At 59.9% G+C, this 48,848-nt stretch carries 45 protein-coding genes and 1 riboswitch; of the genes, 10 read left to right on the forward strand and 35 right to left on the reverse strand.

What is annotated here, in order from left to right; translation table 11 throughout:
- Positions 1 to 300 precede the first annotated feature (300 nt).
- Positions 301 to 1,467, reverse strand: coding sequence for a 30S ribosomal protein S1 (gene rpsA, locus DWV20_RS07935; RefSeq protein WP_022095232.1), 1,167 nt, complete (start codon positions 1,465 to 1,467; stop codon positions 301 to 303).
- 315 nt (positions 1,468 to 1,782) lie between these two features.
- Between rpsA and DWV20_RS07940 the strand changes: the two genes are divergently transcribed.
- Positions 1,783 to 2,541, forward strand: a complete 759-nt coding sequence (locus tag DWV20_RS07940; protein ID WP_117806436.1) for an HAD family hydrolase — start codon at positions 1,783 to 1,785, stop codon at positions 2,539 to 2,541.
- Here the strand turns inward: DWV20_RS07940 and DWV20_RS07945 are convergent.
- Positions 2,538 to 3,857 carry a serine dehydratase subunit alpha family protein gene (locus tag DWV20_RS07945; RefSeq protein ID WP_118256746.1) on the reverse strand — a complete coding sequence of 440 codons (1,320 nt, stop codon included), beginning with the start codon at positions 3,855 to 3,857 and terminating at the stop codon, positions 2,538 to 2,540. The two genes, DWV20_RS07940 and DWV20_RS07945, sit on opposite strands and share 4 nt — an antisense overlap.
- Before the next feature lie 270 nt (positions 3,858 to 4,127).
- Here DWV20_RS07945 and rpiB point away from each other — a divergent pair, with 270 nt between their 5' ends.
- A complete protein-coding gene (gene rpiB / locus DWV20_RS07950) occupies positions 4,128 to 4,595 on the forward strand; it encodes a ribose 5-phosphate isomerase B (RefSeq protein WP_055251633.1) in 468 nt (155 codons plus the stop codon).
- Between the two features lie 183 nt (positions 4,596 to 4,778).
- On the opposite strand, the gene ndk is transcribed toward rpiB, so the two are convergent.
- The 4 genes from ndk to DWV20_RS07965 all read right to left on the reverse strand — a co-directional run bounded on the left by ndk (position 4,779) and on the right by DWV20_RS07965 (position 8,747).
- Positions 4,779 to 5,183, reverse strand: a complete 405-nt coding sequence (ndk, locus tag DWV20_RS07955; protein WP_118256747.1) for a nucleoside-diphosphate kinase — start codon at positions 5,181 to 5,183, stop codon at positions 4,779 to 4,781.
- A 384-nt stretch (positions 5,184 to 5,567) separates the two neighbouring features.
- Positions 5,568 to 6,998: an argininosuccinate lyase gene (argH, locus tag DWV20_RS07960; RefSeq protein ID WP_118256748.1), complete on the reverse strand. Its 1,431-nt coding sequence runs from the start codon at positions 6,996 to 6,998 to the stop codon at positions 5,568 to 5,570.
- 118 nt (positions 6,999 to 7,116) lie between these two features.
- A complete protein-coding gene (locus DWV20_RS09910) occupies positions 7,117 to 7,287 on the reverse strand; it encodes a hypothetical protein (protein WP_158548956.1) in 171 nt (56 codons plus the stop codon).
- Between the two features lie 233 nt (positions 7,288 to 7,520).
- Positions 7,521 to 8,747 (reverse strand): argininosuccinate synthase, encoded by a 1,227-nt coding sequence (locus tag DWV20_RS07965; RefSeq protein WP_055251721.1) that lies wholly within the window; start codon positions 8,745 to 8,747, stop codon positions 7,521 to 7,523.
- A gap of 553 nt (positions 8,748 to 9,300) precedes the next feature.
- Between DWV20_RS07965 and DWV20_RS07970 the strand changes: the two genes are divergently transcribed.
- The gene (locus DWV20_RS07970; protein ID WP_118256749.1) at positions 9,301 to 10,128 is read left to right on the forward strand and encodes a Cof-type HAD-IIB family hydrolase; all 828 of its coding nucleotides are present in this window, start codon (positions 9,301 to 9,303) and stop codon (positions 10,126 to 10,128) included.
- Positions 10,129 to 10,473: 345 nt separating this feature from the next.
- Here the strand turns inward: DWV20_RS07970 and polA are convergent, their stop codons facing one another.
- Positions 10,474 to 13,218 carry a DNA polymerase I gene (polA, locus tag DWV20_RS07975; RefSeq protein WP_118256750.1) on the reverse strand — a complete coding sequence of 915 codons (2,745 nt, stop codon included), beginning with the start codon at positions 13,216 to 13,218 and terminating at the stop codon, positions 10,474 to 10,476.
- Between the two features lie 166 nt (positions 13,219 to 13,384).
- Here polA and DWV20_RS07980 point away from each other — a divergent pair, with 166 nt between their 5' ends.
- Complete coding sequence (locus DWV20_RS07980) at positions 13,385 to 14,782, forward strand: aminopeptidase (RefSeq protein WP_117637537.1); 1,398 nt, start codon at positions 13,385 to 13,387, stop codon at positions 14,780 to 14,782.
- A 103-nt stretch (positions 14,783 to 14,885) separates the two neighbouring features.
- A complete protein-coding gene (locus DWV20_RS07985) occupies positions 14,886 to 15,695 on the forward strand; it encodes a YaaA family protein (RefSeq protein WP_118256751.1) in 810 nt (269 codons plus the stop codon).
- Positions 15,696 to 15,718: 23 nt separating this feature from the next.
- Here the strand turns inward: DWV20_RS07985 and DWV20_RS07990 are convergent, their stop codons facing one another.
- The gene (locus DWV20_RS07990; RefSeq protein ID WP_118256752.1) at positions 15,719 to 16,240 is read right to left on the reverse strand and encodes a hypothetical protein; all 522 of its coding nucleotides are present in this window, start codon (positions 16,238 to 16,240) and stop codon (positions 15,719 to 15,721) included.
- 63 nt (positions 16,241 to 16,303) lie between these two features.
- Positions 16,304 to 16,419: riboswitch (TPP riboswitch) on the forward strand.
- On the opposite strand from DWV20_RS07990, the gene thiC reads away from it, so the two are divergent.
- Positions 16,412 to 17,746, forward strand: a complete 1,335-nt coding sequence (gene thiC / locus DWV20_RS07995; protein WP_118256753.1) for a phosphomethylpyrimidine synthase ThiC — start codon at positions 16,412 to 16,414, stop codon at positions 17,744 to 17,746. It overlaps the preceding riboswitch by 8 nt.
- 178 nt (positions 17,747 to 17,924) lie before the next feature.
- Positions 17,925 to 18,755, forward strand: a complete 831-nt coding sequence (gene thiD, locus DWV20_RS08000; RefSeq protein WP_118256754.1) for a bifunctional hydroxymethylpyrimidine kinase/phosphomethylpyrimidine kinase — start codon at positions 17,925 to 17,927, stop codon at positions 18,753 to 18,755.
- A 243-nt stretch (positions 18,756 to 18,998) separates the two neighbouring features.
- On the opposite strand, the gene DWV20_RS08005 is transcribed toward thiD, so the two are convergent.
- The 4 genes from DWV20_RS08005 to DWV20_RS08020 all read right to left on the reverse strand — a co-directional run bounded on the left by DWV20_RS08005 (position 18,999) and on the right by DWV20_RS08020 (position 22,121).
- Complete coding sequence (locus DWV20_RS08005; protein ID WP_158548957.1) at positions 18,999 to 19,658, reverse strand: SGNH/GDSL hydrolase family protein; 660 nt, start codon at positions 19,656 to 19,658, stop codon at positions 18,999 to 19,001.
- A gap of 75 nt (positions 19,659 to 19,733) precedes the next feature.
- Positions 19,734 to 20,867 carry a TIGR02452 family protein gene (locus tag DWV20_RS08010; protein ID WP_118256756.1) on the reverse strand — a complete coding sequence of 378 codons (1,134 nt, stop codon included), beginning with the start codon at positions 20,865 to 20,867 and terminating at the stop codon, positions 19,734 to 19,736.
- Between the two features lie 140 nt (positions 20,868 to 21,007).
- The gene (locus DWV20_RS08015; RefSeq protein WP_158548958.1) at positions 21,008 to 21,703 is read right to left on the reverse strand and encodes a Bax inhibitor-1 family protein; all 696 of its coding nucleotides are present in this window, start codon (positions 21,701 to 21,703) and stop codon (positions 21,008 to 21,010) included.
- Between the two features lie 79 nt (positions 21,704 to 21,782).
- Positions 21,783 to 22,121, reverse strand: a complete 339-nt coding sequence (locus DWV20_RS08020; RefSeq protein ID WP_118256758.1) for a hypothetical protein — start codon at positions 22,119 to 22,121, stop codon at positions 21,783 to 21,785.
- Positions 22,122 to 22,371: 250 nt separating this feature from the next.
- Here DWV20_RS08020 and DWV20_RS08025 point away from each other — a divergent pair, with 250 nt between their 5' ends.
- The 3 genes from DWV20_RS08025 (at position 22,372) to DWV20_RS08035 (ending at position 24,929) form a co-directional block, all read left to right on the forward strand.
- Entirely contained in the window at positions 22,372 to 23,421 is a 1,050-nt protein-coding gene (locus DWV20_RS08025) for an inorganic phosphate transporter (protein WP_055251696.1), read from the forward strand.
- Positions 23,422 to 23,488: 67 nt separating this feature from the next.
- Complete coding sequence (locus tag DWV20_RS08030) at positions 23,489 to 24,112, forward strand: DUF47 domain-containing protein (protein ID WP_055251695.1); 624 nt, start codon at positions 23,489 to 23,491, stop codon at positions 24,110 to 24,112.
- A 286-nt stretch (positions 24,113 to 24,398) separates the two neighbouring features.
- Entirely contained in the window at positions 24,399 to 24,929 is a 531-nt protein-coding gene (locus DWV20_RS08035; protein ID WP_118256759.1) for a nitroreductase family protein, read from the forward strand.
- 165 nt (positions 24,930 to 25,094) lie between these two features.
- Here the strand turns inward: DWV20_RS08035 and DWV20_RS08040 are convergent, their stop codons facing one another.
- The 23 genes from DWV20_RS08040 to DWV20_RS08150 form a co-directional block, all read right to left on the reverse strand.
- Positions 25,095 to 25,772 carry a DivIVA domain-containing protein gene (locus DWV20_RS08040; RefSeq protein ID WP_118256760.1) on the reverse strand — a complete coding sequence of 226 codons (678 nt, stop codon included), beginning with the start codon at positions 25,770 to 25,772 and terminating at the stop codon, positions 25,095 to 25,097.
- A gap of 61 nt (positions 25,773 to 25,833) precedes the next feature.
- The gene (locus tag DWV20_RS08045) at positions 25,834 to 26,121 is read right to left on the reverse strand and encodes a YggT family protein (protein ID WP_035137972.1); all 288 of its coding nucleotides are present in this window, start codon (positions 26,119 to 26,121) and stop codon (positions 25,834 to 25,836) included.
- A 15-nt stretch (positions 26,122 to 26,136) separates the two neighbouring features.
- On the reverse strand, positions 26,137 to 26,859 hold the full coding sequence (locus DWV20_RS08050) for a cell division protein SepF (RefSeq protein WP_118256761.1): 723 nt from the start codon (positions 26,857 to 26,859) through the stop codon (positions 26,137 to 26,139).
- 60 nt (positions 26,860 to 26,919) lie between these two features.
- Positions 26,920 to 27,657 (reverse strand): YggS family pyridoxal phosphate-dependent enzyme, encoded by a 738-nt coding sequence (locus DWV20_RS08055; RefSeq protein WP_089571590.1) that lies wholly within the window; start codon positions 27,655 to 27,657, stop codon positions 26,920 to 26,922.
- 119 nt (positions 27,658 to 27,776) lie between these two features.
- Positions 27,777 to 28,634, reverse strand: coding sequence for a PhoU domain-containing protein (locus DWV20_RS08060; protein ID WP_118256762.1), 858 nt, complete (start codon positions 28,632 to 28,634; stop codon positions 27,777 to 27,779).
- A gap of 92 nt (positions 28,635 to 28,726) precedes the next feature.
- Positions 28,727 to 29,530 (reverse strand): phosphate ABC transporter ATP-binding protein PstB, encoded by an 804-nt coding sequence (pstB, locus tag DWV20_RS08065; protein WP_117786670.1) that lies wholly within the window; start codon positions 29,528 to 29,530, stop codon positions 28,727 to 28,729.
- Positions 29,531 to 29,542: 12 nt separating this feature from the next.
- Positions 29,543 to 30,448 carry a phosphate ABC transporter permease PstA gene (gene pstA, locus DWV20_RS08070; RefSeq protein ID WP_118256763.1) on the reverse strand — a complete coding sequence of 302 codons (906 nt, stop codon included), beginning with the start codon at positions 30,446 to 30,448 and terminating at the stop codon, positions 29,543 to 29,545.
- Positions 30,449 to 30,451: 3 nt separating this feature from the next.
- A complete protein-coding gene (pstC, locus tag DWV20_RS08075) occupies positions 30,452 to 31,378 on the reverse strand; it encodes a phosphate ABC transporter permease subunit PstC (RefSeq protein WP_118256764.1) in 927 nt (308 codons plus the stop codon).
- A 1-nt stretch (position 31,379) separates the two neighbouring features.
- Positions 31,380 to 32,216 (reverse strand): phosphate ABC transporter substrate-binding protein, encoded by an 837-nt coding sequence (locus tag DWV20_RS08080; RefSeq protein ID WP_118238452.1) that lies wholly within the window; start codon positions 32,214 to 32,216, stop codon positions 31,380 to 31,382.
- The gene (locus DWV20_RS08085; protein ID WP_118256765.1) at positions 32,213 to 33,013 is read right to left on the reverse strand and encodes a polyphenol oxidase family protein; all 801 of its coding nucleotides are present in this window, start codon (positions 33,011 to 33,013) and stop codon (positions 32,213 to 32,215) included. The genes DWV20_RS08080 and DWV20_RS08085 overlap by 4 nt, the downstream gene beginning before the upstream one ends.
- 215 nt (positions 33,014 to 33,228) lie before the next feature.
- Positions 33,229 to 34,383: a cell division protein FtsZ gene (ftsZ, locus tag DWV20_RS08090; RefSeq protein ID WP_117647221.1), complete on the reverse strand. Its 1,155-nt coding sequence runs from the start codon at positions 34,381 to 34,383 to the stop codon at positions 33,229 to 33,231.
- 199 nt (positions 34,384 to 34,582) lie between these two features.
- Complete coding sequence (locus DWV20_RS08095) at positions 34,583 to 35,731, reverse strand: cell division protein FtsQ/DivIB (protein WP_233539802.1); 1,149 nt, start codon at positions 35,729 to 35,731, stop codon at positions 34,583 to 34,585.
- A gap of 73 nt (positions 35,732 to 35,804) precedes the next feature.
- Positions 35,805 to 36,716 (reverse strand): UDP-N-acetylmuramate dehydrogenase, encoded by a 912-nt coding sequence (gene murB, locus DWV20_RS08100; protein WP_118256767.1) that lies wholly within the window; start codon positions 36,714 to 36,716, stop codon positions 35,805 to 35,807.
- A 5-nt stretch (positions 36,717 to 36,721) separates the two neighbouring features.
- Entirely contained in the window at positions 36,722 to 38,140 is a 1,419-nt protein-coding gene (gene murC, locus DWV20_RS08105; RefSeq protein WP_118256768.1) for a UDP-N-acetylmuramate--L-alanine ligase, read from the reverse strand.
- A 97-nt stretch (positions 38,141 to 38,237) separates the two neighbouring features.
- A complete protein-coding gene (murG, locus tag DWV20_RS08110; RefSeq protein ID WP_118256769.1) occupies positions 38,238 to 39,353 on the reverse strand; it encodes an undecaprenyldiphospho-muramoylpentapeptide beta-N-acetylglucosaminyltransferase in 1,116 nt (371 codons plus the stop codon).
- A complete protein-coding gene (gene ftsW / locus DWV20_RS08115; RefSeq protein WP_147327502.1) occupies positions 39,343 to 40,863 on the reverse strand; it encodes a putative lipid II flippase FtsW in 1,521 nt (506 codons plus the stop codon). The genes murG and ftsW overlap by 11 nt, the downstream gene beginning before the upstream one ends.
- Positions 40,864 to 40,872: 9 nt before the next feature.
- On the reverse strand, positions 40,873 to 42,279 hold the full coding sequence (gene murD, locus DWV20_RS08120) for a UDP-N-acetylmuramoyl-L-alanine--D-glutamate ligase (protein WP_118256770.1): 1,407 nt from the start codon (positions 42,277 to 42,279) through the stop codon (positions 40,873 to 40,875).
- A gap of 9 nt (positions 42,280 to 42,288) precedes the next feature.
- On the reverse strand, positions 42,289 to 43,308 hold the full coding sequence (mraY, locus tag DWV20_RS08125) for a phospho-N-acetylmuramoyl-pentapeptide-transferase (RefSeq protein WP_117637516.1): 1,020 nt from the start codon (positions 43,306 to 43,308) through the stop codon (positions 42,289 to 42,291).
- 3 nt (positions 43,309 to 43,311) lie between these two features.
- Entirely contained in the window at positions 43,312 to 44,736 is a 1,425-nt protein-coding gene (gene murF / locus DWV20_RS08130; protein WP_117637515.1) for a UDP-N-acetylmuramoyl-tripeptide--D-alanyl-D-alanine ligase, read from the reverse strand.
- Positions 44,737 to 44,863: 127 nt separating this feature from the next.
- Entirely contained in the window at positions 44,864 to 46,564 is a 1,701-nt protein-coding gene (locus DWV20_RS08135) for a peptidoglycan D,D-transpeptidase FtsI family protein (RefSeq protein WP_369831529.1), read from the reverse strand.
- Between the two features lie 182 nt (positions 46,565 to 46,746).
- Positions 46,747 to 47,217, reverse strand: coding sequence for a hypothetical protein (locus tag DWV20_RS08140; RefSeq protein WP_118256771.1), 471 nt, complete (start codon positions 47,215 to 47,217; stop codon positions 46,747 to 46,749).
- Positions 47,218 to 47,307: 90 nt separating this feature from the next.
- The gene (rsmH, locus tag DWV20_RS08145; protein ID WP_006234266.1) at positions 47,308 to 48,273 is read right to left on the reverse strand and encodes a 16S rRNA (cytosine(1402)-N(4))-methyltransferase RsmH; all 966 of its coding nucleotides are present in this window, start codon (positions 48,271 to 48,273) and stop codon (positions 47,308 to 47,310) included.
- A gap of 20 nt (positions 48,274 to 48,293) precedes the next feature.
- The gene (locus DWV20_RS08150; RefSeq protein ID WP_035137949.1) at positions 48,294 to 48,728 is read right to left on the reverse strand and encodes a division/cell wall cluster transcriptional repressor MraZ; all 435 of its coding nucleotides are present in this window, start codon (positions 48,726 to 48,728) and stop codon (positions 48,294 to 48,296) included.
- Positions 48,729 to 48,848: the final 120 nt, after the last annotated feature.

Raw genomic sequence — 48,848 nt, forward strand, 5'->3', positions numbered from 1 at the left:
TATTTGCTCAATGTGTTCGGCTGAGATCGGAAATCAACCATAAACCAAGAACCGCCATGCGCTACAATGGTCCTGTCGATGGGCAACGTCGTCAGTCGAGACGCGACCGCGCTCCGCACCCCTCCGTCTACTCGGTGTGTTCCCGCCTCCTCCCCGAGGCGGGATGTCGGCTTTTTTCATGCACCGACAATCCAATAGCCTGTGGACAGCCCGGCAGCATTGCGCATCTCGGTGCCAAATGCAAAAAGGGACCCGTCCATTACGGACGGATCCCTTAAAACAAGTGATCGTCAAACCGATTTACTCGGCGTCGGTCTCCTCGTCCTTCTTCTCGGAAGGCAGCGGGGTAACCTCGATCTCGACGCCCAGAGTCTCAGCAGCAGACTTCATGGACAGGGAGATACGACGACGGTCGAGGTCGATCTCCATGACCTTGACCTGAACCTTGTCGCCCACGTGGGTGACCTGAGAAGGCTGATCGACGTGCTTGTTGGCCATCTCGGAGATGTGCACCAGACCCTCGATGCCCTCGCCCAGGTCGACGAAAGCGCCGAACGGGACAAGCTTGGTCACCGTGCCCTCGACGATAGCGCCGACGGGGTACTTCTTGACCAGTGCGCGCCACGGATCCTCGGTGGTCTGCTTGAGACCCAGGGAGATACGCTCGCGGTTGAGATCGACGTCGAGAACCTCGACCTCGACCTCCTGGCCGACCTTGACAACCTCGGAAGGATGGTTGACGTGGTTCCAGGAGAGCTCGGAGATGTGGATGAGGCCGTCGATGCCGCCGAGGTCGACGAAGGCGCCGAAGTCGACGATGGAGGAAACGGTGCCCTGGAGACGCATGCCAGACTTGAGCTTGGACAGGATCTCGGAGCGCTCGGCCTTACGGGACTCCTCGAGCACGACGCGACGGGAGAGGACAACGTTGTTGCGGTTGCGGTCCATCTCGATGACGCGGGCCTCGATGCGGGTGCCCATGTAGGAGGTGAGGTCCTTGACGCGACGGAGGTCGACGAGGGAAGCGGGCAGGAAGCCACGCAGGCCGATGTCGAGGATCAGGCCGCCCTTGACAACCTCGATAACCTCGCCCTCGACGTTCTCGCCGGAGTTGAACTTCTCCTCGATGCGGTTCCAAGCACGCTCGTACTCGGCACGCTTCTTGGACAGGACCAGACGACCGTCCTTGTCCTCCTTCTGGAGAACCAGAGCCTCGATGGGATCACCGAGTGCAACGATGTCTGCAGGGTTAGCGTCCTTGCGGATGGACAGCTCGCGGACCGGGATAACGCCCTCGGACTTGAATCCGATGTCAACGAGCACCTCGTCATGCTCGATCTTAACGACAGTGCCGTTAACGAGATCGCCCTCATCAAAGTCGGTAATCGTACCGTCGATGAGGTTGTTCATCTCCTCCTCGTTGACATCGTCAAGAGAGAAAATGGACGAGTTCTGAATCTCACTCAAAGGTGGACCCCTTTCGAACTACGGGGCCCCGATTGCTAGGACCTACAGAAGGGTGCGACAAGCACACAACGTTTAGGAACACTCGGGAGCCGACAGATACTAATGTGACGCTTATGCAATCACGTTCGTATAGGTTACGGGGAAATGAGTTCGATTTCAAGCGTGAACTGCGATTTTTTACTCGTGTGGAGACTTTTTCGTAATCTTATGAACACACGTCTCCGCAACTTGACGATAACCAGCCAGGCATTCGGCTTTGGGGTAAAGTATCCGGAGCCAACGATTCTAGATCGATTTTTCGAGAAAGGTGCCCGCGTGCTCAAAGCAGTCGTTTTCGATATGGACGAAACGCTTCTTAGCATCAACCTCAACGCGTTCATCCTTCGCTATTTTAAGGATGTCTCTTCGATGCTCGCGGATATCGGGCGCCGCAGCCGCGGTGGCACGATGGCACGTCTCGGCACCATCCTGGTCGACCTCAACGCCAATCGCCGCAGCGGCACGGACAACCGCACCAATCTTGAGTTTTACCAAGAAGAGGTCGAGCGCCGATGCGGGATTTGCCTCTCGGACCCACTTATCTACGAGGCGTTTACCTACTACGACCGCGAAGTTCTTCCGTACAAGAATGACGAACTCATCAACGCCCATGCCATGCCGGGCGCACACGCCGCGCTCCAGGCCGTACAGGACGCAGGGCTGCGCTGCGCGCTCTTTACCAACCCCAGCTTTCCGCAGGGGGCCATCGAGTGCCGCATGGGTTGGGGCGACCTGGCCGACGCCCCCTTTGAGCTCGTCACGCACATGGGAAACGCCACCCGCTGCAAGCCTGATGCCACCTACTATCTAGAGCAGCTTCAGGTGATGGGGCTCGAACCGCACGAGGTCCTTATGGTGGGCAACGATCCCAAACGCGACTTCCCTAGCCCCGCCTGCGGCATTCAGACTGCCTATGTAGGCCAGGGCAAGCCCAACCGAGTCACCTGGCGCGGAACCATGGAAGGCTTCGCCCGCGACTTTAACGCCGTAGTAGAAGCCTTCTACGAACACCAAGTAGCGGAAGAATTGTCCTAACAGACTCGAGTCTTGCCGATCATGATGTTGAGGATCTCGACGTCGGTGTCCTTCATGCCCACGCGGCCTACGTAGCCCATACTGGCGATTGTCTGCTCAACGGTATCTTGGATCAGGCCCTCGCCGGCGCGGAAGCCGCGACCCTGCATGGCCATATCATGGCCCAGGATCGCCGCATCGACGGCAGCCGAAATCTTGGCGGCACAGCTCGCCTTGGCGCCATCGCACACGATGCCGCCAACGTTACCGAGCGTGTTCGAAACCGTCGCGCCAATCTGCTCGCGCGTGCCACCGCACAGCCAGGTAATCGCAGCACCGGCACCGCACGCAGCGCAAATAGCACCGCAAAACGCCGAGAGCGCACCAATATAGCTCTTGATATGCACGGCGATAAGATCGGACAGCATCACGGCGCGCACCAGGCGCTCGTGGTCGCAGCGCAGGTACTCGGCATACTCCATGACGGGCAGTGCGCAGGTAATGCCCTGATTGCCCGAGCCGCACACAATGGCGACCGGCAGCGCGCAGCCGTTCATGCGGGCGTCGGACCCGGCGGCCGCACGGGCACGGGCACGGCAGGCGACGTCATCGGCACGAGCACCCAGCAGCGTACGACCCACCTCGGCGCCCCAAGCGTGCGCAAGGCCCTCGGCACTGATTGCGCCATTCAGCTCAATCTGACGCTCAACGGCAGCGCGGGCGCCCTCAATGTCACCGTCCTCGATAAAGTCGATGATGGAATCAATGGACATGGGCGTATCGGCGTTATCTGCTGCCCGCTCGGCCACCACGCGCTCGGCGCAGGCGGCACACTCCCCCGCCGACTTGCCGCACACCGGAATACCGTCGAGCGTATGGCACGTGACATTGGTGTGGTGGTCGGTAATCTCGACGACCGCGGTATGGCCCCCGGCCGTGGCAGTCACCTTGATGTAGAGGTTGGGCACACCCTCGACAAGCGATACACCGCAGTAACCGGCATCGGCGAGGAGCTCGGCCACGCGAGCACGATCTTCGTCGTTAACGCTCTCGAGCACCTCGAGCGCGCTCTTGGCGTCACCGCCCACGGCACCCAGCACGGCTGCCGCTTCAATACCGTGCATACCGCCCGAGTTGGGCACGGTCACGCTCTTAACGTTCTTGATGATGTTGCCCGAGCAGGCAACGTCCATATGATCGGGTTCGCAACCGAGCGTCTGGCTCGCCAGCGCCGCTGCATAGGCAACGGCAATGGGCTCGGTGCAGCCGAGTGCACAGACAAGCTCGCGGTTCAAAACATCGCAAAACGCGGCATCACGGATGGAATCGGTAGGCATAGGTATCTCCTGCTTGCATAACGGGCTGGACTCTCAAAAAAGTTGGCTCCTTTATTTGATAACAATGCATCAAAAACCGCAACCACGGTTCCGGCGGACGGCGCTCAAGCACAAATTGGCGGCATTATTCATGAGAGGCCGGTCTTGTTGCCTGCTAAAGCGTTTGACCAAAAAACGCCCGAGCGTTTACGCAAAAGTCGCGCTATCATGCAGTCGAACGCGGTAAACACCTTTAGCATTTGCGCCGCACAGACCAGAGAGGAACCATCCATGAAGATCGGTATCGGTAACGACCACGCCGCCGTCGAGCTCAAGAACATCATTTCCGAGCACCTGAAGGAACGCGGCTGCGAGGTCGTGAACTTTGGCACCGACACCTCCGAGAGCTTCGACTACCCCATCGCCGGTTACAAAGTGGGCAAGGCCGTTGCCAACGGCGACGTTGACCTGGGTATCCTGATCTGCGGCACCGGCGTCGGGATCAGCCTGGCTGCCAACAAGGTCGAGGGCGTACGCGCCGTCGTGTGCTCCGAGCCCTTCAGCGCCAAGCTCTCGCGCATGCACAACAACACCAACGTGCTCGCCTTTGGCGCCCGCGTCGTTGGCTCCGAGCTCGCCAAGATGATCGTCGACGAGTGGCTCGACGCCGAGTTTGAGGGCGGCCGTCACGAGCGTCGCGTTAACCTCCTCAACGAGATCGACCAGACCCGCGGTCTCAAGGTCGTCGACGAGGCCTAAAGACTTACAACGCCATACGCTAGCGACAGCCCCCGCCTGGAATGCACGCACATTCCAGGCGGGGGCTCTTTAGTGGATTTCTAGGCATGTCCCAAAAATCTACTGGAATATAAAAGGGCGCCGCGGATGGAGTTCCGCGGCGCCCAAGCCACACGCTAACAGCTTTAAGGAGTCAAAGCTGGTTTAGCCAAAGAAGCGCTTGATCTCGATCTCGGCGTTCTCCAGGCAGTCGGAGCCGTGAATCACGTTGGCGTTGACATCGACGGCGAAGTCGCCGCGGATGGTGCCAGGAGCAGCATCAAGCGGGTTGGTAGTGCCCATAAGGGTGCGCATCTTGGAGACAGCGGAGAGACCGGAAACGACCATCTTGACGACCGGACCGCTCGTCATAAAGTCGCAGAGACCGCCAAAGAAGGGCTTGTCGGCCAGATGGGCGTAGTGCTCCTCGACGGTAGCGCGCTCGAGCGTGGTCATCTCCATGCGCTCGATGACAAGGCCGCTACGCTCAATACGAGCAACGATCTCGCCGATCTTGCGATCGCGCACGGCGTCGGGCTTAATCATGATGAAGGTCTTCTCGATAGCCATAAGGTAGCCTTTCAAGTAGGTTCGCGCGTGCCCAAGTCCCATTCCGGCACCCGCCTGGACTGCATCGTAACAGAGTTTTAGCTGCAGTTAAACAAAAAGCTGTTTATTGAAACGCTGCAATTTATTAAAGCGCTCCATATGTGTCACTTCTGTTTCGAAGCCCGATTAGAGTACCATCCGACCGCTCATCAACCACATGGAACAGAGCGGGCGGTCGGTTGCCACCCGCGAACGTACCCCCTTCACAACCTGCCCAAAGGTCCTACAGAAGTTCTCGACAAGCCCCTCCCCCATAGCAGCAAAATAGGGGCGCCCGCATCAGCAGACGCCCGTAAAGCTAAAACGATTTATCAATAAATGGACAATACGTCTTCAGCCAAACCTTTACTTTGCCCCGTGACCCATCTCGACAACCTTGGTTAGCGATCCAAACACGCCTTCGTCGGCCACGAGCTGCGCCTCGGCACGCTGCAGCTGCACGGCAACGGCGGCAGGGGCGGTACCGCCCTCGGTCGTGCGTGCGGCGACAATCGACGGGATGTCGAGCGCCTCGGTAATGTCGCGCTCAAAGAGCGGGCTTGCCTCCTGGAACACCTCAAACGGCAGGTCCTCAAGATTGCAGCCGTGCTTCTCACACATCAGGACCAGATGGCCCACCACGGCATGTGCCTCACGGAACGGCAGACCACGCTTAGCCAGGTAATCGGCAACATCGGTGGCGGCAAGATGCCCCACGCCGCACTCGCGCGCCATGGCATCCTCGTTGACGGTCCAGGTCGAAATCATTCCGGCCATAACGGACAGGCACTGCATGAGCGTGTGAGCGGTATCGAGCGCGCCCTCCTTGTCCTCCTGCAAGTCCTTGTTATAAGCGAGCGGCAGGCCCTTCATGGTTACCAGCAGCTGCACCAGGTTGCCGTACACGCGACCGCTCTTACCGCGGATAAGCTCGGCAAAGTCGGGATTCTTCTTCTGCGGCATGATAGACGAGCCGGTGGAGTAGGAGTCTGAAAGCGTGATAAAGCCAAATTCGGAGCTCGACCACAGCACGATCTCCTCGGAAAGACGCGACAGGTGCATCGCCATGACGGATCCGGCGTAATGCAGATCGAGCAGGAAATCACGGTCGGAAACCGCATCGAGCGAGTTGGGAATCACGCCCGCAAAGCCAAGTTCGGCAGCCGTCATCTGGCGATCGAGCGGATAGCTCGTACCGGCAAGCGCGGCAGCACCCAGCGGGCAGTTGTCGGCGGCATCAAAGGCGGCCTTCAGACGTGTAAAGTCGCGCGCGAACATCCAGGAATACGCCAGCAGATGATGTGACAGCAGCACGGGCTGAGCATGCTGCATGTGCGTGTAACCCGGCAGAATCACCTTGTCGTACTTCTTGGCCGCATCCACCAGCACGTGGCGCAACTGCAGGTTGGCCTCCATGAGCTCCTTGGCCAACGCCTTGACGCCCAGGCGCGAATCGGTCGCCACCTGGTCGTTGCGCGAACGTCCGGTATGCAAGCGCTTGCCGGCCTCGCCGATGCGACGCGTCAGCTCGCTCTCGATGGACATATGGATGTCCTCGTCGTTGATATCGAAGGTGAAGTTGCCGGCATCGATATCCTGTTCGATTCCGGTCAGGCCCTCGGCAATCGCCTGCTCATCCTCGGCACTGATGATGCCCTGGGCCGCCAGCATCTTGGCATGCGCCTTAGAACCGGCGATATCCTGCTTATAGAGATGTTTGTCGACCGGCAGCGACGCGCCAAACTCCTGCGTGACCTCGGCCACTCCCGCCTCAAAACGACCGCCCCAAAGAGCCATGGAACCGTCCCCTTTCTCCAAATACCAAAACAAGCGCCCAAAGCAATGCGCCATGTCGCTAAAGCGATTTTTCAACCGCTAGTTTTACACAATCCCCACCGTGCGCGGGACCATGTTGCTAATTTGCAAAGAAGTGACGCACCAGGCACTTGGCGCCCAACGTCTCCCTCCGGATGTTGCCTTGCGAACCATCGATCCAGGCCTTCAGGCTCACAGGAACGTCCTCGACCTTTGCAGCATCGAACTCGGGCGCGAGGGCAAGTAAGGCATGCGCGATAGCGTTGAACATAATGGATACTCCTCATATATATAGGCACAGAGCCGCCAAATTGATAGAAGGAGCCCCGCCGGACAACCCCGGCGGGGCTCGGACTCAGCCGCAGGCGCGGCGTCATATATGCGGGCGGAACGTAGGGGCCACCGATGTTAAGAAGTGTCAGCAAGCATAACGAAAGGTAGAGATCCCGTGCGCCCGTTTTGTATCACGCGGATGGGCCGCGCGGATACCAAGGAAAGGAGGCGTTAGGCCTGGGCGGCAGCGGAGCTGGGACCCTGGACCTTTGCCCACGTCTTGAGCGACAGCGTATCGATCTCGATAAAGCCGGCGCTGGCCTTCTCGTCAAACGTAGTGTCGCGGTCGTAGGTAGCCAGACCGTAGTCATACAGGCTAAACGGGCTCTTGCGACCGACGACATGGCAGTTGCCCTTAAAGAACTTCAGACGGACGGTACCGGTCACGAACTTCTGGGTATCGGCCATAAAGGCATCGAGCGCGTTCTTGAGCGGGCTGTACCACTGGCCGTTGTACACGGCGGTGGCCCAATCCTGCTCGAGCTTGATCTTGGTCTTGAGCAGGTCGCCCTCGACGCAAATGTCCTCAAGTGCCTTGTGGGCGGTGATGAGCGTCAGGGCGCCGGGAACCTCATAGCACTCACGGCTCTTGAGGCCCACCAGACGATCCTCGACCAGGTCGAGACGGCCAAAGCCGTTGTCACCAGAGATCTTGTTGAGGGCGATGACGATCTCGGAGAGCTTCATCTTCTTGCCGTCGACGGCGACGGGCTTGCCGGCCTCAAACTCAATCTCGGTATACGTCGGGGTGTCGGGCGCGTCCTCGGGGTTCTTGGTCATAACCCAGGCGTCATCGAGCGGCTCGTTCCAGGGATCCTCCAGGTGACCGCACTCAATGGCGCGACCCCACAGGTTGTCGTCGATGGAGTAGGGGTTGTCGTTGGCACCCTCGGGAACCGGCACGTTGTGGGCATGTGCGTAGGCGACCTCGTCGGGACGGCACTTCAGGTCCCACTCGCGAACCGGGGCGATAACCTTGAGCTCGGGGTCGAGGGCCTTGACGGCAGCCTCAAAACGAACCTGGTCGTTACCCTTGCCGGTGCAGCCGTGAGCGACGTAGGTCGCGCCAAACTCGTGAGCGACCTCGACAAGCTTCTTGGCGAGCAACGGGCGGGACAGGGCGGAGAGCAGCGGATACTTGTTCTCGTACATAGAGTTTGCGGCGATAGCCTTAGTCAGGAACTCATCGGAGAACTCGTCGCGCAGATCGAGCACCTGGCAATCCAGAACGCCCAGGTCGAGGGCCTTCTGCTTCTTGGCGTCCAGACCGGTCTCCTCCTGGCCCACGTTGCCGCAGACACAAACAACATCGAGATTCTTCTCGTCCTGGAGCCACTTGACACATACGGATGTATCAAGACCACCGGAATATGCGAGAACGACTTTTTCCTTGCTCATGGCTGTTTCCTTTCGCCCTTGGTAGCTAGTTAGAACATCGGTCAGTTGCAAGTCATTTCGAGGTCAAAAACCGTGCAATATCAGGTTAAATAGCAAAAAGCAGCACAACATGCCCTAGAAACATGCAGCAATGTCGTGCTAAAACCCAACGACCTCAAAATGACTCTGTTGAGGCAATTCGCCCCATACGGACAGAGACGATTGTTATCGTCGTCGGGAAATTGCGCGCTGGCGTCGGATGGCATTGTCTGCAGTAGTGATGATCTTTACGAACTGCATCTGCCTCTCCTTTCACCTATCGCCGGGCGCAATTCTAATATCGCAAACGGTACCTTTTCCTCGGTAAGCGGTGCTTTTGCCGTCTCCGTTTTCGATGGTCGCTATATTACGCTAAAGTGCCTGCTGTACAAGCGACAAATTCAAATTTCTGAAAAGTTTTTTCATTAGTTTGTGAATTGCAGTGCAAGTACGCACCATTCCTGCGAAAATACGCTCGATTACATAGCAGAGGGTCATTACGCCCGAAACAATCTGGAAACGGAAAGGCGCATTTATGCAGACTTATGAATCAGACGCCAACATCGGCAACATTAAACTCATCGCCGTCGACATGGACAAGACGCTGCTCACCGACGAGCGCGTGTTGCCGCAGGGTCTTGATGAGCGTCTGGACAAGCTCGCCGACGCCGGCATCGTATTCTGCCCCGCCAGCGGACGTCCCGCTCCCAAGCTCGAGGAGATGTTCGAGGGCATCAAGAACCGCCTTGCTTTTTGTCCCGACAACGGAGCCTGCGTCATCTATCGCGGCAGCTATATCTATAAGAGCAACATCGATGTGGCGCTGTATCAGCAGGTGCTCGCTCGTGCCTCGGAGGACCCGCGCGCCGTTCCCGTCCTGTGCTGCTACGACGAGTTCTATGTGCTCGCCCGCGACCATCAATACCACGACGAGATCAGCGTCTACTACAACACGATCAACTACGTCGACACCTTTGAGGGCATTGATATCGAGTCCAATAAGATCTCGATCTTTTTCCCTGCCTACGATGCCGAGCCCGCGTTCCGCGCGACCTATAACCCCGCGTTCTCGGATCAGCTCTATGTCACCAATGCCGGCCGCGAGTGGATCGACTTTATGAACCTGGGTGTCGACAAGGGCGCCGGCGTCGCGCATCTGTGCGAGCAGTTGGGCATTGATATCGCCGATGCCGCCGCCGTGGGCGATACGTACAACGACATCCCCATGCTGGAGCGCGTCGGACACAGCTTTATCGTGGACAATGCCGAGGAGCACATGAACGCGCATGCCAAGTGGCGTATTCCGAGCAACAACGACGGGGGCGTACTGACGCTCATCGACGCTATCTTGGCGGCTCGGTAACGTGGCACGTCGGACCTGGCCGGGCGGCGCGGATTAGTTTTTCGTTCGGTCAGGTCCTGGGCTCGCTCGGAAAGCACATTAAGTGCTTTCCGGCTCGTGCGGAATCTACGAAAAACTAATCCGCGCCGCCCGGCCAGGTCCTAGGTTTACTTTCCTGCCGCCAAGATGGCGTCTTGAGTGTCTAGATACTTAGCTGAAATGATTTGAGCAGAGGGGAGCCCCTTGTTGGAAGGGGCTCCCCTCTGTTTTGGTTACTGTGGGACAAATTAATCAGTAGTGTTTGTCCCAAATCTTAAGTATGTGGGGGCTTGCGTCTTGGGCGAGCTTGCCTTACGGAGTGCTTCCCTATTTCGCGTCGGCCCAGGTTATGCCGGTGCTGGCTTCGGCGATCAACGGTACGCGGAGGTCTACTACGTGTTCCATGACGTCGCGGACCATGGTGGTTAGGCGCTCGACTTCGTTGACGGGGCACTCAAAATCCAGTTCGTCGTGTACCTGCAAGATCATGTGGGCGGCAAAACCCTCTTCTTCCAGGCGGCGGCTTACGCGGGCCATGGCGATCTTGATGATGTCGGCGGCGGTGCCCTGCATGGGGTGGTTCATGGCCGTGCGCTCACCAAAGCCGCGGAGCTGTGGGTTTTTGGCCTTGAGCTCGGGAATATGGCGTCTGCGGCCATACATGGTCTCGGCATAGCCCGTCTGCTTGGCTCGCGCCACCACATTGTCGAGGAACGTGCGCACGCCCGGGTAGGCCTCGTAGTAGCGATCAATCATGTCGCGCGCCTCGGCCATCGAGATGTGCAGCGACTGCGACAGTCCATAGGCCTGCTGGCCGTACACGATGCCAAAGTTCACGGCCTTGGCGCGGCTACGCAGGTCGGGTGTCACCTCGGACACCGGCACGCCAAATACGCGCGCGGCCGTCTCGGCATGGAAGTCCTCGCCCTCGTTGAAGGCGCGCACCAGGTGCTCGTCACCCGAAAGATGCGCGAGCAGGCGCAGCTCGATCTGCGAGTAGTCCACCGCCAAAAAGACGCTGCCCTCGCCCGCCGAGAACGCCGTCTTGACGGTACGCCCCAGCTCCGAGCGCGTCGGAATGTTTTGCAGATTGGGGTCGCTCGAAGACAAACGCCCCGTCGCGGTGATGGTCTGGTTGTACGTGGTGTGCACACGCCCGTCACCACGGCGCAGCGGGCCCAGCGTGTCCAGATAGGTCGACTTAATCTTGGACTTCTCACGCCAGTCCAAAATCAGGCGCACGATCTCGTGGTCGCGGGCAAGGTCGCTCAGCACCTTGGCGTTGGTCGAATAGTAGCCGCGCTTGGTCTTTTTGAGGCCCTTGGTCGGAAGTCCCATAACATCAAACAGCACGTGCGAGAGTTGCATGGGGCTGCCGATGTTAAAGGTCTCGTCGCCGGCCAGGTCGCGAATGCTGCGCTCGACCTCGGCAATCTGGGTCGCCAGGCCCTCGGACAGACTGTGCAGGCGGTCGGGGTCCACGAGCATGCCCGCGCGCTCCATCTTGGCAAGCACCGGCACGAGCGGCATCTCGATCCCATCGAACACGTTGGCGGCGTTCTCGCGGGCCATGCGGTCACGCAGCGGTGCAACCAGCGCCAGCGTCAAGGCCGCCGTGCGAGCGGCGGGCGCAGGAGCGTCCTCGCCAGCACCCTCTGCGCCGCGCGCCGCAGGCAGCGCCATCTGCAGATACGTATCGGCCAGATACACCTCGTCAAACTCGGAGCGGTCGGAATCCAACAGGTAGGCGGCAACAACGGTATCGAAGATGCGCGTGGAATCGACTGCCAGCGGATCCATGAGCTCGAGCTCAGAAGAATCGATGGGCGAAAGCTCATGCAGAAGCGCCTTCATATCCGGGCTCGCCGCACGGCCTTCCATAAACAGACGCGCGAGCACGCCGGCAATCACGCCGTGGGCGAAGTTGAAGCCCTCAACCTCAGCCGCCGCACCGCTGTCGCCCTCCTCGAGCGCAAACAGGCCCTTGGACGTCGCCAACCACAACGTGCGCGTCAGCCCAAAGAGCGCGCCCTCTTCCTTGTCATCGTCCACCACGGCGGCGACCCACTCGCCGGCATCAATCACGCGGGAGACCTCAGCCGCAACGGCACCAAGCGCGCCAGCATCGCCGGCGGCTGCGCGCAAAACGGCGGGAATCTCAAACGTGCTGGCAGCTGCCCCGCCCTCGCCGCCGATCAGCGCCAAGAAACGGTTCTGCATGGCGGTGATACCAAGCGTGCCCAGCGCCGCGGAAACCTCATCGGCGGAAAACGCCGGGAAGGACGTCGCCTCAAAATCGAGCTCAACGGGTGCATCGGTGCGGATGGTCGCCACCTTACGGCTCAGCAGCGCGTCGTCGATGTGTGCGCGCAGGTTTTCTCCCATCTTGCCCTTGACCTCGTCGGCGTGTGCGATGACCTCATCCAGGCTACCGTACTGCGCAATGAGCGCGCTCGCCTTTTTGGGGCCGATGCCCGGCACGCCGGGGATGTTGTCGGACGTGTCGCCCTTCAGACCATAAAAGTCGGGCACGAGCGCCGGCGTGATGCCGTGATACAGATCGTCCACGCTCTCGGGCGTCATGATCGCCACGTCGGACAGGCCCTTGCGGGTCGAGACCACGTTAACGTGCTCGGTCACGAGCTGATACATATCGCGATCACCGGTCACCAGCAGCATGTCGCAGCCGGCCTCCTCACCCAAGCGCGCCATGGTTCCCAGGATATCGTCGCCTTCCCAGCCCTCGGACTGCAGAATCGGCACGTTGAGCGCGGCGAGCAGCTCCTTGATCATGGGGAACTGCGCGTGCAGGTCGGGATCCATGGGCGGGCGCTGCGCCTTGTACTGCGGCAGCATCTCCATACGCACGCGCGGCTTGCCCTTGTCAAACGCCACGACAACGCCGTCGGGATTAAAGGCATCGATCATCTTGAGGAACATGTTCAGAAAACCAAAGATCGCGTTGGTGGGGCGACCGTCCGGCGCGTTCATGGTCGGCGGCACGGCGTGGAAGGCGCGATGCATGAGCGAGTTGCCGTCGATGACGGCAAAGGTACGGCGCTTTTCAGACATATTGAATACCTCGCTTTGGGCTGGGCACGGTTTGCTCACACCAGTTTACACGCTCCCCGCCCCGCGGCCACCGCACATCAGGCTTCCCTGCCGCCGCGGGCCCGCGCGTGATACGATGGCTCACGGTACATCAACCAGCACGATCGATCCGAAAGGAGCCTGCGTCATGGAGCGTCCCAGCGCATGGAAAAAGTACACGCCACAGCAGATCGAGGAGCTCGAGGAGCTTTGCCGCGGCTATAAGCAGTTTTTGAGTGAGAACAAGACCGAGCGCCTGTGCGTCAAGGCCGGTATCAAGATGGCCGAGGAGGCGGGCTACGTCAATCTGGAGACCGTGATCGCCGAGGGCCGCGCGCTCAAGGCCGGCGACAAGGTGTACGCCGCCAACCACGGCAAGGACCTCATGCTCGTCAACCTGGGCACCGCCCCGCTCGAGCAGGGCTTTAACATCCTGGGCGCCCACGTGGACTCGCCGCGCCTGGACCTCAAGCAGAACCCCGCCTTCGAGGCCGGCGACATGGCTTATCTCGACACGCACTACTATGGCGGCGTCAAGAGCTACCACTGGGTCGCTTCCCCGCTCGCACTCGTGGGCGTCATCTGCAAAAAGGACGGCACCACCGTCGACATCAACATCGGCGACAAGGCCGACGACCCGGTCTTTACCATCTCCGACCTGCTGATCCACCTCTCGAGTGAGCAGATGGCCAAGCCCGCCAAGGACGCCGTCGACGCCGAGATCCTCGACGTGATCGTGGGCGGCCGCCCCGTCAAGTTTGACGAGGACGACAAGGACGCTCCCAAGGAGCCCGTCAAGCAGATGTTCCTGGATATCCTCAAGGAGCAGTACGACGTCGAGGAGGAGGACTTCCTCTCCGCCGAGATCGAGGTCGTGCCCTCCGGCCCCGCCCGTGACATGGGCCTCGACCGCTCCATGATTCTGGGCTATGGCCACGACGACCGTGTCTGCGCCTATCCGTCCATGCTCGCCCAGATCAACGTCGCCAACGTGGAGCGCACGAGCATCACACTCATCGTCGACAAGGAGGAGATCGGTTCCGTGGGTGCCACCGGCATGACGAGCCGCTTCTTCGAGAACACCGTCGCCGAGATCATGACGCTCGCCGGCGAGGATAGCCCGCTGGCCCTGCGCCGCGCGCTCGCCCGCAGCCGCATGCTCTCCTCCGACGTGTCCGCCGGCTTCGACCCGGGCTACGCCGGCAAGTTCGAAACCAAGAACGCAGCCTTTATGGGTCGCGGCCTGTGCTTTAACAAGTACACGGGCAGCCGCGGCAAGGGCGGCTCTAACGACGCCGACGCCGAGTATGTGGCCCTCATCCGCGACATCATGGACGAGGCCGGCGTGGACTTCCAGACCTGCGAGCTCGGTCGCGTCAACGCGGGCGGCGGCGGCACCATCGCATACATCATGGCTAAGTACGGCATGAACGTCATCGACTCTGGCGTTGCCGTCCTGTCCATGCACGCCCTGTGGGAGGTCGCCAACAAGGCCGATATCTACGAGGCCTATCGCGGCTACAAGGCCTTCATCGAGCGCGCGTAACCAACCCTTCATCAGTTGCGGTGAAATACAGACTAACCTGGCCCATAAACGGCCAAAACGGGCCGTATTTCACCGCAACTTTCTTTTTTGCAAAGGAGAGTCCATGCCGCAGGTCATCATTTCGCCCGCCAAGCAGATGCGCGCGGCCCAAGATGCTTTTGAAGTCCTGGGCATTCCACCTTTTGCGCACGAGACGGCTCGCCTCCACCGCGCACTGCTAGATATCGAACGAAATGAAGGCAGCGGCGGCCTGCAGGCGCTATGGAACGTGAGCGACAAACTGCTGGGGCCTTGCCTCAACACCCTGCATGAGTTTGGGCCCATCCTGAAAAACGGCGATCTCGGCAATCCCGCACTCGCCCGTCACCTCTCCCCTGCCGTCATGTCCTACCACGGCATTCAATACCAGAGCATGGCGCCCGAGGTGATGGATTCCGCGCAGCTCGCATGGCTGCAAGACCATCTGTGGATCCTCTCGGGCCTTTACGGATGCGTACGCCCCTTTCATGCCGTTGAACCATATCGGCTGGAGATGGGCGCGAAGCTTGCCGTCGACGATGCCCGAGACCTCTATGCGTTTTGGGGCGACAAGCTCGCACGGGCCATCGCTCCGGCGGGCTCCAACGCTACGATCGTCAACCTTGCCAGCGTGGAATACGCCAAAGCCGTCCTGCCCCATGCTGCACAGGATACAACGGTTATCACCTGCCTTTTTGGCGAAGACGTCCGCAACGATAAGCCCGTTCAGCGATCGACCGCCAGCAAAAAGGCGCGCGGCTCCATGGTGCGCTGGATGGCAGAAAACAAGCTCGAGGATGTAAGCGGGCTCACCGCATTCAACATCGGCTATCGTCACATCCCCGAGCTTTCAGACAAAAACACCCTGGTTTTCATGAACGCGCAGGCACAATAGGCCCGCCGTTTCCAAACACTCCGTTACTCCGCCAAGCCATCGGCCTTTGCAATCCCGTTTGTCGAACCGTCCTGATAGACAATCTTGACGTGCTCAACCTCGGACACCGCAACACCCGTCGGAGGCTCCAGACGCCATTCCGTCAGGGCGATATCCATAGTCGTGGGCACATCTCCTTGATCTTTGAGCTTCACCGTGAGCGTTTTGAGCGCCGCGTCAAACGTCACGCGTTCGATTTCTTCACCTGGAATAGACCCACCACTCAGCTGCAACTGCACAAACTCATCGCGCGGGTACCAATAATCGCCCGGAACGGCGAGCGTATTGGCATTACCGCCAGTACTCCTCACCGTCATAATCGGTAGGCTATCATCAGCCTCGAACTCCCATGCAGCGCCGCCGCGACCGCCGAACGTCCAAATACAAAAGGCAATCACCAACACGGCAAGCACCGCAAAACCAATCGCGACAAGGCCATGGTGCGCACGGCTTTCCTCGGCCGATACATCCCATTGTGTCTCTCGATATAGATGCTTGTCTTCCATGTACGCCTCCCCACAGGCACGCTCGTTAGGCCAATCGTACCCATTCGAGCTATACTTGAGCCCATTACATAAACGGGGAGCTTGCAGGACAAGACGGCAGGCTGAGACTGGGCGCGCCCGCCCTGACCCGCAAACCTGATATGGGTAATGCCAACGAAGGGAGCCGTGCCAATGAGCACACAGACCGAGCCCAAGCTCGTCACGCAAATCGACTTCGCCCGCGCCGGGCAGATCACACCGCAGATGAAGGAGGTCGCCGAGCGCGAGCATCGCGACCCCGAGTACATCCGCAAGCGCGTGGCCGACGGCCGCATCGCCATTCCCGCCAACATCGTGCACATCAAAAAGGGCATGCGCGCCTTTGGTGTCGGCGAGGGCCTGTCCACTAAGGTCAACGTCAACCTGGGTATCTCGGGCGACAAGGCCGATGCCGCCGAGGAGTGGAAGAAGGTCAAGATCGCCGAGGACTTTGGCGCCGACGCCATCATGGACCTCTCCAACTCGGGCAAGACGCGCCAGTTCCGCCAGCAGCTCATCGACGAAACGCCGCTCATGGTGGGCACCGTCCCCATGTACGACGCCATCGGCTACATGGAAAAGCCGCTGGTCAAGCTGACCAAGGACGACCTGTTCGAGGTCGTGCGCGCGCATGCCGAGGACGGCGTGGACTTTATGACCATCCACTGCGGCATCAACAAGTCGGTCACCAAGACCTTTAAGGAGACCGGCCGCCTGATGAACATCGTCAGCCGCGGCGGTTCGCTGCTGTTTGGCTGGATGGAGGTCACCGGCAACGAAAACCCCTTCTACGAGTACTTTGACGAGCTGCTCGAGATTTGCCACGAGTACGACGTGACGATTTCGCTCGGCGACTCCTGCCGCCCGGGCTGCCTCTACGACTCCAACGATGCCACCGAGACCGCCGAGATGATCGAGCTGGGCAAGCTGTGCAAGCGCGCATGGGCCGCCGGCGTCCAGGTCATGGTCGAGGGTCCGGGCCACATGGCGCTCGACGAAATCGCCGCCAATATGAAACTGCAGAAGCGCCTGTGCCACAACGCCCCGTTCTATGTGCTCGGGCCGCTGGTGACCGATATCGGTGTGGGATACGACCACATCACCGCCGCCATCGGCGGCGCCATCTCCGCCAGCTCCGGCGCCGACTTCCTGTGCTACGTGACGCCGGCCGAGCACTTGTGTCTGCCCAACGCCCAGGACGTGCTCGATGGCCTCATGGCTACCAAGATCGCCGCACACGCCGCCGATATCGCCAAGAAGGTGCCGCACGCCCGCGACATGGACGACAAGATGGGCCAGGCACGCCGCAAGCTCGACTGGGACGCCATGTGGAAGTGCGCGCTCGACCCAGTTACGGGCAAGAAGCGCTACGAGGAGTCTCCCGCCGCCACCGAGGGCACTTGCACCATGTGTGGCAAGATGTGCGCCGTCCGTACCGTTAACAAGGTGTTCGAGGGTACGACGATCGATCTCGGCATGGAGGACTAACTCGTCACCGGAGCCACAATCGCTAACATGGTGTTCGTCAATTGTTGACGTGTGAACATTTGCTTACATTTGCGTAAAGATTGCATCGCCCGCCCGGGTTCGACATAGAGTCGGCCCGGGCATCTTTATAATGCTGGCTTAAAGACCCATTTGATTCCGACCGAACAAGGGAGCAAACATGGATCGCAGTAAGGTACCTGCCGTTCTATCCATCGCAGGATCCGATTCCAGCGGTGGCGCCGGCATTCAGGCCGACATCAAGACCATCACGGCGCACCGCCTGTATGCCGAGACGGCCATCACCGCCATCACCGCACAAAACACGCTCGGTGTCACCGCCGTGCAGAATATCTCCCCTGATATCGTCGCTGCGCAGATCGACGCCGTATTTGACGATATCCGCCCCAGCGCCGTCAAGATCGGCATGGTTTCCTCTGCCGAGATTATCGAGGTTATCGCCGACCGCCTGAGCGCCTGGAACGCGACAAACGTGGTCGTCGACCCCGTCATGGTAGCCACCTCGGGCGCACGGCTGATTGCCGAAGATGCCGCCGAGGCGCTCACCCGCCGCCTGTTCCCGCTGGCGACCGTTATCACGCCCAACATTCCCGAGGTCATGGCCCTGCTTGACTACGAGGTCGACTCCGAGCGCACACAGCAAAATGCTGCCATGCTCCTCACCCGCCGCTTTGGTTGCGCATCCCTCGTTAAGGGTGGGCATCTTGTCAACGAGGCCAACGATGTATTGGCCGAACCCGCGCCACTCGATGACGAGGGCAACCATCTGGGCGATCCGCTCACCACGTGGTTCCGCCACAAGCGCATCGAGACCGACAACACACACGGCACCGGCTGCACGCTTTCGTCCGCCATCGCCTGCGCGCTGGCCCAGGGCATGGATCTTGCCGATGCCGTCAATGCCGGCAAGGCATACCTGACAGGCGCTCTGGCCGCCGGCCTGGACATGGGCAAAGGCTCCGGCCCCGTCAACCACATGTGGCAGTACTAGCCCTGCAGCAAAACCACCACAAAGGACACCTTTGCGGTGGCTCCCACAAACATCTCGATCTGTAACAGTAACTCGGCAAAATCGACCCTAGATGTTACAGATCAAGACAAACAATCGATATCGACCTAAATAATCTTAATCTGTAACATCTAGCCCGTTTTCGGCCTTGGAACTGTTACAGATCAAGACAAACAAACGAAACAAGCCCCCGCAAGGGGAACTCTGTGGTGGTTTGGGGCCGTGCTACTCACCGAGCATCTCTTTGAGCTTGGCTGCCACGGCGTGACCCAGGCTCTCGTGGCTTTCGGGCATCATATGCAGATAGTCGATATCGCCCGGCTCGGCAAACTCGGCGGCATTCAAAAAGTCGCAGCCAAACTGCTCGGCCACGTGCGCATAGTACTCGCCAAAATGCTCAGATGCCTCAACGGAATGCTCGTCAAAGTCGGTCATATACACATCGGCGATCTGCGGCTTGATCTTGATAGGAGCCATCAGCAGGATGCGCGGGCAAGGCGCAGCGTCGGTCCACGGAAACGCGCGGACGGCGCGAATCAGCGCCATGGCGCCACGGGCGATATCGGAAGCTGTCACGTTAAAGACCGTCTTACAGTCGTTGGTGCCCAGCATGATCACAATGGCGTCCAGCGGCTTATGGGCCTCGAGCAGCATCGGAAGCGCGCGAATACCGTTGAGGTTAGTGTCCAGATGGCACATGTCGTCGCGTACCGTCGTGCGGCCGTTGAGGCCTTCTTCAATTACATGCCAGCCCTCGCCTAAGTCACGTTGGACCACGCCACACCAGCGCACATCCTGCGCATAGCGCACCGCGGTACCGTCGCGCATGCCCGCCGGATCGTAACCATAGGTGTTGCTGTCACCAAAGCATAGAACGTTTTTCATCGTAAGCTCCCCACTCAATAAAAAGCCGACGGGAGCAGCCCCCGCCGGCTCGGTATATCGCATCACGCGCACCGTTTACAGGTACTTGCGCCAGTCGTCGTCATCCTCGTCATCCTCGGCAGCGGCCTGAGCCTGCTCGGCGGCACGGGCGGCTGCGGTGCGGGCGGCAACCTGAGCATAGGACTCCTCGTTGCGCTCGGGGAAGTTTGCCAGCACGTGCTCGAACTTGGCGAAGTCCTCGTCCCAGCGCGTAGAGGGCACGGCAAAGAAGACCTGCTTGACCTTGAAGTCGCCCGACGCGAGCTCCTTGCGGAAGAGCTCGGCCACGGCCTCGGCATCAAAGCCGTTGTTGTCGCAGCCCCAAGCACCCAGCACGAGCTTCTCGCGACCAAGCTCATCGCAGATGGCGAGCACAAAGCGAATGCGGTCGCGCAGGGCATCCAGCAGAGCATCGTCGCTCACGCGATACTCCTGGCGGGCGCGCCTAACGTTAGGCGCGGCGGCCACGATCACGTCGGCGTATGCATGCACGTGGTTGCGGTCGAAGCGCACCGCAGGCACCACCAGGGCGCGGTTACGATAGAGCTCGCAGTTGATGTTGCGGCGACGGTTCTCGCCGTACCACTTACGCTGCCTATCGAGAACGTTGTACAGATACGAATCGGCGCACAGCGTGGCCTCCTGGCCCAGATAACCCTGAATATATCCACCGCCCGGATTGGTAAACGAGGCAAAGGCGAGCACGGCCATGTCGCAGAACTGCGCATAGCCGCGACCGTTATCGAGGATTGCCTGCGTGGCGGAGGCATCAAGCACAGTGACCTCGGGCAGGACCGGAGCGGGCTCCTCAGCAGGCGCGGACTCAGCTTCGGCGATTTCCTCGGCAGGCTCCTCGACGGGCTCGGGCGCCGCCTCGGTCTCGGGCGCCGCCTCGACCTCGGTAGTCTCCGCGTTCTCGACGTCCTCGGCGACCTGCTCTTCGGCGGCCACAGCACTCTGAACCTTGGTCTTCATCGCCGCGACAAAGCCGGCAGGCATACCGTCAAACTCGCGAACACCGGCGAGCGAACGCTCGATATCCTTGGCGCACGCTTCGGACACAGTTGCCACGTGACGCTCGGCGGCCTTGGCACGGGCCTCGCGCTTGGGATTGGGCTGACCCGCTCGGTTGGACCTGCGGTTACGGTTCCTGTTGTCGACGTCTGCCATACGTGGCCACCTTTCCTGTCGCTGCCGCTATCGGCTTTTCCCATCCATGATACCCCGCCGCGTACAAAAAAGACGGCCCCGAAGGACCGCCTTTCACATCGTTTTACCGCGTCCGACAAGAAACGCTGCAATCCCCCGCGCTAGTCGCGACGACCGAGGATGTTCAGGATGCGCAGGAACACGTTGATGATGTCCACGAACAGGCTGGATGCCATGAGCACGGCGTTGGGCAGCGTGGGCGGCACCGTCGTTGCCACATAGGTGTCGTAGCCGATGAAGCCGGCAAACACCACGATCACGATCAGGTCGGTGATGGACTGCGAAACGCCCATGAACATCAGCACGATCTCAACCAGAATAGTGGCGAGCAGAATGCCAAAGCCGATGCCATATACGCGCTGGAAAAACTTGGGGAACGTCACGCCCAAGGCGCCAAAGACAAAGGTGATGGCGGCCGTGGCGATAAAGGCAGTGTTGATGGTAGGCAGGTCGTAGTTGGCAAGGCCAAACGACGCGGTCAGGCCAAAGGTACTCGCAAAGATTACGTAGCCCACAAGGGACAGGCCCACGGACTGCTTGCCCGCAGCAGCCGACATCATGACCATGCCGACGATGGTTAAAATAAACGAGCCAAAGACCAGCGGTAGGGCGGCGCCGCTCATCATCATGCGCGCAAACGACATGGTGCTCGTAAAGTAGGCGCCGGCACCCATGGCGCAAAAGCCCAAGAAGATCAGGGCGGACATGGCGAGATTGTACGCGCGCGGCGACATCTCCTTGGCGCGGCTTGCGCCGGTCTCGACGGGGCCGTTCTGATAGCCCTGGATATCGTTCATACTTCGTCCTTTCAAAAAGCGCCACGACAGCGCCGTAGGTGACAAGATCTCTGCCATTGTACCCGAATGCCGTGCGCTCTTACCTGCGGCGCTCGCCCTCAAGCGTGCGGTCAAACGCCCATACCCACCAACGCATCACATGCGTCTGCGAGCCATCCGCCCGCTCACGCGTTTGGTCCTCCAGATACAACTCGGTCGCATGTCCGCCAAAACGTACCTTATAGGTTGCCGTACGAATGCCGTGAACCGTCAGGCCAAACCCGGTGGTCGAGATAATTTCGTCGATCGTAAAGCAACGGCCGTCGACCCAGCAGACGGTGACCGGCACGACTTGTCCGCCCGCAAGGATGCGGGTCACGACGTCCACATACTGCTTGTGCACGCGCCGAGTTTTGCCGTCTGTCTGTCGATATTCCATGCCTCCTATTATCGAACGCATGTTTGCATATTGTAAAGCGAACAGACTGTGGTTTTGGGGTGTTGGGGCGCGCGCACGTGTCCTCATGGTGTGTTAGCAAAAAGAACACCCGCGGTCAACAGGGCTAATATTCATTTTTAGTGCCAAAAAATTCACTGCTCCCATCAGAACTCGGTAAAGAAACCCGCAGGAGGTGATACGATTTATCATGTTTCTGTAACGTGCCTGCAAACTTCGAGAAAGCCCATATATGGACGTAACGTTCTCAACCTTCCTCGGCCAACTTGTGTCGAACCCAGTCCTTGCCGTCACCGTGATCCTCGCGCTCGGCGCCATCTTCGTCAATGGATGGACCGACGCACCCAACGCCATCGCGACCTGCGTCACTACGCGTTGCATGCCCGCCCGCGCCGCCATCCTCATGAGTGCCGCATTCAACTTCCTTGGCGTGCTCATCATGACGCACTTTAACGCGAGCGTCGCCAACACCATCTCCCATATTGTCGACTTTGGCGGAAACAGCACCATGGCGCTCGCCTGCCTGTGCGCGGCGCTGTTCTCCATCGTCGTCTACGGCGCCACAGCGTCGCGTTTTGGCATCCCCACTTCGCAAAGCCACAGCCTTATCGCCGGCCTGACCGGTGCCGCCATCGCCCTCGGCGGTGCGAGCAGCGTCAACGTCCACGAGTGGATGAAGGTCATCTACGGCCTGGCGCTCTCCATCGGCCTGGGCTTTGTCATGGGCTGGGTCCTGTGCAAGCTCGTCTCGATTCTTTTCGCCGCCGCCAACAGGCGACGTGCCAATGTCTTCTTTAAATACGCTCAGATCGCAAGCGCTGCGGCCATGAGCTTTATGCACGGCGCGCAGGATGGACAGAAGTTCATCGGCGTGCTCTTTTTAGGCGTGGCCTTTGCCAGCGGCCAGACGAGCGTCGGCGATGCCGGCATCCCCATCTGGATTATGCTGCTGTGCTCGGCCACCATGGGCATCGGCACCAGCGTGGGCGGCGAGCGCATCATCAAGTCCGTTGGCCAGAGCATGGTCAAGCTCGAAAAGTACCAGGGCTTCTCCGCCGACCTGGCGGGCGCCGCAAACCTGCTGCTTGCCACGCTCACCGGCATCCCCGTGTCCTCCACTCACATCAAGACCTGCGCCATCATGGGCGTCGGCGCCGTCAAGCGCCTTTCGGCCATCAACTTCGGCGTAGTCAAGGACATGATGTTCACCTGGTTCTTCACCTTCCCCGCCTGTGGACTCATCAGCTTTGTCATGGCCAAGCTGTTCATGATGTTCATCTAGTCAAACCGAACGTCCATCCGGACCGTAACACCTCGCCCACCCGTCTTCGCCTCGAAAGGACCCACTCATGGCAAAGAAACCCGATTCGTTCTACTTTGACAACTACGTCGCCTGCGCCGACCTCGCCGTCCAGGCCGCCGAGCTGCTTACCAAGATTTTCGAGAACTTCGATCCCGCAAAGATTCACGATATGCTCGACAAGATGCATGCGATCGAGCATGCGGCCGACAAGAAGCACCATGAGCTTGAGGACGCCCTGCTCACGGCCTTTATCACCCCGCTTGAGCGCGAGGACCTGGATCTGATGAGCTGCTCGCTCGACACCGTGCTCGACCGTATCGAGGGCGTCGTGCAGCGCGTCTACTTCACCAACATCCAGAGCATCCATCCCGACGCCATCGTCATCGCCCACAAGGTGACCGACGCCTGCCGCGCCATGAAGGACCTTATGGTCGAGCTGCCTAACTACCGCAAGTCCAAAACGCTGCGCGAGCTCGTCATCCAGATCAACACCATCGAGTCCGAGGCCGACGAGCTCTATATCAACGCCATGCGTAACCTGCACGTTAACGGCAAGGACCCGCTCGAGGTCATCGCTTGGCGTGACGTGTACGCCTTCCTGGAGTACTGCGCCGACTGCTGCGAGAATGTGGCCGATGTCGTGGATTCGATTGTCATGAAGAACAGTTAATTGGGGGTACATGTCCCACCGGTCGCGGGCCCGGCCACTAATAACCTTTTTCACTCCGGCTGCAAGCAGAGTCGTTCAAAAGGTTATTAGTGGCCGGGCCCGCTCCCTTATGCACCACCATTGGGAACTTTGGCTGATAGATTTAGCGCGATGGGGGTTTGGCTGAAGGGACCTTTGGTATCCGTTCGGACACTTTGGCCCTTGATGAGCGTTTGGCTGATTGCTGCTTTGGGTACTCTTTGGGTTACTTTTGGTTTGTTTGATTTTTAATTTTAGGAGGGCTTGTATGTCTTATTTGGATCTGGCTCGTGGTCGGTATTCTTGTCGCGAGTTTGAGGACCGTTCTGTTGAGCAGGCTGTGGTGGATGCCATTGTTGAGGCTGGGCGGATTGCTCCTTCTGCTTGTAATAATCATCCAACCCGTGTGATGGTGTTGGATACGCCTGAGCTTCTGGAGAAGGCTGCTGCTTGTCAGCCGCGCTTTGCTCGTGATGGGTCTATCTTTGGGGCTCCGCTTATCTTTCTTATTTGCAGCGTTACCGACGATGCTTGGGTGCGTCCGTATGACCAGATGAACTCCAGTGCCATCGACACCTCGATCGTCTGCGATCAGATGATGATGGAGGCCACCGAGCAGGGCCTGGGTACGTGCTGGGTATGCCATTTTAAGCCCGAGGTGGCCTGTGAGCAGTTGGACCTGCCCGAGGGCGTCTATCCGTATCATATGCTCGTCTGTGGCTATCCTGCCGACCATATCGCCGATCCCGAGCATCGCGAGGCCCGCACCATTCCTCTCCCCGACTTCCTCCTCAAGTAGATTTTTGGGACATGCCTTAAAATCTACCTTTGACCGCTCACCCGTTCGCCGAGTTCTGTGCCCTCAAACGCAGGACTCGGCGTTTTGTTTAGCAGACTGCGTATAGCCACAAAAAAGGACCCGCAAGCTGCGGGCCCTTTCTAGGCGCTAAATAATAGCTGGATGTTAGTCCAGATCGTCGGCGGCGAAGTTGTCGATCGGTGCAAAGGGATCGGCAACGGGGATAACCGGCTCGGCGACGGGCAGCGGCTCGGCAGCAGGAACGGTCACAGCCGGAGAAGCGGCGGAACCGACCGGCGTGGAAGCCATGAGATCGGCCGGGAAGGAGTTCTGAGCATCGTCCATAAAGTGCTGGATGAGCTTGAGGTACTCGGCCTTGAACTCCTCGCGGGAAGCCTTAAGACGGTCAATCTCCTCGAGCTCTGCCTGCTTCTCGGTCAGAGCCTGGCGGATGACCTCACGGGCCTTAGCGTCGGCCTCGTTGCGGATGCGGTCAGCATTCTCGTTGGCGTCGTTGACGATGCTCTCGGCGGTCTGCTGGGCAGCGATGAGAGCAGCGGAGATCTGACGCTCCTGAGCAGAGAAGTCGGGGGCGGGAGCAGCGACCGGGGCAGCAGGGACGGCCTGGGCGGTGGCATCCTGAGCCTGGGCAAGCTGAGCCTGCGCATCGGCAAGCTGCTGCTCGGTAGCAGTCAGACGACCCTTAAGGTCGACAATCTTAGCGAGCATAGCGTCAACCTCGGAGGACAGCGTCTCCAAGAAGACGTCGACCTCAGCAGGATCGTAGCCACGCTTGGCCTCAGAGAAAGTCTGAGCCTGGATGTCTGCAGGGGTAATAGCCATAACAAGTCTCCTTTTTCATCGCCTCGGCGCTACACGCCCGACGTAAGTTACTAAGTCGGTTCTATACGAGTATACCTATAAGAAGCTGCAGAATCAGCCTCTGCACCAACTGCAACGCAATAATCGCAACGACCGGCGAAAAATCAACGCCGCCCATCGGCGGGATAAACCGACGAAAGAGGTTGAGCCACGGGCCGCAGACGCTATCGAGCACTGCAGCGATATCCTGCAGCAGGCCGCCCTGCTTCATGGGAATCCACGTCATAAAGCAGTAGACGACAATGAGCGTGGAATAGAAGTTGAACAGCGTGTTGACCAGCTGGACGATAGTGTAGATGTTGATGGGAATCTCCTCGTCTTGTCTTTACTTAAGGTAGCCGTCGGCACGAAGCTTCTTGAGATCGGAATCTTTGACCTCGCAGCCGGCGGGCAGCACCATGAACACGCGGTCGCCCACCTCCTTGACCGTGGCACCCAGACCGCAGGCAAAGCCGTAAGAGAAGTCCAAGACGCGCTTAGCAACTTCGGTGCGTACGCCCACAAAAATCAGTGCGACAGGCTGCTTGGTGCGAACGCGGCGCACCACGGTCTCCACGTCGTCATAGCTCTCGGGGCGCAGGACATAGGCCGGCAGCTGCGGCGTGGCGTTGATGATATTGCTCGCATAGGCCGAGGCATCACTCGGTGCAGGCGCGGGCGCAGCGGCGGCACGGGCGCGGGTGTTCTCGGCGTAGCTCGACGGCGTGTCATAGGCACCAGGACGATAACCGCTCGCAACACTGTCCTGCGAGCGCGAAGGCGGGTTATACGTCGTGGCATGGCGGGAGTCATCGCCGACCAGCTGACCGGAGCGCGTATACACGGCAACCGACTCAGCTTCACCGCGGCGCGTCTGACCAAGCAGGCCGTTGCTCGGCTCGTCTTGGGTGTAGAAGCCCTCGCCCGAAGCACCGCTGTAGCCGTTGTCCTGATAACCATCGTCATAGCCGTCATCGTAGCCGTAGTCGTCGTCCTGGCCATAACCCTGGTCGTAACCCTGCTGGCCGCCCAGGTGCATCTTATTTTTAATCTCGTCAAGGAAGCCCATGGTTGTGTCCTCTCGCGGTTTAGTGCAGGCGCCCCGATAATCAGTGCGCACTTCAGAGCCTTATTTTACTGCAAACTCCGGGCTAAATACTACCCTGCCCAGGCGAACGAGCGTAGAGCCCTCCTCAAGGGCAGGCTCAAAGTCCTCGCTCATGCCGCAGGAAAGCTCAGGCAGGTTCAAATCGGGATGTGCCGCCTCCAGCTCATCCCTCAGCTCACGAAGCCCCGCAAAGGTGCGGCGTGCCACATCCTTATTCCCCCGGGGCGCCATAGTCATAAGCCCCTGCACGCAAATTCCCTCGAGCTCCGCAAGCTCACCCGCGGCAGCGCGAATCTCATCGGGCGAAAAGCCTCCCTTCGACTCCTCACCACTCACATTGACCTCGATGAGCACACGCTGGGGGCCGGCGAGCTCGCCTGCCTCAATCTTGCGGACAGCACGGCTCGAGATCGCCTGCGCCAGATGCAGCGAACCCACCGAGTGAATCAGCTCGGCTGAGCCCAGCACCGCATTGATCTTATTGGTCTGCAGGTTGCCGATCATATCGAAGCGCACCTCGGGCAGCTCCGGATGCTCCGCCAGACCCGTGAGCTTGCGAACCAGCTCCTGCGGGCGGTTCTCGGCAAAATGGCGATACCCCGCCTGGATGGCGGCAACGGTCTCATCGACACCAACGGTCTTGGACACGGCAATGAGGCGCGCGGCGTCGTGGGGGCGGCCCGCGCGATCGAGCGCCGCATAAAAACGTTCCAGAATCTGCTCGCGGCGAGCGCGCATCAAGTCCAAATAGTTATCCATTGCCAATCGCCTCCGCTGACAGCCAAACAAGTAGTCCCATGCTAACGCAAGAGCGCGGCCCCGCATGTGCAAGGCCGCGCTCACTTAGGTATTTACAATCTTTCGACGAACGGGGCTACTTACTCCTCGTCGTCCTCGCCATCGTCCTCGTCCTCAAGATGATCGAGCAGGTAGCGAAGACCCTCGCTGACCTCGTTAACGGGCACCTTGGCAACGTAGCGAGCGTCGACGGCGGGCCTCATGATAACACCCTCGCCCGAAGGCACGCGCATGCTCTCGAGCTCATCCTCGTCCACACGGGCGATATCGCCGGCGTTCATACGCTGACCAGTCAACAGGAAGGTCAAACGGCAAGCGGCATCGATGGAAATCGAAGCGATGCGATCGAGGTAGCGCGAAACCATGATAGCGCGGCGCAGGTCGTCATAGTTGCTGTCGTCGTCCATAAAGTCGCCCGTATCCATACGGTTAAAGGTGCGGAAGAACTTCTCGTAGGCGGCGTGCACCGGCTCGTCCTCGACGGCCAAGTTGCAGATGATGGACATGTCATTGGTGACGAGCGCAGAAAGCGAAGAGCCCAGCACCTGGTAAACAGCTTCGGCCTCGGCCTCAACCGTACCGACGAGCTCCTGGGGCAGCGAGATGTCGGCCTTGACCATGTGACGCGTGGCGCGGCAGATCTGGCGAACCTTATCGGTCATGCGCTGCAGGTTAAAGTCGACGTAGATAATCGTCTGCAGCAAGCGGAAGTCGGAGGCGACCGGCGACTGCGTGGCGATCAGGTTGTAGCACACGGCCTCCAAGTTGGCGCAGCGCGCGTCAATCGAAAGCGTGCGCTTCTTGGTCTTGGTGGCGAGCTTGCGGTCGTCGGTCACATAGGCCTTAACGGCATCGTGGAGGGCCAGATCGACGGCCTCGTAGATGCTCAGCATCTCGTGGCGGGCCTCGATGAGCTGACGGGAAAACAGTTTACGCATGGTTCACTCCAATCAGTTGGGTGCGGTCATGCCGCCCGCACAGTGAATACGCACCGGACCAGGTCCGATCGGCTTGGGACTAGTCGCACCGATCAGCCAAAGCGGCCGGTGATATAGTCTTCCGTCCGCGAGTCCACCGGGCTGGTGAAGATCGCGTCGGTTTGACCATACTCGATGAGCGTGGCAGGCTCACCGGCAACTTCCTGCAAGAAGAATGCGGTGTAGTCGCTGATACGAGCTGCCTGCTGCATTGAATGCGTGACGATGATGATCGTCATCTCGGGCGCCAGCTCGGCCATCAAATCCTCGACCTTAGAGACGGACGTGGGGTCGATGGCGGAGCAGGGCTCGTCCATCAGGAGGACATCGGGTTGCACCGCAAGCACGCGCGCGATGCACAGACGCTGCTGCTGACCGCCCGAGAGCGCCAAACCATCCTTGTTGAGCTGATTGGATACCTCTTTCCAGAGGTTGGCGCGCTTGAGCGATTCTTCCACGATGTCATCGAGGTCGCTTTTGCTAGTCACGCCCTGCAGACGAGGGCCAAAGGCGACATTATCGTAGATGGATTTGGGAAACGGGTTGGGCTGCTGAAAAATCATGCCCACGCGGCGACGGAGGTCGACCGGGTCGACGCCCTCGGCATAGATATCGTTGCCGTCGAGCGTCATGGTGCCCTCGACGCGCGTACCCTCGATCAGGTCATTCATGCGGTTGATGCAGCGCAAAAACGTCGACTTACCGCAGCCCGAAGGGCCAATGAAGGAGGTGATGGCGTTTTTGGCGATGTTGAGGTCGAGCCCCGTCAGCGCATGAAAGTCACCGTACCAAAAGTTGAAATCCTTGGCCGTAATGGCCGCTTGCTCCAGCGTGGGAGCGGACTGATAAACGGACATGGGACTCCTTAACTAGCGACGCTTGCGCGACAGGAAGCGCGCAAACAGGTTGAAGGCCAGAATGATCACCATCAGCAAGAGCGCGGTGCCGTAGGCTGCGTTCATGTTGATGCCGTCGTTGGCAAGCAGGTACAGGTGAACGGTCATGGGGCGGCCGGAATCGAGCGGCGAGATAGGTAGATTGATGGCCTGGCCCATGGTGTAGAGCACCACGGCGGTCTCGCCAATGGCACGGCCGATGGCAAGGACAATGCCCGTGGCAATACGGCCAAAGGCAGAAGGAAGCACGATCTTGGAGACAACCTGCCACTTGGTGGCGCCCAGGCCATACGCGCCCCAACGGATATAGCGCGGAACGGCGCGAATGGCCTCTTCGGTGGTGCGCATGACGATGGGAAGCATCAAGAGCGCGAGCGCCAGAGCGGCCGAGACCATCGAAAGGCCCAGGCCCATGGCCTCGACAAACAAGGCATAGCCAAAGAGGCCCATAACAATGGAGGGCACCGAGGCCAGGGCATCGGCAGCATAGCGAATGATGTCGACGACCTTGCCCTGCTTGGCGTACTCGGCCAGATAGACCGCAGCCAGGACGGCAACCGGCGTGCAGATGAGCATGGCGAGTGCCGTCACGTAGATGGTCGAGACGATTGTGGGCCAAATGCCGCCTTCGGCGTTGACGCCCTGCGGCCAGCCGAAGATAAAGTCGAGCGAGATATGCGGCAGGCCGTTGATGACCACGTAGGCGATGATGGCGATCAGCACCAGCGTGGTGACATAGGCCGCGGCGCGAAACACGCCGAGCATGATCTTGTTGGAGAGGTCCTTGTTGATGCGGCCTTTCTTACCATGGGAAAGGGCACGCTTGATGCGCTCGCGCGACGAGGTCGTATCGACCGTCGTGTCAACGAAATCGGACATAGCCTACCCCCTCTTCTTCTTGGAAATCAGACGGACGACGCCCACCAGCGTGGCGGAGATGATAAACAGGACCACGCCCATGCCAAAGAGCGCCGAGCGGTGCAGGCCCGAGGAATAGCTCATGTCGAGCGCGATCTGGCTCGTGAGCGTCGAGATAGGGCTCGAGATGCTGTCCGGAATGACCGGAGCGTTACCCACGACCATAAGCACGGCCATGGTCTCGCCGATAGCGCGACCCATGCCCAGCACGATGGCGTCCACGATACCCAGCTTGGCGGCAGGTAGCACGACCTTATAGATGGTCTGCCACTTAGTAGCACCCATGGCATACGATGCCTCGCGAATACCCATGGGAATAGAATTGAGGGCATCGATGGTGAGCGTTGTGATGGTGGGGACGATCATGATGGCGAGCACGAACCACGCCGTCAGGGCACCAAAGCCAAGACCGCCGGTCAGCTGCGCGATAAACGGGCGGATGATAATCATGCCGAAGAAGCCGTAGATGATGGAGGGGATGCCCGCCAGCAGGTCGACGGCAGGGCTGATGAGCTTGCGCACGCGCTTGCTGGCAATCTCGACCAGATACACAGCCGTGCCCACACCCAGGGGCACACCCATGGCAAGGGCACCGACGGTCACCAGACCCGAGCCGGCCAGCAGCGACATGATGCCGTAGTGGCCCTCGGAGGGCGCCCACGTAAAGCTAAAGAAGTCCGCCAGACCAATGTCGGTAAAGACGGGCAGCGCCGAGTACGTGGTAAAGACAAAGATCAGGATGACGGTGACGACCGCCAAGAATGCACAGGCAAAGAAGATCCACTGCAGCGCCTTCTCCTTAATATAAGTGCTGCGCGACACGAGCGCCAGCTCGCGCTTCTTGGGTGCCCGAGAAGTCTGCTCGGTCTGGGAGTTTTCCACTGCTTCCACGTTACTCACTCCCCTTTCCGTCGTTGGTGACGGGAATAAAGCCCGCCTCGCGAATCTGCTTGTCCATCTTTTCGGACGTCACGTAGTCGATGTAATCCTGCGCTTGCTGCGAAGGCGTTCCCTTCACAAAGAAGTAGAGGTCGCGGGAGATGGGATAACCACCGCTCGCGACTGTCTTCTCGGACGCCTCGACGTGATTGACCGAAACGGCCTTGACCGAAGTCTTGGCGTTGAGGCTCTCGACAAAACCCAGCGAGATGTAGCCAATAGCACCACGAGAGCGAGACACGACATCGCGTACCTGGCCCGTACCCGAAAGAACGGCCGAGCGACGATCGAACGGCGTGCCGTCCATCACGATGGTACGGAAGGCCTCGCGCGTGCCGGACGCCTCGTCGCGGTTGATAACCTGAATCTTCAGGTCCTCGCCACCAACCTCTTTCCAGTTGGTGATCTTGCCCGCATAGATATCGCGGAGCTGCTCAGTCGAGAGGTTATCGACCGGGTTGTCGTCGTTCACGATGACCGCGATGCCATCGTGTGCGATAACGATAGGCGTCAGGCCCAGGTCTTGCTCATCGGCGTTGAGGCCACGAGAGGAGCTGGCGATATCGGCGGTGCCGGCGCTAACAGCTTCGATGCCAGCAGATGAGCCCAGACCAGAAACCAGCACGTCGATGCCGGTCTCTTCCTTAAAGCCCTCGGCCGCGATCTCGGCAATGGGAAGGCAGGTGGTCGAGCCAGCCACGGTAATAGAAGACGTAGAAGATCCCGAGGAGCAGGCGCACAGCGTGAGCGTGAGCACTGCCGCACTCAGGACCGATGCGATCTTTCTCATAGCATCACGCCGATCGCCGCATGGCGCCCGCAGGTGCCACCCTCGTTGCGGTAGGAATAAAAGCGGTCGTTCTGGCGAACGGTGGAAAGTTTGGTGTCCACAATGCCGTTCACATCGACGCCGGCATCCACCAGCGCCTCGCGAATGGCGGCGGAAAGATCGAGCATACGGGAAGCGCCCGCATCGATGCACGAGAACTCGGCGGCAAAGCGGTCCATGAGCTCTTGGGACACCTCGTACTCGTCGCCCAGGATATGGGGCCCAATATAGGCAGAAACATCGTTCGCATTGCAGCCGGTTGCATCGCAAAGCGCTTGGCACGCCTTGGCGGAAATGCGCGCAATCGTGCCCTTCCAGCCAGAATGCACCACGGCAAAACCGTTGGGAGCAACCAGCACCACGGGAACGCAATCGGCAAAGCAGAGTAGCACGGGTACCTCATGGGCCGTACAGACGATGGCATCGCAGCCCTCGGCAATCTGCTCGCGAATGTTCTCGAGATCGTCGGCGCCGTTCGAGGTCACTGTAACTATATGGTCACCATGTACTTGATTGGGTACGAGCAGATTATGCTCGCACTCAGCGGCGCCCATGGCCTCGAGCACGCGGCGACGATTTTCTTGAACGGCAAAGGGGTCATCGCCTACATGCGAGCCCAGGTTGAGCGAGGAGTACGCATCTTCGGAAACGCCACCGGTGCGCTCGGTAAAGGCAAAGCGAACATCGTGCGTCGCGCCCTCTACCAACGTAACTCCATCATGGTCGACACGCGAAACGTTGTCCGCACGTGCTGCCATACTAAAGCCTCCTAATAACACAAGTATCGCGGCAACGCCGCAGCAGTCCGCGTCATACGGCTGCCATACTTCATCAAAAGGATACCCGCAGCGGTAGGGACCAAACGTAAAGGGAACGTAAGGAGATTGGAGGCTTTCGTTTACAAATACGAAACACAACAAAAAGGGGTGCGCCCAATCGGACGCACCCCATGCAGGTCGTTGAGAAAAACGAACTAGAAGCTGCCGCGCTTGAGGAAGTCGGGAAGCTCAAACTGGTCGTTGCCAAAGTTGGGCAGCTCGGTACCACCGACGTTGCGAGTCGGGGCAGCCTGAGCGGGGCTGGCAGCCGGAGCGGTGCGCTGCGGCTCGGCAGAAGCAGCGGCCTTGCTCTGGGACTGCTGAGCAGCGAAGAGCTCGTCCTGACGGTTGACGTTGGAGTCGGAGAAGCCCGTAGCGATAACGGTGATGCGCACCTGGTCGCCCAGGGACTCGTCAACAACGGTACCGAAGATGATGTTGGCCTCAGGGTCGACGGCATTGGCGACAACGTCGGCGGCGTCGCTGATCTCCTGGATGCCCAGGTCCTTGGAGCCGGCGATGGAAAGCAGGACGCGCGTGGCGCCATCGATGGAGCTCTCGAGCAGCGGACTGGAGATAGCCTGCTGGGCAGCGTCGACGGCACGGGTGTCCCCAGAAGCGGTACCGATACCCATCATGGCGGTACCAGCCTGCTTCATGATGGTCTTAACATCGGCGAAGTCCAGGTTGATGATACCCGGGACGGTGATGAGGTCGGTGATGCCCTGGGTGCCCTGGGAAAGGACGCCATCGGCAATCGCGAACGCCTCGAGCATCGTGGTCTTCTTCTCGGCGATGTCGAGCAGCTTGTCGTTAGGGATAACGATCATGGTGTCGACGCAATCGGAGAGGGTCTTGATGCCCTCCTCGGCGCTCTTCTTGCGCTTGCGGCCCTCGAAGGTGAAGGGCTTGGTCACGACGGCGACGGTCAGCGCGCCGACCTCGTTCATCGCGATATCGGCAACGATGGGAGCGGCGCCGGTACCGGTGCCACCGCCCTCGCCGCAGGTGATGAACACCATGTCGGCGCCAGCGAGCGCCTCGGCGATATCGTCGCGGGACTCATCGGCAGCCTTGCGGCCAACCTCGGGGTTGGCGCCGGCGCCCAGGCCGCGGGTAAGGTCGGTGCCGATGTGCACCTTGATATCGGCATCAGAGATCGCGAGCGCCTGAGCATCGGTGTTGATGGCAACAAACTCGACGCCGCGGATGCCCTCTTCGATCATTCGATTGACCGCGTTGGTACCGCCGCCGCCGACGCCGACCACCTTAATGACGGCAAGGTAGTTGTTGATCTCTGTCTCGTGCATGTCGGTCCTCCGAACAAAGGTTATAGCCATAGCATGGGTTGACCCCTGCGCACATTAACCTTCAGGTTGAAAGTAAATGCAAAGGTAAACCGTATTATGTTTGCACATTATGAACGTATCAGTCAAATAATTGACCGTGAAAACCAAACAAACCAGATAAACGGCGTGGTATGGCCCCTCAACAAAGCCATTTAGGATGCTAGGCGGTCGGTGCGTTCCTAAACGTGTAGTTGCCCGGAGAGCGCACATTGATATAAGTTACGCCCTCTACCTGCGAAAGTAGTTTGGTCACGATGCGTTCTTTCTTGGCGATATCATCCGAATCACCCAGCGACACCTCGACGCCGTTGTCGAGATTTGCCGAGATAGCCTCAACGGAAGGCGTGGAAATATCCTTCACCTGGTCCAAGAACTCGCTCGAAAAACCGCGTGCGTAATCCAGGCCGGCCTTGACGGCCTTGGAGCTCACCGCCCGACCCGAAACCGGTGCGACATCGGCCGAGACGTCAGTCAACAGCACGGCGCCGTAGTGCTTGGCAAGCGCCAGGGCCGCATCGATGCCGGTCAGGGTGTTGGCACCCTCCCCCGATGTAATGACGCTCCCCTGGTCGTCCACCTCGACAGACGTCGACAGCGGAGCAATCCAAGTGTCATCGTCTCCGATAGCCCAGGCAAGGTCGTCGGAGCTGATATACGCAATGGCGATAACTTTACGCTCCGTCGGCGTGATGATAAGCGTATGGGGAAACTGGCGCTGGACATCCACGCCCGAGACCCACGGGTTTTGCTTGAGGCCCTCGGTGATCTGATCGGGATCCACGTTAAAGAGCGACGTATTCTCGGGAAGATTGATGAGCTGCATGGCGTCGTGCTTGGTCACATGCTCGCTGCCATGAATCTGAATATCGGTGGCGGCGAACAGGCCAGAGTTGATGACAACGATGGCAATAATGGCAAGTACGGCCACGGCCGCTAGGATGCCGCCCGCGATCTTGCCCTTACCCTTAATGGCAGAAGCGGCGTCGGTCGCCTTACCTGCCATGGCACCGAGCGATGACAGAGGATTGATGCCCTTTTTTGCCGAAGACGCCTTGGCGGCGGGTACCGATGTCAGTGAACGCGGCTTAGCGCCAGCCAACGTACGACTGGTATGCGGCGCACGAGCTCCCAGCGAAGGCCCGGGCGTCGCCATGGGCCGGGAGGTCTTGGTGCCCATCGCCGGCTTGGGCGTCACCGAAGGACGCGGAGCCGGACGACTCGTCTTTTTAGAAGCGGGACGTCCTCCCAGCTGCGAGCCGACGACCGGGCGCTTGGCAGGACGAACGGGCCCAACAGACTTGGAGGGCATGGCGGGCTTATGTTGAGGCTGGGCGGGTGCGCCGGAACGCCCTCCGGCGCGGCGGAAGGTTGGTTTCGATGCTCTAGAAGCCGAGGAATTTAACTTCCGGTCTGAGCTCGATGCCATACGCCTCCCTCACCTTTCCGTGCACATGCCTGATAACCGCGGCCACGTCATCGGCCGAGGCGGTTCCGTTATTAACGATAAAATTAGCGTGTACGGGCGAAACTTCCGCACCGCCAACCGAAAAACCCTTTAATCCACAATCCTCAATCAACTTGCCCACGCTTGCGTCGGGCGGGTTGCGAAAGACCGATCCGCAGGATGCACGGCCCATGGGCTGCGTGCGCTTGCGGCGCGTCAGGTACCGCTCCATGCGCTCGCGAATGTCGGCCTTGGGCGCGGCCTTGAGCTTAAGCACGCACTCGAGAATGATCTCGTTACGCGGCAGGCTGCACTCGCGATACCCCCAAGCGATCTCGGACCCTGCATAGTGCTTAATACCGGACGCCGGATCAAACGTGACCACGTCCTCGATAAGGGAGCCGATCCACTCGGTCCGCGTGCCCGCGTTCATGGACACGGCGCCGCCGACCGAACCGGGAATACCGACCGCGAACTCAAGGCCCGAAAGCCCGCGCGACAAGGCGTCGTTGACCAAACGCGCGAACATCACGCCCGCACCAACGGTCAGCGTGCAGCCGTCCTCGGCAACAACCGTGCGCTGAAACTCACGTCCCAGCGAAATAACGGCGCCGCGATAGCCGGCATCGGCAACCAACAGGTTGGACCCCTTGCCGATAATCACCCACGGCACCTGCTCGCGGTCAAGCACCGCCACGGCGCGACGCAGGGCATGGTAGCTATGGCACGTCACAAAAAGGTCGGCCTTGCCGCCGATACGATAGCTAGTATGGCGTGCAAGACGTTCGTCCTCGACCACGTCCGTGTCGATCATGCCCGAAAGCGCCATGACGGCGTTAAACAGACCCATAGGGGTTAAGCGTCTTTCTTGGCAGTCAGATACTCGATGAACTCGGGGCCGACGGTCGTAACGTCGCCGGCACCCATGGTGAGCAGCAGGTCGCCCTCGCCCACGAGCTTCTCAAGCTCCTGGTTGAGCTCAAGACGGCTAGAGCAGTACACGACCTCTTTGCCGGGGTGCTTGGCGCGAACGGTATCTGCGAGCATCTTGGAGGTAACGCCCGGAATCGGCATCTCACCGGCGGAGAACACATCAATCAGCAGCAGCTTATCGGCGTTGGCAAAGGCGTCGGCAAAGTCATCGCACAGAGCCTGCAGGCGCGAATAGCGGTGCGGCTGGAACACGACATCGACATGTTTGTAGCCCAGCGAAGAGGCGGCAGCGAGCGTCGCCTTGATCTCGGTGGGATGATGGCCGTAATCGTCAACCACCGTGATGCCGTCGATATCGCCCACGTGGGTAAAGCGACGGCGGACGCCCTCAAAACTCGAAAGTGCCTTAGCGGCGGCGTCGATATCGAGACCTAGGACATGGGCGACGGTCAAGACGGCCGTGGCGTTGAGCATGTTGTGACGACCGGGGTTGCTCTTAATCTCGACAGCGTGCTCGGTGCCGTCCTCAAAGCGAACGATAAAGTCGCTCTGGATGCCCTTGACATCCGGATGTACGCAGACGATGTCGTTGTTCTCGGCAAAGCCATAGGAAAGCACATGACGGCCCGTCGACTTGGCGAGCTCGACCAGATGCGGGTCCTCGCCGCAAACGATGACGGTGCCGTCCTCGCCCACCAAACTCATAAACTTGGCAAAGGTGGCCTCAATCTCCTCGATGCCCGAGTAATGATCGAGATGGTCGGCCTCGACGTTGGTCACGATGACCACGTTGGGGTTCAGGAACAGGAACGAGCTGTCCGACTCGTCGGCCTCGGCGACAAAGTAGTCACCCGAGCCGTTCTTGCCGTTGGTGTCGTAGCCCTCGACGATGCCGCCGATTAAAAAGCTGGGGTCCAAACCCATGCGGTCGAGCATGGTGGCGCACATCGAAGAGGTCGTGGTTTTGCCGTGCGTGCCGGCAACGGCGACGGTGGTGTAGCCATGGCCCAGAGCCGAGAGCATCTTGGCGCGGGGCCACACGGGAATACCCAGCTCGCGGGCACGCACGAGCTCGGGGTTGGACTCGGGAATTGCGGTGGAGACAACAACCACGTCGGGCTTGACCTCGTCGATCGTCGCAGCCTCGTGGCCCACGTGGACCTTCACGCCGGCGCGGGTAAGCTGGCGAATATAGCGCGACGTCTTAAGGTCGGAGCCGGTAACGGTGTAACCGCGCTCGTGCAGGACGAGGGCGATGCCGCTCATGCCGGCGCCACCGATACCGATAAAGTGGGCGCTCTTGAACTCGGGCGCGGAGGTTGCAGTCTGGGAATCAGCCATGTGCTCGTGTACTCCTTGCGTAAACACTGCCTGTAACCCGTTAACTGTACCGCACCTACCGCATCCGCGCGAGGGCGACCGGCGATATCCCGTCTAACTAACGCAATCCCTCTACCGCGTCAGCCAAAAGTGCGGCGGCACGGTCCTGGGCCAAGCCACGCGCCGCCTGACGCATGGCATCACGCGCCGCAGCGTCATCGAGCAGGTGCAGCAGCTCGTCGGCAAAGGCAGGGGCATCGATATCGGCATCGGCGCATAGCACGCCGGCACCGGCATCGACCAGGTAACGCGCATTCGTGGTCTGGTGGTCGGCCGTGGCGTGCGGATACGGCACGAGTACCGAGGGCACGGCAAGCGCGGCGATCTCGGCCACGCTCGAGGCACCGGAACGCGAGAGCACCAAATCGGCCGCAGCCAGCATATCGCCCATGTTGTCGATGTAGGGCTGGACACGATAGCGCTTCGCCTCCTCGGGCGTCAGCGCCAAAGCGCGCTCGGTCTCCTCAAAGCCGTCGGCACCCGTCGAATGCAAAATGTAGAGATTCTCGCGGGTTAGCAGCTCGCTCTTGAGCGAGACAACGCGCTCGTTGAGATGCTGAGCACCGAGCGAACCACCAAAGACGAGCAGAAGCGTCGCGTCCTCGGGCACGCCGAGTGTCTTGCGACCGCGGGCGCGATCGCCCTCGATCACCGAACGACGCACGGGATTGCCCGTCATGAGCACATGGTCGGAGTCGCCCTCGCGCTCAAAGACCGCGCGGGCCGCAGGCACCGAAATGCACACGCGAGCGGCATGTGAGTTCATCATCTTATTGGCCAGACCCGGAACAGAGTTCTGCTCGTGCAGCAGATACGGAACGCCGGCGTCCTTGCACCAGCCCAGCAGCGGGACCTCAACGTAAGCACCAAAGCCGATAGCGGCATCGGGCTTACCGACCTTCGAGAAGTGACTGGCAAGCGCACGCTTCGCCTTGTTGACGCGCCACAGCGAGGTCAGCGCCGTCCAGGGACGGGAGCGATCGAAGCCCGTAACTGTGATGGGCACAAAATCGAATCCGGCCTCGGGAACCAGACGACCCTCGAGCTTGCGCGATTGGCCCACGAACACAACGTGATGACCGCGGTCACGCAGTTCCTCGGCCAAGGCGAGCGCGGGGTTGATATGTCCTGCCGTGCCGCCAGCTGCAATAGCAACGGTCATCTTATCGGTCATGGTAATCCCTTCGTACACGCGGCCCCTGGTCATCGGTGCGCAAACGCGCCGACGGGTCCGAATTCAAATCGATTCGATTATATCCGCCGCCCGCATTGCGAGGAGTGGGGCGCTGCGGACGACCTTGCGGCGCTGTTCGCTGACGCGGACGGGCCGCCGGCTCGGTCGCAGAGCCATCCAGAACGGTAAAGCCGTTACGCGAAGATCGCTCGCCGCGCACATGGGGCACGCCGGCGGTACTCTCATCCATAACGGCAAAGCTCTCGCGGCGACGGTCGTACTCATCGCGACGGGCGCTCTCATACGAAACGCGCAGGATCAGACCGGCAAGCATAAGCGACACAATAATCGACGAGCCGCCGTAGCTAATAAACGGCAGCGGCTTACCCGTCATGGGAAACACATTGAGAATGCCCAGCGCGTTGATCAAAAACTGCACCGCAAGGATGACCGCGGAACCCGATGCCATAAGTGCTCCGCGACGATCGGTCGCCTGCTCAGCAATGCGAAACGCCGAGTAAATCAGCATCGCAAACACCAAGAAGAACAGCACGGTTCCGATAAAGCCAACTTCCTCGCCGATAATAGCCAAGATGTAGTCGTTGTGCGCCTCGGGCAAATACGAGTACTTCATGGTGGAGTTGCCGATACCACGGCCGAACAGTCCGCCCGAGGCAAACGCCATGATGGCAAGCGTGGCCTGATAGCCGTCACCATATTCGTCTGCCCAAGGATTCCAAGCAACCTGGACACGCGTCATACGATACGGCTCGGCGATAAGAGCAATCGCAATGACGGCGATGCCGGCAACAACCGTCCAAACGATATATTTGGGGTCCAATCCCGCAAACAACGCCATGCATATGAGGGTCAACAAAATGATCAGAACGGTACCGAAATCGGGCTGAACAAAGATCAGGAAGAGCGAAATTCCCAGGTAGCCGCCCATCTTGCGAAGAAACTCGTTGATGTTGCCGCCGGGCGAAAAGATACGGTCGAGCATGATTGCCGAATACGCGATGGCGAACGGCTTTAAAAACTCAGACGGCTGAAACTGAATACCGGCGATGTTGAGCCAACGCGTGGCGCCACGACTGCCGCTACCCATAAAGAACACCAGAACCAGTAGCCCCATCATGCCCATGAGGAAGATCCTGAGCACGTCTTCCCCAAACCAACTGTCCGGTAAGATGCGCACGATGGCAACCATAGCCAGCACGCCAACTCCGGCAAACGCGGCCTGTCGAAATAGGAAAAACGTCGCCGAACCGTTCTCGTGCAGCGCCTCGACCGAAGATGCCGAGTACACCATCAGCAAGCCGAAGCAAACCAAGCTAAACAGGCAGGCCATAAATATCAAACGGGGGCGCATGATGCGGGCGGGGACGCCGGCAATATAGCGCTCACCGAACGTCTGCCCGCCGCATCCGGAACGCGTCGTGCTACGCAGCGAGGAAGCACGGTCCGAGTCGGGCCTCCTCATATCACTTCGGGGGCTCTCCTCTCTCACCGGCAACCCCTATTCCGTTTGCGATTTCGCTGCTGCGGCAAGCTGGGCCACGTAGTCCTTAAACACGCGACCGCGCTCCTCGTAGCCCGAGAACTCGTCGAACGAAGAACAAGCGGGCGAAAGCAGGATCACGTCGCCGCGGCTCGAGAGCGAGCGGGCAACGTCAACGGCATCGCGCAGGTCATCGGCCTGGGCGATATCCACGTCACCATCGACATCGGCCTCGTCCATAGCAGCGGTAAAGCGCTCGCGCGCATCGCCAAAGCAAACGACTGAACGCACGTTGTCCATAACGACGCGGGCAAAGTCCGCAAGCGGTGTGCCCTTATCGTGGCCGCCGAGCAGCAAAATCACATCGTCGTCGGAAAACGCCGTCAGGGCCTTTTCGACCGCATCGGTGTTCGTTGCCTTGGAATCGTTGACGTAGCGCACGCCATCGATCTCGCCGCAGGGTTCCACGCGGTGTTCGAGCGGCTGGAACGATGCCAAACCGCGGCAAATGCCCTCGGGATCGGCACCGACGGCCAGAGCAGCCGTGGCGGCACATAGGGCATTGATGACATTGTGATGGCCCGAGATCTTGAGCTCGGATGTGGCGATGAGCGGGGTCTCGACGCCCTTCAGGCGCACGATCATCTTGCCATCGCGCACAAAGGCGACATCCTCACCCTCTGGCTCGTCAAAGGCAACCTTGCAGATGCGACGACCCGGCGTGTAGATGTACTCATCGAACTCGTGAATGCCGGCGTCTTCGACGTCGACGACCACCAGATCGTCATCGACCATATTGTCAAACAGTTTGATCTTGGCAAGCGCATAGTTCTTATGGCTCTTATGCCAGCCCAAGTGGTCGGGAGTGATGTTGAGCAGCACCGCCACGCGAGGGTGGAGCTCGGTGGTCGTAGCAATCTGATAGCTCGAGAGCTCAGCCACAAACCACTCGTTGTGGGCTCGGCCGTCAATCTCGTTGATAGGCGGCTCACCGATATTGCCGACGGCCACGCTGGCTTCACCGGCGGCCTTGAGCAGATAATCGGTCAGCGACGTGGTAGTTGTCTTGCCGTTGGTGCCCGTGATGGCGATCCAATTTTGGGGAGACAGGCGATAGGCAAACTCGGGCTCGCCCATAATCTGAGCGGCATGCTCACGCCCGGCCTTAAAGAAAGCCGAGAACTCCGAGATTCCCGGGCATGTCACGCACACGTCATAGGCACCCTCGACCTGCTCGGTGCCGTAGACAAACGACGCGCCCTGCGCCTCGAGCGCACGTGTGGCGTCATTGGGCTCGGAGGTACCGCCGCCATATACGGTCGTGGCGCTCACGCGCTCGGGGTGAGCCAGCGCCCAACGGGCGACATCGAGACCGGATTTACCCTGCCCCAAAACGAGCAGGCTAAAGACATCAGCAAGAGGCATGAAAGACCACTATCCCAACTGGAAGAACAGGGCGAGGCCAACGGCGCCAAAGGCCGCGGCGATAATCCAAAAACGGATAACGACCTTGGTCTCGGCCCAGCCCTTCTTTTCGAAATGATGATGAATGGGCGCCATAAGGAAGACGCGCTTGTGCGTAAAGTGGAAGTAGACAACCTGAATCATGACCGAAAGGGTCTCAACGATAAACAGGCCGCCGATGATAAGGGAGACGACCTCGGTGTTGGTCATGATGGACGTGCAGGCAAACGCGGCGCCCAGGGCAAGCGAGCCGGTATCGCCCATAAAGATGCTCGCCGGATAGCAGTTGAACCACAGAAAGCCCAAGCAGGCACCGGCACACGCGGTGCAGAAGATGGACAGGTTCACGTCTCCGTGCAAAAACGCCATGGCAGCCATGGCGAGCATGGCGATCATGGAGGTGCCACCAGCAAGACCGTCAAGGCCATCGGTCAGGTTCACGGCATTAGAAAGACCGGCGATCATCAGCCAGCAAAAGACAATGTAGAGCCACGGGAACGAATAGCCGCAGATGGTGGTCGAAAGCACGCCAAGGTCGATCGTCAACCCACCGGGAAAACGAATCTCGGGGGCGACGCCGCACCAGTTGACGGCAAGCACCGTAAAGGTGACACAGATAATGGTTAGGCCGATCATCTTGGCATGAGGCGTCAGACCGAGCGAGCGCCCATGCGTAACGGAGGTCAGGTCGTCGATCAGACCCAGCACGCCGGTCGCCAGCGTGGCGAGCAGCACGAGCACGAGCTCGGTGGTGAGCTTGCCCATCAGCAGGCAGGTCAGCGAGATCGCGATGAGGATGACAACGCCACCCATGGTGGGCGTTCCCTGCTTAACCAAATGACGCTTGGGGCCGTCGGCACGAACCTGCTGGCCGATACCCTCGACCTTGAGCAGCTTGATCCACCACGGCATGAGCAGCAGCGCAATGGCGGCGGCGATGCCAAGCCCCAAAAAAGCCTGATACGTTGGATACGAGGGATTGCCGAACATGGGCTAGCACACACCTTCCACAAAGCGGTCGAGCTCAACAAAGCGGGAACCCTTGACCAGTACAACATCATGTTTTTCAAGCGCGCCGCCCATGCGGTCGAGCACCTGCTGATAATCGGAGAACACCTGGATGCGGTCCTCGTCCATGCCCATCATGCGCGCGGCATCGGCCATAAGCTGGGCCAGCTCACCACCCACGCACGCCAGCATGTCGAGCTTCTTGGCGGCGGCATAGGCGCCCACGAGCTCATGCATGCGAGGAGCCTCATCGCCCATCTCGCCCATCTCGCCCAGGATCGCCATGCGAGACCCCGCGCACGAAAGCGAGCACAGCAGATCGAGACCGGCTGCCATCGATTCGGCGCTGGCGTTATAGGAGTCATCGATGATGCGTGCACCGCTCTTGGCGCGCTTGATCTCCTGGCGGTGACCGGTGATTGTGAGGCCCCTAAAGGCAGCATCGATCTGCTCGGGCGTCACGCCCAGGCGATAGGCAACCGCGGCGGCCTTAACGGCATTTGGAACGGACTGCACGCCGGGGATAGCAAGCATGGTATCGATTGTCTCGCCCTGACCAAAATCGAGCGTAAAGACCGGACGGCCCTCGTCATCAACACGAACTTCGCGGGCGCGGACCTCATCATCGTCCGAGACGCCGGCCAGCATCACATCGATACCAGCAGGCCGGGCGAACGTATCGCGAATGAACGGCGTAAAGTCGTCCTCACCGCCCAAAACCAGCAGCGGCAAGAAGTCGCCGGCGGCGCACATACCCTGGACAATCTCGGCCTTAGCGCGGGCGATGTTCTCGCGGCTGCCCAAAATGCCGATGTGAGAGGTGCCGATCTTACTCACGATGGCAAGGTTGGGATTGGCGGACTGGGACAGGCGCTCGATCTCGTGGAAATGGTTCATGCCCATCTCGAGCACCAGGACCTCGGTACCGGCCGGGGCGGAAAGCACCGTGAGCGGCATGCCGATCAGGTTATTGAAATTGCCCTTGGTGGCCCAGACACGATAGCGCTTGGCGAGTACAGCGGCGAGCACGTCCTTGGTCGTCGTCTTGCCGATGGAACCGGTAATGCCAACGACCAGGCAGCCAAGCTCCAGGCGGTACGCGTGCGCCAAACGAAGCAGAAACTCCTCGGGATCATCGGTCAGCAGGATGGCGCATCCCTTGTCCTGCGCCAGCGAGACCAACTCGGCATCGGGCTCACGCGTCATCACGACGGCGCCGGCACCCGACTGGACGGCACGGGAAGCAAAATCATTGCCGTCGACGTTTTCACCGGGAAAGGCGACGAAAATCGTCCCTTCCTCGACCTGGCGCGAGTCGATAACGCACCCGCGGCATACCCGATCGACTTCTCCCGTCACGGTTCGGGCCCCTGTTGCGGCCGCGAGGTTGTTGACGGCGATCTCTATCATTGCAGCTCCCCTGTAAACCTAATAATGCTATCGGCGTATTGTATCCCAGCGCCGCGCATGCGTGGTGCAGGGCATGTGAACACCCCTCATATGGGACAACAAACCACGCCCCAAAGATTGTAACCCCCTACTTCGTGCGCGGGATGCCCAGCACGTCGAGCGCGTTGGCCATAATGGACTGGAACGGCACCGCAGCGGCATCTGAGCCGCTCGGCGTTCCGTCGAGCGTGATATAGCACAGCACCTTGGGTGATTGTGCCGGCGCAAAGCCCATAAAGGACGACATGTAGTTCTCCTTGAGGTAGCCGCCGTTCTCGTCGGCACGTTCGGCCGTGCCGGTCTTGCCCGCCACGTCATAGCCGTCAACCGCGCCGCCAACGCCCGTTCCCTCCGACACGACCGTCTGCATGCACGATGTCACCTGGGATGCTGCATCCTCAGAAATCGCACGCTCGCCTTCGCCCCAGTCCTTCTCGTCGCCTTTGCTGGACTTATAGAAGTGCGGGGTCATCATCACGCCGCCGTTGGCGATGCCGCCCACGGCACGTGCGATCTCAATCGGCGAGACAGACAGCGCCTGTCCAAAGCTCATCGAGCCCAGCGTGGCGCCGTCATACTGGTCACGCTCCTTGACGATGCCCAGGCTCTCGCCCGGAAAATCTACACCAGAGCTGTGACCGATGCCCCACTTGTCCACATAGGCGGCAAAGTCGTCGGCACCGATCTTGCGCCCCACCAGGACAAAGCCCACGTTGGACGAACGGCGCATCATCTCGCGCACATCCATGGTCATGGCATAGTCGCGCTTGTCGGCATCGGTGACGGTATCGTCGCCCACCTTGATGCTCGCCGGCACCTCAAACGACGTACTCGATCGCACGACGCCCAAGTCGAAGCCGGCGCCCGCCACGAGTGTCTTAAAGACCGAGCCGGGCTCGTAGGCGTCGGTAACCAGGCGCAGGTTCATATCCTCGGTCTTGGCGTTTTCCAAATCGGTCTGGTCGTAGGTCGGATACGAGCAGGCTGCCAAGATCTCTCCTGTCGTAGGATCGGTGACCAGCGCCGAGCCGTTCTTGGCCTTAGTCTTCTCAACTGCCTCTGCCAGGGCATCCTCGGCCGCACGCTGGATATTGACGTCGAGCGTCGTCACGATATCAACGCCGTCGACCGCAGCCACCTTTTTATAGGCACCGCCCGCGATATAGCTGCCGTCCCTCGCGCGCTCGCGTACGAGAGAACCGTTCGTGCCGGTCAGAAGCTTGTTGTATTGCTTTTCGAGACCAGTCAAGCCGTCGTTGTCTACATTCACTACACCCAGCACCTGCGATGCCAGATTGCCGTATGGATATACGCGCTTCATGGCCTGCTCAAAAAGCACGCCGGGCAGGTTCTTCTTCTCCAGCGCCACAGCATCGTCTTCGTCCACCTGGCGCTTGATATACACCCAGGTTCCATCGGACTCGACGAGCTTGCGGCAGGTCTTTTTATCGATTCCAGTTGCCTTGACCAGCGCCGACACCGTCTTGTCAACGTCCTCGACAAGCTGCGGGTTCACGGCGATGTTGCGACATTCGACCGACGACGCCAGCACGTTACCGTTGCGGTCGTAGATGGTGCCACGTTTGGCATAGAGGGTCTGCGCAAGCAGGCGACGCGCATCGGCACGCTCGCGCAGTTTATCGGCTTCGACAATTTGATAGTCGGCAAGGCGAAAGACGCCCAAGCCCAAGCCAAGCCCGATGAATCCCATGACGGCTTTGCGGCGAGGCAGCGGCGTGCCCGTGAGCCATTCGGTCGACGAACTCTTGCGCGACCTGGTGTTATGCACTTGAGGGCCACCCGAGCCGCGAAGTCGCGACGCCGGGTCGTTGCCACGGGACCGCCCGGCGTTGTAAGATTGCCGACCCGTTCCTTGATAACCAGAACGTCCCCGCGACGAGGGACGTCCAGAACCGCGGCCCCCATCGGAACCGCGGCGATAGTCATTTGTCATACTCAGCTACCGTCTTGCTACTGAGCGGTCGCGGTCGCGTTGGCGCCCGCGGCTGCATCCTGCGAAAAGTCAAGTGTAACGCTCTCGCTGGGCTCCACCATGCCATAAGCGCCCGCAAGGTCGCGAATGCGCGTGTCGGCGCCATAGACCGAATGCATGACCTCCAGGTCGGAGCTCTCATCGGTCGCCTTTTCGAGCGTGTTGGTAAGCTCGGCGTTGCTGTTGAGCACCTGGGCCGTAACGCCGGCGAGCGCCACGCGGGCGACGCCGATCGTCATGAAGATAGCCGCAATGATGCAAAACGTTTTAAGAACGCTCATGAAAACCGGGCTTACCGCCTGGTTTGCCTGACGGCCCGCGCCCGTGTAGACATCAAAGCGCGGCGTGCGCTGCTCACGGGGAGCAACGGGGGCCTGCGGCGTCTCACGATAGGCGGACATGGCGTTCATATCATAGGCGAGTGCTGCGTTTGAAGTGTTGTAGCCCATGATATGCCGCCTCCCATCCCGAGTACGTTGGTAGTGTGTTTAAGCTTCGTTTATGGTGCGAGCGGGAGGTCCAATATCGCGCGGTCGCGCCTACAGACGCTGCGCCACGCGGATTTTGGCTGATCTCGCCCGAGGGTTGCGCTCAACCTCATCAGGCTGGGCAACCAGGGGTTTGCGGGTGATGACCTTGAGTATCGGCACGTTGCCGCACACGCACACCGGAATCTCCGGCGGACACGTGCACCCCTGGCTCATCTCCTTAAAGTGATTCTTTACGATACGATCCTCAAGCGAGTGATACGAGATGACGCAGATACGTCCGCCCGGGTTGAGCCACCTGGTGGCGGCATCAAGCCCTCGTTCGAGCACATCGAGCTCGTGATTGACCTCGATGCGAATGGCCTGGAAACTTTTCTTGGCCGGGTGTCCGCCATGCCGACGAGCGGCAGCCGGGATACCCGCCTTGATGATCTCGACAAATTGCCCGGTGGTTTCGATCGGTTCTTGCTCGCGGCGGCGCACGATCTCGCGCGCGATCTGCGAGGCGAACTTCTCTTCGCCGTAGACGCGTAGAATCCGGGCGAGGTCGTGTTCGTTATAGGTGTTGATGACCTCAGCTGCGTTTAAGGTGTTATTACCCGGATCCATCCGCATGTCCAATGGGGCGTCCTCGTTATACGAAAAGCCCCTGCCAGGGATATCGAGTTGCGGTGACGAAACGCCCAAATCGAACAGGAAGCCATCGACCCCGGGCACCTCGGCCGAGCAAAGCAGCTCGTCCAAGTCGCCGAAGTTGCCCTTCAGCAGCTGGTGCGGAACGCCGGGAACCTCGCGGTCCAGACGGGCGCCAGCGGCCTCGAGGGCCATGTCGTCCTGATCGACGCCGAGCAAAAGGCCCGTCTCCCCCACCTGCGCGGCCATCTTTACCGAATGGCCGGCACCGCCAAGGGTGCAATCGCAGACAACGGAGCCGCTCTTTAGCCGCAGCGATTCAAGTACTTCGCCGAGCATGACAGGTTCATGCCGATATTCTTGTGTCAAGATCCCACGCTCCATCCGTTACCCGTGCCTTGCCCTTACGAGAAGAAGAGGTCCAGCAGGGCCTCATCGTCATCGTCCTCATCGGCCGTAGCGCGGTCCCAAACCTCAAGGTGGTCGTAGTTGCCCACAACCGTGACCTCGCGGTCGAGGTTCGCCTGCTTGCGGAGAGACTCGGAAAGACCGATACGACCGGCGCTGTCCACGTCCATCGACGTGGTGCGCTTGTTGATCGCCCTCATGAGCTTCTGGTCGTTAATGTCACGCGGGTTAAAACCCTCGTGGCCCTCACGACCCGCGAAGAGTCCTTCGACCCACTTATCGAAGGCCTCGGCAGAGAACACGTACAGAGCATCGACATCCAGGGCTTTGAACACGCGAACGTGCTCTCCAAGCTCCTCGCGAAGGGGTGCAGGCAGGGACAGACGACCTTTTGCATCGAGATTGCGCTCGTATGCACCAGTCATTCCCATGTGCGCCCTCCCCTCGGTTACTCAGATGGCACGTACGCGGGGAACCACCCCGCCTGTCGACGTCATCAATAATATGGGGAACCGCCCCATTTTTCAACACCTTTCCCCACCCCTTCCCCC

The organism is Collinsella sp. AF02-46-1 (assembly GCF_003465825.1).
Classification (GTDB): domain Bacteria; phylum Actinomycetota; class Coriobacteriia; order Coriobacteriales; family Coriobacteriaceae; genus Collinsella.

Excerpts from the sequence above, each read along its gene's own strand:
- DWV20_RS07945 (WP_118256746.1), bottom strand. The coding sequence starts at position 3,857 with ATGCCTACCGATTCCATCCGTGATGCCGCGTTTTGCGATGTTTTGAAC.
- rpiB (WP_055251633.1), top strand. The coding sequence starts at position 4,128 with ATGAAGATCGGTATCGGTAACGACCACGCCGCCGTCGAGCTCAAGAAC.
- ndk (WP_118256747.1), bottom strand. The coding sequence starts at position 5,183 with ATGGCTATCGAGAAGACCTTCATCATGATTAAGCCCGACGCCGTGCGC.
- argH (WP_118256748.1), bottom strand. The coding sequence starts at position 6,998 with ATGGCTCTTTGGGGCGGTCGTTTTGAGGCGGGAGTGGCCGAGGTCACG.
- DWV20_RS09910 (WP_158548956.1), bottom strand. The coding sequence starts at position 7,287 with ATGTTCAACGCTATCGCGCATGCCTTACTTGCCCTCGCGCCCGAGTTC.
- DWV20_RS07965 (WP_055251721.1), bottom strand. The coding sequence starts at position 8,747 with ATGAGCAAGGAAAAAGTCGTTCTCGCATATTCCGGTGGTCTTGATACA.
- DWV20_RS07970 (WP_118256749.1), top strand. The coding sequence starts at position 9,301 with ATGCAGACTTATGAATCAGACGCCAACATCGGCAACATTAAACTCATC.
- polA (WP_118256750.1), bottom strand. The coding sequence starts at position 13,218 with ATGTCTGAAAAGCGCCGTACCTTTGCCGTCATCGACGGCAACTCGCTC.
- DWV20_RS07980 (WP_117637537.1), top strand. The coding sequence starts at position 13,385 with ATGGAGCGTCCCAGCGCATGGAAAAAGTACACGCCACAGCAGATCGAG.
- DWV20_RS07985 (WP_118256751.1), top strand. The coding sequence starts at position 14,886 with ATGCCGCAGGTCATCATTTCGCCCGCCAAGCAGATGCGCGCGGCCCAA.
- DWV20_RS07990 (WP_118256752.1), bottom strand. The coding sequence starts at position 16,240 with ATGGAAGACAAGCATCTATATCGAGAGACACAATGGGATGTATCGGCC.
- thiC (WP_118256753.1), top strand. The coding sequence starts at position 16,412 with ATGAGCACACAGACCGAGCCCAAGCTCGTCACGCAAATCGACTTCGCC.
- thiD (WP_118256754.1), top strand. The coding sequence starts at position 17,925 with ATGGATCGCAGTAAGGTACCTGCCGTTCTATCCATCGCAGGATCCGAT.
- DWV20_RS08005 (WP_158548957.1), bottom strand. The coding sequence starts at position 19,658 with ATGAAAAACGTTCTATGCTTTGGTGACAGCAACACCTATGGTTACGAT.
- DWV20_RS08010 (WP_118256756.1), bottom strand. The coding sequence starts at position 20,867 with ATGGCAGACGTCGACAACAGGAACCGTAACCGCAGGTCCAACCGAGCG.
- DWV20_RS08015 (WP_158548958.1), bottom strand. The coding sequence starts at position 21,703 with ATGAACGATATCCAGGGCTATCAGAACGGCCCCGTCGAGACCGGCGCA.
- DWV20_RS08020 (WP_118256758.1), bottom strand. The coding sequence starts at position 22,121 with ATGGAATATCGACAGACAGACGGCAAAACTCGGCGCGTGCACAAGCAG.
- DWV20_RS08025 (WP_055251696.1), top strand. The coding sequence starts at position 22,372 with ATGGACGTAACGTTCTCAACCTTCCTCGGCCAACTTGTGTCGAACCCA.
- DWV20_RS08030 (WP_055251695.1), top strand. The coding sequence starts at position 23,489 with ATGGCAAAGAAACCCGATTCGTTCTACTTTGACAACTACGTCGCCTGC.
- DWV20_RS08035 (WP_118256759.1), top strand. The coding sequence starts at position 24,399 with ATGTCTTATTTGGATCTGGCTCGTGGTCGGTATTCTTGTCGCGAGTTT.
- DWV20_RS08040 (WP_118256760.1), bottom strand. The coding sequence starts at position 25,772 with ATGGCTATTACCCCTGCAGACATCCAGGCTCAGACTTTCTCTGAGGCC.
- DWV20_RS08050 (WP_118256761.1), bottom strand. The coding sequence starts at position 26,859 with ATGGGCTTCCTTGACGAGATTAAAAATAAGATGCACCTGGGCGGCCAG.
- DWV20_RS08055 (WP_089571590.1), bottom strand. The coding sequence starts at position 27,657 with ATGGATAACTATTTGGACTTGATGCGCGCTCGCCGCGAGCAGATTCTG.
- DWV20_RS08060 (WP_118256762.1), bottom strand. The coding sequence starts at position 28,634 with ATGCGTAAACTGTTTTCCCGTCAGCTCATCGAGGCCCGCCACGAGATG.
- pstB (WP_117786670.1), bottom strand. The coding sequence starts at position 29,530 with ATGTCCGTTTATCAGTCCGCTCCCACGCTGGAGCAAGCGGCCATTACG.
- pstA (WP_118256763.1), bottom strand. The coding sequence starts at position 30,448 with ATGTCCGATTTCGTTGACACGACGGTCGATACGACCTCGTCGCGCGAG.
- DWV20_RS08080 (WP_118238452.1), bottom strand. The coding sequence starts at position 32,216 with ATGAGAAAGATCGCATCGGTCCTGAGTGCGGCAGTGCTCACGCTCACG.
- DWV20_RS08085 (WP_118256765.1), bottom strand. The coding sequence starts at position 33,013 with ATGGCAGCACGTGCGGACAACGTTTCGCGTGTCGACCATGATGGAGTT.
- ftsZ (WP_117647221.1), bottom strand. The coding sequence starts at position 34,383 with ATGCACGAGACAGAGATCAACAACTACCTTGCCGTCATTAAGGTGGTC.
- DWV20_RS08095 (WP_233539802.1), bottom strand. The coding sequence starts at position 35,731 with ATGCCCTCCAAGTCTGTTGGGCCCGTTCGTCCTGCCAAGCGCCCGGTC.
- murB (WP_118256767.1), bottom strand. The coding sequence starts at position 36,716 with ATGGGTCTGTTTAACGCCGTCATGGCGCTTTCGGGCATGATCGACACG.
- murC (WP_118256768.1), bottom strand. The coding sequence starts at position 38,140 with ATGGCTGATTCCCAGACTGCAACCTCCGCGCCCGAGTTCAAGAGCGCC.
- murG (WP_118256769.1), bottom strand. The coding sequence starts at position 39,353 with ATGACCGATAAGATGACCGTTGCTATTGCAGCTGGCGGCACGGCAGGA.
- murD (WP_118256770.1), bottom strand. The coding sequence starts at position 42,279 with ATGCCTCTTGCTGATGTCTTTAGCCTGCTCGTTTTGGGGCAGGGTAAA.
- mraY (WP_117637516.1), bottom strand. The coding sequence starts at position 43,308 with ATGTTCGGCAATCCCTCGTATCCAACGTATCAGGCTTTTTTGGGGCTT.
- murF (WP_117637515.1), bottom strand. The coding sequence starts at position 44,736 with ATGATAGAGATCGCCGTCAACAACCTCGCGGCCGCAACAGGGGCCCGA.
- DWV20_RS08140 (WP_118256771.1), bottom strand. The coding sequence starts at position 47,217 with ATGGGCTACAACACTTCAAACGCAGCACTCGCCTATGATATGAACGCC.
- rsmH (WP_006234266.1), bottom strand. The coding sequence starts at position 48,273 with ATGGAGCGTGGGATCTTGACACAAGAATATCGGCATGAACCTGTCATG.
- DWV20_RS08150 (WP_035137949.1), bottom strand. The coding sequence starts at position 48,728 with ATGGGAATGACTGGTGCATACGAGCGCAATCTCGATGCAAAAGGTCGT.